Here is a 57,671-nt window from a genome sequence, read left to right as displayed (position 1 = left end):
GCGCCTGCTGCCGCGCCGCGCGTCGCCGCCTGCCGCCGAGCCGCCGCCGGTGCAGATGCAGTCCGGCGCCGGCCTGCTCTGCGGCGTGATGGACGCGTCGAACTACGTGGTGCTGGCCCCCGCGCAGCGCCAGGCCCTGGTGGTGGCTTCCGAGGACATGCTCGATCGTCCCTACCACCTGCGCTACGAACTCATCGAATTCGCCGTGTTCACCCTGGCCACGCGCGGGCTGGGCCTGGTGCCGCTGCACGGCGCCTGCGTGGGCCGAGAGGGGCGCGGCATCCTGCTGCTGGGGGGCAGCGGTTCGGGCAAGTCGACCGTTGCCTTGCACAGCCTGCTGCAGGGCCTGGACTTTCTCGCCGAAGACGCGGTCTTCGTGCAGCCGGAAAGCCTGCTCGCCACCGGCGTCGCCAATTACGTGCACGTGCAGGCCGATGCGCTGCGCTTCGTCGACGACGGGGAGGTCCGCCGCTGGATCGGCGAGGCGCCGCGCATCCGCCGCCGCAGCGGCGTCGAGAAATTCGAGGCCGATCTGCGCCAGGGCCACGGCCGGCTCGCGTCGGCGCCGCTGGAACTGGCCGGCGTGGTCTTCGTTTCCAGCCAGGCGGCCGACGATCCCGACGTGCTGCTGGGTTCCGTCCCCGCGGACGAGATCGCCGCAAGGCTGTGCGCCGACCAACCCTACGCGTCCGGGCAGCCGGGCTGGCATCCCTTCCAGCAGCGGATGGAGCAGATCGGCGCCCACCAGCTGCGCCGCGGGCGCCATCCGCGGGACGCCGTCGAGGCCTTGCGCCGACTGCTCGGCTGAGGTCGCCGGCCGCATTTGCTGCCACCCCGCGCCGGAGAGGTAACGATGGGCATGTGTGCGGCGAAGCACTTGGGAGTAGCTTGCCGGGCGTACCTGGGCAGTTCGATGTTCAACGGGCAACGACCGAAGCGCGGAGGTGTTCCGTGCCGTGCCGATGCCCTTCACGAGGGTCATGGAAATGAAAAAACGTCTTGTGGGAGCGGTTGCGGCGGGCGCGCTGGTGACGCTGGCTTTGGCGATGCCGGCCCTTGCCGCGCTCAAAACGGGTGCCACGGCACCCGACTTCACCGCCGAGGCCAGCCTGGCCGGCAAGCACTTCACCTTTTCCCTCGGGGAGGCGCTGAAGAAAGGGCCAGTCGTGGTGTATTTCTACCCGTCGGCTTTCACCGGCGGCTGCGATCTCGAAGCGCACACCTTCGCGACCAGGAAGGCCAAGTTCGATGCGGCCGGCGCCACCATCATCGGCGTATCGGCCGACAGCATCGAGCGGCTCGACGCGTTTTCGTCGGATCCGAAGTACTGTGCCGGGAAATTCCCGGTCGCCTCCGATGCCGACGGCAAGGTCGCGGGTTCCTATGACCTCGAGACGGTCGCGGCGAAGCCGGGCATGAAGGACGTGCGCGGCGTGGCGATCGACCACGTGTTCATCCCGCGCACGACCTTCGTGATCGCCGGCGACGGCAGGATCGTCGCCACGCTGTCGTCCGAGACCGATCACCTCCGGCCCGACCAGCACGTGGAAGAATCGCTGGCCATCGTGCAGCGCATGCAGGCGGGCAAGACCCCCTAGCGGGGTGTGAAGCGCCCTGGCGCGTGCGGACCACGGACGGCCCGCCGCGACCGGGCCTGCCGCAACCTTTTCCTCTGCGGGCCGCACCTACCGACGTGGGAATTCCGGCCCGGAGAGGTGTTGCCCTGAACCGCCACGCAGTACGTCGAAGCCGCGGCCGCGTTGGCCGGTCGACAACGCGGACCCGCCATGACGCCGGCTGAGTCGCTGCGGGCGCACGATCGGCCGCGGGATCTGCTGCGTTCGCTGGCGCGCACGCTCACCGGCATCGAGCGGGTGGAAACGGTCGCGTACGTCGTGCTGTCGCTGGGCGCGGCTTTCGCCGGCAGCCTCGCGGCCCTGCTGCTGGTGCCGCTGGTGCAGCCTGGGCAGACGCTGCCGTTCGGCGGCGCGCTGCTCGACCCGCGCCGCAGCGTGGAGATGCAGGCCGCCATCTTCGCGGCCGCGACCGGCGCCTTCGCCTTGTTGCGCTGGCAGGCGGCGCGGCTGGGCGCTCGCCTGGTCGGCCGCTACGGCATGCACCTGCGCCGCGCGGTGCATGCGCGCCTGATCGACGCGCCGTTGACCTCGCTGGCGGATGCGACATCCGCAGAAATCGCCAACGTCCTCACCCACAACGTCGAGCTCATCGTGCAGGGCTTCAGCGCCCTGCAGCAACTGCTGATCGCCGGCGTCAGTGCTGCCGTCAGCCTGGGTTTCGCGTTCTGGGTGTCGCCGCCGCTGATGCTGGCGGCGCCGGTGCTGATGGGCCTCGGCTTGCTGGCATCGCGCGCCTACGGCCGCGAGCAGTCGCTGGTCGCTCGCCAGTACGTCGTCGACATGACCCGGCTGTTCTGGCACAGCGAGGATTTCCCGCGGCGCCTGCGCCACGTCCGCTCGTTCGAGCGCGAGGCGGCGGAGAAGGCGAGCTACGGCGCCATCTCCGAGCGGCTGTGCCACGGCTACCGGCGCCAGCTGGAGCTGGTGGCGTCCGGACGGCTGATGCTCGAACTGCTGGCGGCGGCGGGTATCGCCGCGCTGTTCGTGCTCGCGCACCGCTGGCACGGGGTCGAGCAGTCCGCGCTGATCGCGGTGTGCCTGCTGCTCGGACGCCTGCTGCCCTACCTGGTGACCACGCGGCAGAGCTTCCAGCAACTGCGTTCGGCCGCGCCGGCCTTCGAGCTGTGGCAGCGCTACGTGAGCCTGGCGCCGGTGCGCCCGTCCGCGGCGCCATCGGACGCTAGCGCTTCAGGCGCCGCGCTGCGCATCGAGCGGATGCGGCTGACGCCGCCGCCCTGCGGGCTCGAGGTCGGCGAGCTGGTGCTGCTGCCCGGCGAACTGACCCTGATCTGCGGTGACTCCGGCATCGGCAAGAGCAGCCTGGTCGACGTGCTGGCCGGCATGATGGCGCCCGAGGTTTTCGTGGCGCGCCGCGACGGACAGCCGATCGATTTCGACGCGTACCGCGAGCTGGTGCGCCATGGCGCCTACGTCAGCCAGAACGTGCGGCCGTGGCAGCACTCCGTGCGCGAATGCCTGCTGTGGGCGGCGCCCGACGCCACCGACGCGATGTTGCGCAGCGCTTTGGCCGACGTCGGCCTCGACAAGCGGCTGGCCGACTCGCCGCACGGGCTCGACACCGCGCTGCACAGTGCGTCGAGCCGGCTTTCCGGCGGCGAACTGCAGCGGCTGCTGCTGGCCCAGGTCATCCTGCGCCGGCCGTTCCTGGCCGTGCTGGACGAAGCCACCAGCGCGCTCGACGCCGCTTCCGAGACCGCGGTTCTCGCGACGATCAGGCGCCGCCTGCCGCAGACCATCCTGATCGCCGTCTCGCACCGGCCCGGCGTGGCGGCGATCGCCGATCAGTGCCTGACCATCGGCTCGGACCTTACTGCCACGGTGGCCGCAAGACCGGCCCGCGCCGCGGCGGCGGGTTCATCGGGGCGCGGCGAATAGAACGCCGCCGGCCCTCCGGCCGAAGCTCGATTTGCACCAAGACGAGACATTGTCCATGATGGTGCAATGAGTGACCTGGCGTGGCGGACGTGGGCGGAGCAGATGGCGACCGGGCTGGCCCTGGTCGACGCGGACCTGCGTCTGCGCTGGCTCAATCCCGCCCTGGTCGAATGCCTGGAGCTGGGTTTCCGCAGCGTGGCGGGGCAGCCGCTGGGGCTGCTGCTGGACGGCGCGGACGAGGGCATGGCACAGGCGGCGAAGGTGCTGGCGGAGCAGCGGCCGGCGCACTGGCGCGGGGTGGCGCTGGCCGCGGCCGATGGCCGCGAGATCAGCGCGGACATCGCGCTGCAGCCGTTCGGCGATGGCCTGCTGCTGGAAGTGCACGTGCTGGCCGAGCTGCCGTCGGCCGCCTCGCCGCTGTCGGCCACCCTGCGCGGCTTCGCGCACGAGGTGAAGAACCCGCTGGCCGGCCTGCGCGGTGCGGCGCAATTGCTGCAGCGGCGGGTCGACAACGAAGACCTGCAGGCGCTGGCCGGGATGATCATCGGCGAGGCCGACCGGCTCGGTGCGCTGGCGAACCGCCTGCTGCATCACGACGGCGCGCCGCAGCTCGGCCCGGTCAACATCCATCGCCTGCTGGAACGGCTGTGCGACCTGCTGCTGGCCGAACCCGCGCCGCCGCAGCTGCATCACGACTACGACCCCAGCGTGCCCGACCTGCACGGCGACGCGGACCGGCTGCAGCAGGTGCTGCTGAACCTGGCGCGCAACGCGCTGGAAGCCGGCGCGTGCACGCTCACCTTGCGCACGCGGGTCGAGCACGGCGCGCGCGTCGGCGAGCGGATGCTGCGCATGGCGCTGCGGGTGGACGTGATCGACGATGGCGCCGGCGTGCCCGTGGCGCTGCGCGACACGCTGTTCCAGCCGCTGGTTTCCGGCCGCGCCGACGGCAGCGGCCTCGGCCTGGCGCTGTCGCGCGAGATCGCGCACGAACACGGCGGCGAGCTGCGCTACACCAGCCGCTCCGGCCACACGGTGTTCTCGCTGTACCTGCCACTGGAGCGCGCGCATGACTGAAGAAATCTGGATCGTCGACGACGACCGCGGCGTGCGCTTCGTGCTGGCCGAGGCGCTGCGCGATGCCGGGCTCGCGGTGCGCGAGTTCGATGCGGTGGCGGGCGTGCGCGCGGCACTGCGCGAAGCGCGCCCCGCGCTGCTGCTCACCGACGTGCGCATGCCGGGCGAGGACGGGCTGGGCCTGCTTGGCGAGCTGCAGGCGCAGGGCATCGGCCCGGTGATCGTGATGAGCGCGTACACCGACGTGGCCACCGCGGCGGCGGCGTATCGCCTTGGCGCCGTCGACTACCTGGCCAAGCCGTTCGACCTCGACCAGGCGGTGGCGGCGGTGCAGCGCGCGCTGGCCAGCGCGGCCGCGCCGACGGTGGCTGCCGGCCACGCGATCGCGCCGAACCATGCGTTGCTCGGCGAGAGCGCGCCGATGCGCGAGGTGTTCCGGCTGATCGGCCGCGTCGCCGCCAGCGACCTCAACGTGCTGGTCACCGGCGAGACCGGTACCGGCAAGGAACTGGTGGCGCGCGCGCTGCACGAGGAAAGCGCGCGCCGCGGCCAACCCTTCGTGGCGCTGAACACCGCGGCGATCCCCAGCGAGCTGCTGGAGAGCGAACTGTTCGGCCACGAGGCCGGCGCGTTCACCGGCGCCACCCGCCGCGTCGCCGGCCGCTTCGAGCAGGCCGAGGGCGGCACGCTGTTCCTCGACGAAATCGGCGACATGCCGCTGGCGCTGCAGACGCGCCTGCTGCGCGTGCTGGCCGGCGGCGAGTTCTACCGCGTGGGCGGGCGCGAGCTGATCCGCTGCAACGTGCGCATCGTCGCCGCCACCCACCAGGACCTGGCCATGCGCGTCGCCGCCGGAGCGTTCCGCGCCGATCTGATGCACCGCCTCGACGTGGTGCGCATCGAGCTGCCGCCGCTGCGCACGCGCCGCAGCGACATCCCGCTGCTGGCCCGGCACTTCCTCGCCGCCACCGCTCAGGAACTGAAACTGCCGCCGAAGCGTTTTTCCAAGGCCGCACTGAAACTGGTCGCCCAGCGCGACTACCCCGGCAACGTGCGCGAACTGGAAAACCTGTGCCGGCGACTGGCGGTGATCGCGCCCGGCAGCGAGATCCTGCCGGGCGACCTCGGCAGCAGCGCCGACACGGCGCGCGGCGGCGAATGGACCGACGCGTTGCGCGAGTGGGCGGTGCAGGCGCTGGCCGACGGCGAGGCGGACATCCACGCGCGCGCCCGCGCGGCGCTCGACCAGACCCTGCTCAACGTGGCGCTGCAGGCGGCCGACGGTCATCGGCAGAACGCCGCGCAGGCGCTGGGCGTGGGGCGCAACACGCTGACCCGCAAGCTCGGCGCCTCGCGCGCCCGAAAGAGCTGAGAACGCCTCACCCCCCGTTCACCCTGAGCGTAGGCTGCAGGCCGAAGTCGAAGGGCCCCCGTAACCATAAAGCCACATGGCGTCGGCCCTTCGACTTCGCCGCTTCGCGGCTACGCTCAGGGCGAACGGGGGAGAGTTCGCAGCAGTGCGGGCGTTGCCCGCCCTTACATCCGCGGGTTTGGCTCAAGTCTACCGAGAACAATAAGTAACCGGTGCGCCTCGCCGTCGTCGACCAGTGGCACCTCATTGCCGGTGGCCGGCGTTTGGCCGTCCAATTCGACGCGTGCGACGCCGCGACAGACACCGTCCGGATTCTCCACGCTGATCTCGTAGCAGGTGACCTGCTGCTTGCCACGATGCCGGTAGCTGAGCCGGAAGCCCGGCCAGTCCTTCGGGATGCACGGCTCGATGCACAGCCGATCGCCGCGCAGCCGGAAGCCGAGCACGGCCTCCAACCCGGCGCGGTACAGCCACGCGGCGGAGCCGGTGTACCAGGTCCAGCCGCCGCGGCCGACGTGCGGGGCGACCGAGTAGACGTCGGCGCAGGCGACATAGGGTTCGACCTTGTAGCGCTCCACCGCGGCGGGGCTGTCGCCGTGATGGATCGGGTTGAGCAGGTCGAACAGGCGGCCGGCGCGGTCGCCGTCGCCGAGGCCGGCCCAGGCGAAGATCGACCACGCCGCACCGTGCGTGTACTGGCCGCCGTTCTCGCGCACGCCGGGCGGGTAGCCCTTGACGTAGCCGGGGTTCTCCCGGCTGTGGTCGAACGGCGGGGTGAACAGGCGGTGGATCCGGTTCGGGTGGTCGACCAGCAGGCGGTCGACCGCGGCCATGGCCTGCGCGGCGTGTTCGCGGTCGCGGCTGCCGGCCAGCACGCTCCACGATTGCGCGATGGTGTCGATGCGGCATTCGTCGCTTTCGTGCGAACCGAGCGGCGCGCCGTCGTCGTAGTATCCGCGGCGATACCACTGGCCATCCCAGGCGCGTTCCAGCGCGGCACGCAGGTCGTCGGCATGGCCGCGCCAGCGCTGCGCGCGTTCGGCCTCGCCGCGCTGTTCGGCATGCGGCGCGAATTTCGCGATCGTGGCGAGCAAGAACCAGCCGAGCCAGCTGCTCTCGCCGCGACCTTCGGCACCGACCGCGTTCATGCCGTCGTTCCAGTCGCCGGTGCCGATCAGCGGCAGGCCGTGCGCGCCGCGGGTGAGGCTGCTGTCGATCGCGAGCGCGCAGTGTTCGTACACGCTGGCTTGCCGGTCGGAGCGTTCGGGCTGGAAGAACGCGTCGGTGGCGCCGTCGGGGATCGGCTGGCCGGCGAGGAACGGCAGCACCTCGTCCAGCACGGCCGCATCGCCGCTCACCTCGACGTAGTGCGCGGCGACATACGCCAGCCACAGGCGGTCGTCGCTGACCTTGGTGCGGATGCCCTGGCCGCCCGGCGGCAGCCACCAGTGCTGCACGTCGCCCTCGGCGAACTGGCGGCCGGCCGCGCGCAGCAGGTGTTCGCGGGCGAGGTCGGGGCGGCTCACGCACAGCGCCATCACGTCCTGCAGCTGGTCGCGGAAACCGTAGGCACCGCTGGCCTGGAAGTAGGCGGTGCGCGCCCACAGCCGGCAGCTGGTGACCTGGTACAGCAGCCAGTCGTTGAGCAGGATGTCCAGCGCGCGATCGGGCGTGCGCACCTGCACGGCGTCGAGCAGGCCGTTCCATTGCGCGGCGACGTCGGCGAGCACGCCCGCGATATCGGCCGCGCGATATTTCTCGACCAGCGCCTGCGCCGCGCTCTCGTCGGCGGCTTCGCCGAGCAGGAGCCGCAGGTCGAGTTGCGTGCCGGGCGGCAGTTCGATGCGCACCTGCAGCGCGCCGCAGGGCTCCAGCCCGGCGCCGAGGCGGCCGGACAGCGGCGTACCGTCGCGCAGCGCCTGTGGCTGCGCGACCGTGCCGAGCGGTCCCAGGAATTCGTGGCGGTCGCCGCTCATCGAATGCGCGGGCCCGGCCAGGTCGATGAAGGCCACGCGGTCGCCGAAGTCGGGCCGCCAGCGGTTGCGCGCGAACAACGCACCGGTGCGTTCGTCGCGCGAGGTGATCACGAACGGCGCCGGCGTGCTGCCGTTCGCGCCCAGCGCCCACTCCACGTAGCCGGTCACCGACAGCCGCCGCGTGCGCGGCGAGCGATTGCACAGGCGCAGGCGCGACAGCTTGAGCGGATCGTCCGTCGGCACGCACTGCAGCAGCTCCAGTTCGATGCCGTGCGCGTCGTGCTCGAAGCGCGTCCAGCCCTTGCCGTGGGTGGCCGCGTAGTGCGCGTCGGCCACGCGGATCGGCAGCGCGCACGCGCTCCACAGCACGCCGGTGTCCTCGTCGCGCAGGTACAGCACGTCGTGCGGGCTGTCGCTGACCGGGTCGTTCGGCCACGGCGTCAGCGGATTCTGCTGGCTGTTGAGCGACCACGCATAACCGCCGCCTTCGGCCGACAGCATGCAGCCGAACGCGGGGTTCGCCATCACGTTCACCCATGGCGCGGGCGTGGGGCGCTGCCCGTCGAGTTCGATCCGGTAGGCGCGGCCGCCGTCGACGAAGCCGCCGTGGCCGTTGGCGAATTCCGGCGCATCGGCGTTGGCGGCGACGGCCGCAGCCATGGCGGTCGCGCGGATCGGCGCCGGCGCGGCGGGGGCGGGCGACGATCCGGCGGCGATCTGTGTCGGTTGCGCCGCGTCCAGCACCACGCGCGCCACCGTCAGCAAGCCGCTGCGCAAATCCTCGCCGATCGCGTCGTCGCGCAACGCGAACAGTTCGGCCTTGGGCAACGGGCCGTCGGTTTTCAGGCGCGCCTGCTGCGCACCCACCAGCGAATCGAGCGCAGCCTGCCGTGCATCGCCGGCGGCCTGCAGCAGCACCACGTCGACGGCAAGTTGCTGGCGGCGCCAGTGCTGCTGCGCCTGCAGCACCTCGCTTACGCGCGACAGGTCGTCGGCCTCGCCGAGGCGCAGCAGGATGATCGGCCGGTCGCCGGAGATGCCGGCGGACCACAGCACCGGCGCGCCGCCGCGGCCGCGCGCCAGCGCGTCGGGTGCCGCGCGCTGGCACGGATCGTTGTACAGCAGCGCGCTCATCCAGCGGGCGAACCGCGTCGCCTGCGTGGCGTCGATGCCGAGCTGTGCGCACTCGGCTTCGGCACGTTGCGCCGCGCCGTCGAACAGCCGCGCGGCGGCGTCCGGATCGCCGAGTTGCGCGGTCAGGGCCATGGCGCCGTCGCGCGAATCGGCCAGTCGCGTCCACAGCATCAGGGCCACGCTGCCGTTCGGCGCCAGCGTGAAGCGGCGGCGCAGGCTGAACACCGGATCGAGCACGCAGCCGACGGTGTTCGACAGCGCGGCGCCCGGCTGCATCGCCTGCGCATGGCGCAGCGTGCGCAGGCGGCCGAGGAAGCGTGCGCGGTCGGTTTCGAATTCACCGGCATCGCCGTCATCCTTCCCGGCGATCTGCAGCGCCTGCGCCGTCCACACTTCGGCCTCGCTGCCGTCGCGCCGACGCCGCGTGGCCAGCAGGATGCCGCGCGTGGCGCTCCATTCGGTCTGCACGAACATCTTGGAGAACGCCGGGTGCGCGTTGTCGGCGCCGATCGGGCCGAGCACCAGCTCGGCGTACGAAGTCAGCGACAGCGTGCGCGTGCGGTCGCCGTGGTTGCTCAGGGTGAGCCGGCGCAGTTCGATGTCGGCGTCGGCCGCCACCGCCACGTCCAGCACGCTGTGCACGCTGTGGTGGCGCCGGCTGAAACGGGCCCGCCCGGCATCGAACGCGACCGCGTCGTCCGGCGTGCGGTTGCCGTACGGCTGCCGACTGGCCGACCACGTTTCGCCGCTGTCTTCGTCGCGCAGCAGCAGGTAGCTGCCCCAGCCGTCGCCGACCGGGTCCTCGCGCCAGCGCGTCACCGCCAGGCCGCGCCAGCGGCTGAAGCCGGAGCCGTTCGCGCCCAGCATCACGCTGTAGCGGCCGTTGGACAGCAGGCAGCGCTGCTCCGCATCGGTGCTGCGGGAGGAAGGCGATGACATGGCGACTCCTGTCGACGGCGACGAAAACCCCAGCATGCGCCGGGCGAGGCATAGGTGGCGTCAACCCGCGCTTCACCATGCCGCGGAGTAGGATGCATGCGGCATCCATCGGGCGTGCGATCCGGCGCCGACGGCGCGGCGTCTTCCGTGCCCGGGCTGCCCTCACCGCGACAGGCCACGACCAGATCCATGCGTTCCCATCCGCCCAGTCATCCGCTCGAATCCGGCACGCAGCTGCGGCACCTGCAGAACAAGGCGTTCGCCTACTTCCAGTGCGAGACGAACCCGCAGAACGGCCTGGTCGCGGACAAGACCGCGCCGGACTGGCCGGCCAGCATCGCCGCGACCGGATTGGCGCTGAGCTGCTACCCGGTGGCGGTCGAGCGCGGCCTGATGAACCGCCACACGGCGATCGGGCGCACGCTGGCCACATTGCGTTTCTTCCGCGACAGCGCGCAGGGCACCGAACCCGATGCCACTGGCCACCGCGGCTTCTACTACCACTTCCTCGACATGCAGACCGGCAGGCGCGCGTGGCAGTGCGAGCTGTCCACGGTGGACAGCGCCTTCCTGTTCGCCGGCATGCTGACCGCCGCGGCGTACTTCGACGACGACACCGCCGAGCAGAAGGAAATCCGCGACACGGCGAACTTCCTCTACCGGCGCGCGGAGTGGCCGTGGGCGCAGGCCGCCGACGGCACCATCGGCCACGGCTGGCACCCGGAAAGCGGCTTCATCCCGCATCGCTGGCAGGGCTACGACGAGGGCCTGCTGCTGTACGTGCTGGCGCTCGGCTCGCCCACCCATGCGCTGCCGCCCGCGGCCTATGCGGCCTGGTCGTCCACCTACGAGTGGAAGCGCTGCTACGACATCGACTACCTGTACTGCGGCCCGCTGTTCACCCACCAGCTGTCGCAGGTGTGGATCGACTTTCGCGGCATCCGCGACGCGTTCATGCGCGACAAGGGCATCGACTACTTCGAGAACAGCCGGCGCGCCACCCTGGTCCAACAGCGCTACGCCAGCGACAACCCGCTCGGCTTCAAAGGCTACAGCGATCACTGCTGGGGCATCACCGCCAGCGATGGTCCCGGTCCGGCGACGCGGAAGATCGACGGCATCGAGCGCCGCTTCGAGGACTACGTCGGCCGCGGCGCGCCGTACGGCATCGACGATGGCACGCTGGCGCCGTGGGCGGTGGTGGCGTCGCTGCCGTTCGCGCCGGAAATCGTGCTGCCGACAGTGCACCACTTCATCCACACGCTGCAGCTGCACGACGCGCATCCCTACGGCTTCAAGGCCAGCTTCAACCAGACTTGGGTCGACAAGCCCGGCCAGTTGCTGGACGGCTGGGTGTCGCCGTACTGCTTCGGCCTCAACCTTGGCCCGATCGTGCTGATGGTGGAGAACCATCGCAGCGGCATGCTGTGGGAACTGATGCGCGGCTGCCGCTGGATCGCCGACGGCCTGCGCCGCGCCGGCTTCGACGGCGGCTGGCTGGATGCCGGCCAGCGGCGCGCATGAACACGACAACCTTTCCCGTTACGGAGTGAACACGATGGAACTTGGCATGGTGGGTCTCGGGCGCATGGGCGCCAACATGGCGGAGCGCCTGGTGAAAGGCGGCCACAAGGTCAGCGGCTTCGACCCGAACGCGGACGCGCGCAAGGCGGCCGAAGCGAACGGCATCGCGCCGGCGGCCTCGCTGGAAGCCCTGGTCAAGGCCTTGCCGGCGCCGCGCGTGCTGTGGCTGATGGTGCCGGCCGGCAAGATCACCGACGACACCGTCGACACCTTGCTGCCGCTGCTGACCAAGGGCGACACCGTGATCGACGGCGGCAACTCCAACTACAAGGACACGCTGCGCCGCGCGCAGCTGTATGCCGAGCGCGGCCTGGGCTACGTCGACTGCGGCACCAGCGGCGGGGTGTGGGGCCTCAAGGAGGGCTACAGCATGATGATCGGCGGCGACGAAAAAACCGTCGAGGCGCTGCGGCCGATCTTCGAAACGCTGGCGCCGGCGAAGGACCAGGGCTGGGGCCGGGTCGGCCCGGCCGGCTCGGGCCATTACACCAAGATGGTCCACAACGGCATCGAGTACGGGATGATGCAGGCCTATGCCGAAGGCTTCGCGATACTCAAGCACAAGGAGGAGTTCGGCCTCGACCTGCACCAGGTCGGCGAGATCTGGCGCACCGGCAGCGTGGTGCGCTCCTGGCTGCTCGACCTCGCCACCGACGCGCTCGGCAAGAACCCGAACCTGGACGGCATCGCGCCCTACGTGGTCGATTCCGGCGAAGGCCGCTGGACCGTGAGCGCCGCGCTGGAACTCAACGTCTCCGCCCCGGTGATCACGCTGTCGCTGATGGAACGCTTCCGTTCGCGCGACAGCGATTCGTTCGCCGACAAGCTGCTGGCGTCGCTGCGCAATGAATTTGGGGGGCATGCGATCAAGAAGGAGTGATCGGGGTTGCCTCGCGCGCGCATGCCTTGCGCTACTGCGCGGATGACTCGTGCCCCGGTAGGAGCCCGCTCGCGGGCGATGCTTCTGTCGCGCTGATGCGGATTCAAGGCAAAGCGCTTTCGTCTGCCTGCGGCCTGTCGACCCCGACCCACCGCCGCGCAAGGGGCCCCGGGCAGAGTACGGGCCATCCCGTCCCGCACTCGGTGTGCAACTGCTGCGCGGTTGCAGGAGCGGAAGAGCCGAGGTGACTCACGAGGCCGTAAAGGCGTTTGTGGAGAAAGGGCGCCGAAGCATTCTTGATGCAGGCGTCCAAGCCATCATTGGGCCAGGTAGAAATCCATGGGGATAAGCTCGATGGCCCATCCGCCTTCTTCGCCCAGCGTGGCGGCGGGGTGCATGGATGCGATGCGCAGCGCCTCGTCACGGCTGTCCGCCTCGATGATGAACAGGCCGCCCACCACTTCCTTCGACTCGGTGTAAGGCCCATCGCTGACGTGCGTCTTGCCGCTGCGCGGGCGAAGCGTCCTCCAGCTGTCCATGTCGCCAAGCGACGCGGAAACCAGAACCTTGCCGGTGGCGCGCATCTTCTCGTCCAATGCCGGGCATTGGCTCACCAGTTCCTTGACATCGTCTGGTGCCATCGCGGCGAATTTTTCGGGGGTGAAGTAGGCCAGGCCGACGTATTTCATGGGAGATCCTTTGGGTGGGGATGCACTGACGACGAAGCTGATGATCGGAAATCGACAATGCTCTGGGAGAGTTTGCAGCGGGGTCTCGGCCAGCCTGTCCGCTTCGGGTCGACGTGCGACGCCGAGGTATGCGCCGAGGCGCTACAGCAACTCCCCCTGCGGCGCCGCATAACTCAACTTTCCATCCATAATCCGCGCCGGCGACGTATACGGATGCACCGTCGTGTGCGTCGCATCGATGATGTGGATCACCTCGATCCCGCGCAGTTTCAGCACGTCGGCGATCAGCGAGCGGTGGCAGCGCCACCACACCGCCTCGGCGCACATCAGCGCGGTGCGCTTGCCGGCGGCCAGCTTCAACAGCTCGGCGAGGCCTTCGGCGAATTCCGCGGTGGCGGTGTAATCCGCGTAGCCCTGGAACGAGGCGTTGCGCCACGCGGTATTCGGCGAACCCGGTCGTACCTTGCGGCGGCCGCCGAGCTTCGGCAGCCACTGGTAGGCGATGCCGTGCGCGGGCAGCGTGGCGGCCAGCGCGCCGCCGGCGAAATGCGGGTAGCGGCGCGAACCGGGAAAGCGCCGCACGTCGGCGATCGCCTCGATCCGGTATTCGGCGAGCAGGCCAAGGAACTCCTGCAGCGTGCGGGTGGAGTGGCCGATGGTCCAGATCGTGGCGGGGCCGTCGGGCATCTCAGTCGATCTTGTGCAGCGCCGCGCCCTTGTGCATGGCGACGTGGTCGGTCTTGTCGCTCTGGATCTCGTACTGCGGATCGGCCTCGCTGCAGCGGCGCGTGTGGCCTTTGTATTCCGTGTCGCGCGTATGCACCTTGATGATCCGGCCGGTCACGTAGCCGGCTTCCGAATTCCAGCGCACGTGGTCGCCGACTTTGAAGGGGTGGTTTGTCATGGCAGCTCCCGGCAATGGCGGCATGTTACTTCCCGCTGCGTGACCGCGCAGTTGACGGCGCGGCACTCGGATACGCATGAAATGTCGCCGGGATGTTTGCCAGTCGCTCGCGTTGCCATTCACCCCAGTCGCAGTAGTTTTCTTACCGCTGGCAAATTGCGCCGGCTGATCTCGGGGTTCAGTTCGCTGCCGTCGAGGCGGGCCAGCACGCGGCCGTCGGCGAGGGTCTTGAGGCCGAGCAGGCGCGGCGGCGGGACGAGGCAGTTGCGGTGCAGGCGGATCAGCTGGTCGGGGTAGGCTTCTTCCAGCTGGCGCAGCGATTCTTCGATCAGCAGTTCGCCGCGGCGGTGTTGCACGACGACGTATTTTTCGTCGGCGAGCAGGCAGATCACTTCGTCCAGCGCGATGCGCACCTGTTCGCCGCGCAGGCGGCCGTGCAGGTACGCGACCGGTTCGCGCGGGGCGTCGGCGAGGCGGCGTTGCGCGCGTTGCAGCGCCTCGCGCAGGCGGTCGAGCCGTACCGGTTTCAACAGGTAATCGGCCGCGCCCAGCTCGAACGCCGCCAGCGCATGCGCTTCGTAGGCGGTGCAGAAGATCACCTGCGGCCGCGCGCGCCCGGCCAGGCGCTGCGCCAGCGCGACGCCGTCGATGCCGGGCATGTTGATGTCGAGCAGCAAGGCGTCCGGCTGCAGCTCGCCGAGCGCGACGAGCGCGGCTTCGCCGTCGCCGACGTTGCCGACGACCTCCACGCCGGCGCATTCACCGAGCAGCGCGGCCATGCGAGCGCGCGCCAGCGGCTCGTCGTCGACGATCAACACGCGCATCAGGCGGCTCCTCCCGGCAGCTGCAGCAGCACCACGAAGCGATCGTCCTGCGGCCCGGCCTGCACCGTCGCCAGCGGGCCGTAGCGGTAGGCGACGCGCCGGCGCACGCTGTCCAGGCCATGGCCGTTGCCGGCGGCGGGCGGGGTGGCCGGCAGCGGGTTGATGATCTCGATGCGCACGCCGTTGCCGTCGCGCTGGCCGCGCAGGACCACCTCGCCGCCTTCGCGCAGCGGCTGGACGCCGTGGCGCACCGCGTTCTCCACCAGCGGCTGCAGCAGCAGCCGCGGCAGCGGAAAGTCGGCGGGCAGGTCGTGCAGTTCGCGGCGCACGCGCAGGCGCGCGCCCAGCCGCAACTGCTCGATCGCCAGGTAGCGCTCGACCAGCGCCAGCTCCTCGCCCAGCGTGCCGTCGTCGGTGTCGTGCTGGCCCAGTGCGGCGCGGAACAGTTCGGACAGGTCCTCCACCGTGCGTTCCGCGGCGTCGGGATCGACCCGGATCAGCGCCGCCACGGTATTCATGCTGTTGAACAGGAAGTGCGGGCGGATGCGTGCCTGCAGCGCCTCGACCTGGGCGCGGGTGACCGCCGCCAGCCGCGCCTGCCACTGCGCCAGCACGTAGAAATAGCGCAGCATCGCGGCGCCGAGCAGGGCGGCGATCAGCACGTTGTCGCGTACGAACACGGGCAGGCTGCTGCGCACCAGATGCATCTGCAACGCACCGTCGAACCAGTGCGCCACGATGCTGGCGACCAGCACAAGCAGCAGGATCAGCAGCCATACGCCGACATACGGCAGGTGCCCCGGCAGGCGTTGCAGCCACGGCCGCAGCGTGCACAGCGTCACCGCCACCACCATGCCCAGCAAGGTCACGAACAGCATGCCGACGCTGTAGGCGGACCAGTCGCGCGGGTCGTCGCGTGCCAGCCACATCAGGGTCACCGTCAGCGCGCCCACCACGAGCAGCGCGAACAGCGCCGGCAGCCGGCAGAAGTCCGGCAGCGGGCTATGTTCGATATGGCCGTGCGGGCCGCGGCGGGACATGGGTTCGCGCATGCAGCCAAGTATGCCGCAGCGCGGTCGCGCTTACGCCAGCCGCCGGCCCAGCCAGCGACGCAGGTCGTCGATCTCCTCGGCGCACACCGCATGGGCCATCGGGTAGGTGTGCCAGTCCACCGTGTGGCCCAGCGCCTGCAGCGCATCGCGCGAGTCGGTGCCACGCTGCAGCACCACCACCGGATCAGCCGTGCCGTGGCCCCAGAAGATCGGCGTGGCCGCGTTCGCGGCGCTGCGCTCGGCGGTGAGCGTGGCGGCGATCGGCAGGTAGGTCGACAGCGCGATGATGCCGGCCAGCTTTTCCGTATGGCGCAGGCCCGCGGACAGCGCGATCGCGCCGCCCTGCGAGAAGCCGGCGAGGAAGATCCGCTCGCTCGGCACGCCGCGCTCGTGCTCGCGCGCGATCAGCGCTTCGGTAGCGGCAATCGAGGCGCGGATGCCGGCTTCGTCCTGGCGCGCGTGCGCATCGAAACCGACGATGTCGTACCACGCGCGCATCGACATGCCGTTGTTGATCGTCACCGGCCGCACCGGCGCATGCGGGAACACGAAGCGCAGCGGCGGCCATGCCGGATCCACCAGCTCCGGCACGATCGGCGCGAAGTCGTTGCCATCCGCGCCGAGGCCGTGCAGCCAGAGGATGCTGTAGCGCGGGTGGGTGGCGGTTTCGTGTTCGACGGTGGGCAGGGGCATGCGGTACTCGGCGGGGTCAGGGGGCGTTGGTGATCGTGGCGACGGCGCTGGGATGCAGCGGACTATCCAGCGCAACCTCCTGTTCCGATGGCAACGGAATGGCGGGCTGGGCGGTCTCTGCGTCCGCTGCCGCGGCATGCATGCGCGCGGCTTCGCGCAGGATCCGGGTTTGTTGCGCGGTGTAAGTCTGACCATCAACAGTAAAGATAAACGGTATACGCAGTTGCGTTGCCACCGGCTGGCCATCGACCTGCTCCGGGATGGCATGCCACTGTTTGGCGGCCGCCAGTACGGCAACCTTGAACGACGGCGGTACGGGCCAATCCGCGAACTTGTTGCTCACTTTCATGTCGGTCAAATGACCGTTCGGCTGCACGGTGGCGTCGAGGATGAGGAACGCCGCTTGGCGCCTGCTGAGCGCGTCCGCAGGGTATCGCGGCGGTGTCCGATTATCGAGGCGGGGGCCGTTGCCCATGAAGCTGATGCGCAGATCGTACTGACCGCTCGCGTTCGGCAATGCCTGCAGCTTGGTGCGGATGAACGTATGCGCCGGTACCGGTCGACCGCTGAGTGTCGCCGGCACGAATTGCCATTGCTTGACCGCGGAGTTCAGCACGGCGGCGATCGATGCGGGTACGTTTGGGTCGACCTGAGTGGCAGTGATATGCCCTTTTGCATCCACGTCGGCACCAACTCTGTAAGTCTGTTCGCGCTTCTCGGCGGCGTATGCCGTCAAGGAACAGGCCAGTAGAAGCATGGCCGCACAGGGTATGGCCTTTTTCATCGTGATTCCTCCCCCCAGTTAGCACCGGCGCCCTCGCGTCGCGTGAGCGATCATCATGCCGCAGTGGCAACGTGCAGGGTAGTCAGCACGTCTCCGCTGCGTTCACGGCGTGACGCCAAGCCCCAGCTCATGCGCGAAGAAGGTCAGCCCGATCGCGGTGTCGCCGACGCGCTGGCTGAACGGGGCGCCGACGCCGTGGCCGGCGTTCATGCGGGTCAGCAGCAGGATCGGCTGGCGCGAGCTGCTGGCGTTCTGCAGTGCGGCGGCGAACTTGCGCGACTGCCATGGCGCCACCCGCGGATCGTTTTCGCCGGTGGTGAGCAGCACCGCCGGGTAGGCGGTGTTCGCCTGCACGTGCTGCAGCGGCGAGTAGGCCAGGGTGGCCTTGAACTGCGCCGGGTCCATGATGCTGCCGTATTCGGGGATATTGTACGGGCCGTTGGCGAAGTCGGTCTCGTGCCGCAGCATGTCGTAGATGCCCACGCGCGCCACCACCGCGCGGTAGTCGCCGGGGTGCTGCACGATCTGCGTGCCCATCAGCAGGCCGCCGTTGCTGCCGCCGAGGATGCCCAGGTGCGCGCGGTCGGTCCAGCGCGTGTCGATCAGCGCCAGCGCGGCGGCGTGGAAGTCGTCGAACACGTTCTGCTTGTCGAGCTTCTGCCCCTGCGCGTGCCAGGCCTGGCCGTTCTCGTTGCCGCCGCGGATGTTGGCGTAGGCGAGCACGCCGCCGTGTTCCAGCCAGGCCAGGCTGGAGCCGATGAAGCCCGGCTTGATCGGGATGTCGAAACCGCCGTAGCTGTACAGGATGGTGGGCCGCGCGCCGTTCGGGGTGGTGCCCGGCAGCGACAGCACGGTCACCGGAATCTTCGTGCCGTCTTTCGAGGTACCGTCGATGCGCTGCACGACCACCTTCGAGTAGTCGGCGGCCGGCCTCACCTCGAACACGGTTTTCAGGCTGCCGCTGCGGCCATCGTATTCGGCCCAGCGCGCGGGCGTGGTCCAGCCACTGTAGCTGATCAGCGCCTTGTCCTGGCCGGACTCGGAGGCGATCTCGCCGATGCCGACACCATGCGGCGGCAGCGGCAGCCGGCGCACGAAGCTGGCGTCGGCGCCGTACTGCTCGACCCACCAGTCCGGGCCCCAGCTGCGCACCACCAGGAAGCCGCCGCCGAGCGGGGCGATCTGCTGGATCGCGCCCTCGCGCTCGGCCAGCACCGGCACGGGCTTGCCGTCGTCGCCGATGGCCACGATGCGGCCGCGCGGCGCATCACGGAACGAGGCGGCGTATAGACGTCCATTCACCCAGGCGGCCGTGCGCACGTCGGCGTCGCGGCCGAGCACGCGCTCGAAGCGGTCGCCGCGGTGCAGGAACACCTCCGCCGGGCCGCCGTCGCCGTCGTAGGCAAGCACCGCGGCCTGCGCGGTGGCCGGCGCATTCACCAGCACGTACTCGGCGGTCTTCGCGTAGTCCTTGCCGAACACCACGCTGTCCGCCGTGGCGGCCTGGCCCAGCGCGTGGTGCACCAGGGTGGCGTGGAACTGTTCCACTTCCTGCCCCGCCGTTGGCGGCGCGAAGCGCACATAGCTGAAGCCGCGTTCGTCAGCATCCCAGGCCAGGCCCTGCGGCGTGGTGCCGCCGCCGGCCCAGGGCAGGGTGTCGGGCAGGATTTTGCCGCTGGCCACGTCGAGCACGCGGAGGGTGGTCAGCTCGCTGCCGCCTTCGGCGGTGCCGTAGGCGAGGTAGCGCCCACGCGGCGATGGCCAGTACGCGGTGATCGCGGTACCGCCGTGGTCGGCGTTCGGATCCACCAGCACCTTCGCTGCACCGTCCGGCCACGCCTGCGCGATCAGCATCGGCTGCGGCTGCGGCGGAGTCTGCTGCAGGTAGAACAGGGTGCCGCCGGCCAGCATCGGACCGGAGCGCGTGGTCGAGGTGATCGCCAGTTGCTGCACTCGCGCGGTGAGCGTCTTGCCTTGCGGCATCGCCGCCAAGGCGGCTTCGGTGTACGCGTTCTGCGCCGCGATCCACTGCCGCACCGCCGGGTCGTCCGGGTTTTCCAGCCAGCGGTACGGGTCGGCCACGCTGACGCCGTGGAATTCGCCGGATGCGGCATGCTGTGGCGTGGGCGGCGGCAGCGGCTGCGACTCGCCGATCAACGCGACTTCGAGCGGCGGCTTCGGCGACGGGTTCGCCGGCGGCAGCTGGGCCGCGGCGGCGCTGCCGGCGGCGAGCAGCAGGGTGGCGATGAGGGGAGCGAGGCGCATGGCGGGGATTCCATGGGAAGACTGTGGGAGCTGGGGAGAGTAGCAACGCGCCGCCGCCGTTGCAGCCACCGACGTCTGACTTTCGGCAGGGGTGGCCGCGTGCCGGCGGCGCGCTCGGTTATGCTGGCCTTTTTGCCCGGGAAGAATCCATGCGCCGATTGCTGCTTGCCGCCCTCGTAGCCTTCACCGTCGCGCCGGCCGCAGCGGCTGCCGCGCCGGTCTCCACGCCGCTCGACCTGGAAACCGTGATGGCCAATCCCGACTGGATCGGGCAGGCGGTGGAGCAACCGTACTGGAGCGTGGACGGCCGCCACCTGTACTACTCGCTGAAGCGCGACGGCAGCCCGTTGCGCGACCTGTACCGGGTCGATCCGGCGACAGGCCATGGCGCGAAGCTGGACCCGGCCGCGCTGGCGCAGGCCGACGGCCCGGCGGTATTCGACCGTGCACACAAGCACGCCGCCTTCATCCTGCACGGCGACGTGTTCGTGGTGGAGTTGGCCGGCGGCCGGCGCACCCAGGTCACGCGCACGCCGCAGGAAGAATCCGCGCCGCGTTTTTCCGCCGATGGCCGCGCCCTGCAGTTCCGCGACGGCAACGACTGGTACAGCCATGACCTGGCCAGCGGCGTCACCGCGCCCGCAGCGGTGCTGAAGTTCGCCGACGATCCGCAGGCATCGCTGCCCGACGCGCTGGGCGAGCGGCAGCTGGAACTGTTCAAGACGCTGCGCCAGATCAAGGCCGACAAGCAGGCCCGGCGCGACGAGGACAAGACGCTGGCCGCCGCCGATCCGGGGCGTGCGCCGCTGCCGTTCTTCCTCGGCGACAAGATCGCCCCGGTCGACAGCGAGCTGTCGCCGGACGGCCGCTGGCTGCTGCTGGTCACCGCGCCGAAAGGCTACGAAGCGGGCAAGGCGCCCGAAGTCACCCACTACGTCACCGACTCCGGCTACGCCGAGCAAAAGGAGACCCGCGTGTACGTGGGCCGCAAGGATCCGGCGCCGCAGTCGCTGCTGCTGCTCGACCTGGCCAACCACCAGTCGTACCCGCTGGCCACCGACGCGCTGCCGGGCATCAAGGACGATCCGCTGAAGGACCTGCGCGCACGCGCCGTCGCCGCGCTGCAGAAGGCCGGCAAGGCCGACCGGGCCAAGGCGCTGAAGGCACCCGAACAACGTGCGGTGCGCATCATCGGCAGCGAGGACGACGGCGGTGGCGGCGGCATCGCGTGGAGCGACGACGGCCGCAACCTCGCCATCCAGCTGCGCGCGATCGACAACAAGGACCGCTGGATCGCCAGCGTGGATTTCGCGAAGCACGCCCTGGTCAACCAGCAGCGGCTTACCGACCGTGCCTGGATCAACTGGAACTTCAACGATTTCGGCTGGCTCAAGGACGGCCGCACGCTGTGGTACCTGAGCGAGCAGACCGGCTACTCGCAGCTCTACGTCAAGCCGCAGGGCGGCAAGGCGAAGGCGCTGACCACCGGCCAGTTCGAGGTGAGCCACCCGCAGCTCAGCGAGGACGGCCAGTGGTTCTACCTGCGCACGAACCGGGTCGCGCCGTACAGCTACGACGTCTATCGCGTGCCGACCACCGGTGGCGAGCTGGCGCGCGTAACGAACTACCAGGGCATGGACGGCTTCGCGTTGTCGCCCGACGGCACGCAACTCGCCGTGCTGCATTCCTCGCCGTACGTGCTGCCGCAGCTGGCGGTGCAGAGCGCCGCCGGCGGCACGCCGCGCGAACTGACCAACACGATGAAACCGGCGTTTACCGCGCACGACTGGATCGCGCCGCAGATCGTCGCGGTGCCGTCCTCGCACGGCGCGGGTTCGATCTGGGCGAAGTACTACGGCCCGGCCAACGAGCAGGCCGGATCGAAGCCGGCGGTGATCTTCGTGCACGGCGCGGGCTACCTGCAGAACGTCACCCTGTCGTGGTCGAACTACTTCCGCGAGCAGCTGTTCCACAACCTGCTGGTGCAGCAGGGCTACGTGGTGCTGGACATGGACTACCGCGCCTCCGAGGGTTACGGCCGTGACTGGCGCACCGCGATCTACCGCCAGATGGGTCACCCGGAGCTGGAGGACCTGCTCGACGGCAAGGCGTGGCTGGTGAAGCACCACAACGTCGACCCGCAGCGCGTGGGCATCTACGGCGGCAGCTACGGCGGCTTCATGACCGAGATGGCGCTGCTGCGCGCGCCCGGCGAGTTCGCCGCCGGCGCCGCGCTGCGTCCGGTCAGCGACTGGACGCTGTACAACCACGAGTACACCTCCAACATCCTCAACGACCCGCAGCTCGATCCCGAGGCGTACCAGGCCAGCTCGCCGATCGAGTACGCGGAAAAACTGCAGGATCCGCTGCTGATCCAGCACGGCCTGATCGACGACAACGTGCTCGCCGAGGATTCGATCCGCCTGTACCAGCGCTTCATCGAGCTGCACAAGAAGAACTTCTGGATGTCGCTGTACCCGCTGGAACGCCACGGCTTCGTGCACGCCGATTCCTGGTACGACGAATACCGCCGCATCGACGAGCTGTTCGAGACGTATGTGAAGCCGGCGAAGGGCGCCCCGGCCGGGCACTGATTCCTGCGTGACGCGCGACGGGCCGGCGGCATTCCGATGCCGGCGGCCTTGTTGCATGATGGCCGTGTGGCGCGGACGCCACGTTGGCCGGCACATCTTTGGCCTGCAGAGCTGCTACTTTGCCGACGTCGGTTGCTCCGCGTCCGGCGCCGTCATGGCCGATAGCCACGCCGGTCCATCGTGTCGCCGCCGTTTCGCCATTCATTCGGGCATCGGGTCATTCGCGATGCCGCTGAAGAGGAGGGTGCGGTCATGCAGGGCAAGTACGCGCTGGTGTCGGGTGTCGTCTTTGGCGTAGTCGCGGTCGTCCAGGCGTTGCGGCTCTTCAACCGGTGGCTGGTGCAGGTAGGGCCGTTTGCCGTGCCGGTGTGGTTTTCATGGATCGCGCTGCTGCTCGCGGGCGGTCTCTGCATCTGGGCGTTCCTGTCGGGGCGCCGGTAGCATGACCGGGCATGCGGGCTCGGCGGTGAAGGTGTCGGCCTTTGTCGGCACCAGTCTCGACGGCTTCATCGCGCGGGTCGACGGGGCCCTCGATTTCCTTCCCCCGGGTGGCGGCGAGCCGCATGGCTACGAGGAGTTCATGGCCTCGGTGGATGCGCTGGTCATCGGCCGCAAGACCTACGAGACCGTGCTGGCTTTCGATGCGTGGCCTTACGGCGCCAAGCCCGTCTGCGTGCTCAGCACCCGTCCGCTCGCGCCGGCTCCCGCCGGGGCGGTGGTCGAGTCCATGTCGGGGTCCCCGGCGGAGATCGTGTCGCGGCTGGCCGGGCGCGGCATCCGGCATGTCTATGTGGACGGCGGCATCACCATCCAGGGCTTTCTGCGGGCCGGGCTCGTCCAGCGCCTCGTCATCACGCGCGTGCCCGTGCTTGTCGGCAGCGGGATCCCGTTGTTCGGTGCCATTCCGCACGACATCGCACTCCGGCATGTCGCGACGCGGACGTACGCCAGCGGCCTCGTGCAAAGTGAGTATGAGGTGGTGGCCCAGTCTGGTCCCGGCCGCTGAGCTTGCGTACTGTCAGGCGGGCGCGGCGGCCGTCGAGGTGTTGTTCCGGGTTTGTGTCGATACGGCGGGCAGGTCGAGTCCGGTTTTCGATTTCCGGGGGAGAAAAACATGCGCAAGATGCTGTGGGTTTTCACGGTGTGCTGTCTGTTGCTGGCTGCCTGCGCCAAGCCGTTGCCGCCGGAGAGGCTGGCGTATGCCGGGCAGTGGCGGTCGACGACGATGTCGCTGCTGATCACCGAGAGCGGCAACGTGAACTACAGGCGGGTGGACGGCAATATGAGCAAGTCCATCAACGGCCCGCTGCAGGCGTTCGAAGGCGACAACTTCGTGGTAGGCGTCGGCCCGGTCAAGACCACCTTCGTGGTCTCGATGCCGCCTCACGAGGATGACGGCGTGTGGAAGATGACGGTCGACGGGGTGGAGCTGACCAAGGTGCCGCCGGGCGAGTGAGCCGGCAAAAAAACGGCCGCAGCGGGATCGCTTGGATCCAGCGCTGCGGCCGGGGGACCGGCAGCATGCAAGCTCGCGGTAGGACGACCTTGCAACCTCGAGGGGAGAGAGTTGCTGCCGGGTTACTTGGCGACCAGGGTACCGGTCATGCCAGGGTGGAACTTGCAGAAGAACGCGAACGAGCCGGCCTTGGCCGTGGTGCGCACGGTGGCACCGGGTTTCAGGTCGACGTCGAAGCTGCCGTCGCGGGCGGTGGCGCTGTGTTCGAAGATGTCGTGGTTGACCCATTCGATGATGTCACCGGCGCGTACGCCGGTGGGCATCGGACCAAACACCATCTTGTCGAGCACGATCACGTGCACGGTCCGTGCTTGCGGGGTCGCTGACGCTGTGGCCGGGGTGGCCGCGAATGCCGGCGCGAGGCCCCAGCCCATGATCAGCAGGCCGGCGACCAGAATCGTGCTGCGGAACATGGCGCGCTCCTTACTTCAGGCTGGCAGCCAGGTGCTCGGCGTGCATCTGGTGTTCGTGGAACAGCTTCGAACCGGTTTCCAGCAGCGACTTCAGCTCAGCGTTCTGCGTGGCCGGAATCAGCGTGCCGTCGAGTGCGGCCAGCACGGCCTTGTGGAACGCCACTTCGTTGTCGGCATAGGCCTTGTCGTAGGCGGCACCGCTGAGCGCGGCCAGCTTGGTCTGTTCGGCGGCGGCGCCCTTGGCCAGCGACTGGCTGGTGGCGTTGTCGGCCGGGGTGACGCCCAGCTTCTTGGCCAGCGCCAGGGCCTGGTCGTTCACGGCGGCGTGGTCACGCGCCATTTCCTTGGCGAACTCGAGCACCGCCTTGTTGTGCGACTTGCTCAGCGCCTGCTTGGCGGCGGTGACGTCGATCGCGCCGGCGGTGTAGGCGATGTGGGCGATCTGCGCGTCGTTGATGGCCGGCGCCGGGGTGGCGGCGTGCACGCTGGCGAGCGAGCCGAGGCCGAGGGTGAGGACGAGGGCGAACAGGGACTTGTTCATTAGCGGTGTCTCCTTGGAATGGGCGAAGGGCGAGCGAAGCTTGCCGGTGCCCATGAGATGCAGCAGCGGCGTACAGGTTCCGGCGGGTGTACGGAGTGCTGCGGGAACCTCGGACGCGGCGCCTGCGTCGGATCAGCTGTCACCCCAGCGAAGCCTCTCCACATGCTCGAACTCGATCAATCCATCGCTTCAACGGCCGCGCCGGTGCCGGCCGGCGAAACTCCCCGCCCCACGCGTGCCGAGGCGGAGGCCGCCGTGCGCACGCTGATCCGCTGGGCCGGTGACGAACCCGCGCGCGAAGGCTTGCTGGCCACGCCGGCGCGCGTGGTGCGCGCGTACGAGGAATGGTTCGCCGGCTACCGGCAGGACCCGGCCGGCCTGCTCAGCCGCACCTTCGGCGAAGTCGGCGGCTACGACGAACTGGTCATCCTGCGCGACATTCCGCTGCAGTCGACCTGCGAACACCACATGGCGGCGATCCGCGGCGTGGTGCACATCGCCTACCTGCCGAACCAGCGCGTGGTCGGCATCTCCAAGCTGGCGCGGCTGGTCGAGGCGTTCGGCCGGCGCCTGCAGATCCAGGAGCGGCTCACCGTGGAGATCGCCGATACCCTGGCCCAGGTGCTGCACCCGCGCGGCGTGGCGGTGATCGTGCAGGCCAGCCACGAATGCCTGTCCTCGCGCGGCGTGCGCCTGCACGGCGTGTCGATGCAGACCCGGCGCCTGCTCGGCGAATTTGCGCAGGAATCGCGGCGCGGCGAGATCCTGGCCACGCTGGCCGGCTGACCCGGGAACCTCGGGCCACCCCGCAGCGTCAGATCAGGTGTAAAAGGAGAAAGCCATGTCAGCCCATGCCCATGTTGCACTCGTCGATTACGCCGCGCTGGACGACCACGCGCTGGTGGCGCAGGTCCGCGACGGCCATCGCGAGGCGTTCCGCCACATCATGCAGCGCTGCAACCAGCGCCTGTTCCGCATCGCGCGTGCCGTGATCGGCGAGGATTCGGAAGCGGAAGACGTGCTGCAGGAATCGTATATGCGTGCCTACCACAAGCTGGATTCGTTCCGCGGCGACTCGACCCTGCTGACCTGGCTGACCAGCATCGTGCTGAACGAGGCGCGCGGCCGGCTGCGCAAGCGCCACGCCATGGTCGGCCTGGAGCAGGTCGACGCGGCGATGGACGATACCCACCAGATCATCCAGTTCCCCTCGAAGTTCGGCAGCGAGGATCCGGCGGTCTCGGCCGCGCGGACGCAGATCCGCCACCTGCTCGAACACGCCATCGACAAGCTGCCGGAGGCGTTCCGCACCGTCTACATGATGCGCGAGGTGGAGGAGTGCTCGGTCGAGGAAACCGCCACCCTGCTGGCGATCAAGCCGGAGACGGTGAAGACCCGCCTGCACCGCGCGCGCCGGCTGCTGCGCACGTCGCTGCAGGGCACCCTGGCCGAAACCATGAGCGAGGCGTTCCCGTTCATGGGCCAGCGCTGCGCCCGCGTCACCGACGCGGTGATGGCGCGGCTGGAGGCCGAAACGGCGTAAGGCGTTTCACGTGGCGCGCTGGCGCCGCAGCCAGTTCGCCGCCAGCAGCAGCCAGACCAGGATCAGCGCGATCACCAGCCGCTGCTCCAACCCGCGCGGCATGCCGTGCCATAGCGCATCCACCCAGATCCCCACGAAGCAGGCCAGCGCCAGCGCGAACGCCGGTGCGAAGCGTGGGCGCCAGCGCGGGTTGGCGCGCAGCCACCACGACTGCAGCAGCATCGCCACGCTGACGCACAGGAACGCCGTCTGCGCCGCCACGCCGTGCACCAAGCCTTCCAGCGTGGGCGCGCGGCCGGGCAGGTTGCTGTGCGCCAGCGCGGTCACGCACAGGCCGACGCCGGCGCAGACGAACAGCAGCCATGGCGCCGCGCTGCGGCGTCCCTCCCGCAAGGCGAAGTAGTAACCCGCGCCAAGCGAGGCCAGCGCCAACGCCAGCACGACGTATGCCGCCTGCAGCCAGTGGCCGTAGGCATCCAGCAGGTAGAGGCTGAGCGGCGCGTCCATCCAGTCCAGGTCGCTGCGCAGCAGCTGCACGGCCACGGCGACGACGCTGAAGACCAGCAGGCCGGCCAGCGCGATGTCGCCGAGCGCGCGGCTGGTCGAGGCGTCCGGATGCGTGGATGGATCTGGGTTGTCCATTGGATCGGCCACCTGATTGCCGTGGAGTCGCTCGTGTGGAGATGGCGGCGCGCGCGTGTCGATGAGGCAGCTCGCGGCGGCGCGGTCAGCGTGGCGCCGGGGCGTCCGGCGAACGGATCCGCTGCAGGCGTTCGGCCAGCGTGGCGCGCGACAGCTCGCCGATGTGCATGTCGCGCAGGCGACCGTCGGCGTCGAGGAACAAGGTGGTCGGGTAGCCGCGGGCGCCGTAGTGGTTCGACAGCTGCAGGTTGCCGTCGATCAGCACGTTGTCCAGCGCCAGCCGCTGCACCTGCATGAACTGCTTCACCGCGGCCGCCGATTCGCCCTGGTCGGCGAACACGAAACGGATCCGCGGCATCGTTCGCTGCGCCTCGGCCAGCACCGGCATCTCGCGCCGGCACGGACCGCACCAGGTGGCCCACAGGTTGATCACGGTGGGCTGGCCGCGCAGCTTTTCCAGCGCGACCTCGCGGCCGTCCAGGTCGCTCAGCAGCAGGGCCGGCAGGCCGGGATGGGTGTTCGCGGCCAGCTTGTACGCGACCAGTCCGGCGAACGCCCATGCCGCGATGCCGACGGTCACGCCGGCGGCCAGCGGTCGACGCAAGGGCGGCCGGCGCCAGCCGATCAGCAGCGCCGCCACGACCAGCCCGAGCGCTCCGGCGATCGGATCGAAACCGCCGTCGCGGATGTTCAACATGCTGCCCGGTTGCTGCACGTACTGCGGCCACCAGCCGGCCACGTAAGCCGCACGCGCGCCGAGCAGGCCGATGCCGAGCGCCAGGTACAACGCATTGCCGGCGTCGGCGTAGCCGCGCCTGGCCAGGAAGCCGGCGACGGCAAGCGCGGCGACGACGCCGAACAGCAGCGCCAGCAGGGCCGACGAGAGGGCCAGCGGTCCGATATTCAAGTTCCATCCTTGCAGGTGATGGCTCGTGCGATGGCGGCGAGCATGTGCAAGGGGAACCTTACCCGGTATCGCGCGGCCGGGCAGCGCGGACAGTCCTCAGTCCGCCCGGCGCAAACCGGCGGCCTCGCGCGCCAGCAACTCGATGCCGGCCCAGTCGCCGGCGGCGAGCTTGTCGGCGGGAGTGAGCCAGGAGCCGCCGACGCAAAGCACGTTCGGCAGGGCGAGGAAGTCGGGTGCGCTGCTCAGGCCGATGCCGCCGGTGGGGCAGAAGCGGATCTGCGGCAACGGGCTGGCCCAGGCGCCGAGCAGCTTGGTGCCGCCGGCCGGTACCGCGGGGAAGAACTTCAGGTGGCGATAGCCGCGCTCGAGCAGGGCCATCGCCTCGCTGGCGGTGGCCACGCCGGGCAGCAGCGGCAGTTCGCTGTCGTCGGCGGCGTCGAGCAGGCGCGGCGAGGTGCCGGGCGACACGGCGAAGCGGGCGCCGGCCTGCTTCGCGGCTGCAAGATCGCGTGCGGTCAGCGCGGTGCCGCAGCCGACCACGGCGCCTTCCACTTCGGCGGCGATCGCACGGATCGCCTCCAGTGCGGCCGGCGTGCGCAGGGTGACCTCGATCGTCGGGATGCCGCCGGCGACCAGCGCGCGCGCCATCGGCACCGCGGCCTTCGCGTCGTCGATGATCACCACCGGAATCACCGGCGCCAGCCGCATGAGGGTTTCGACTTGCTGCTGCTTTTGTTCGATGGGGCTCACGTCTGACTCCTGGGTTTCGCTCTTCCCCTGCTTGCAGGAGAGGGAGCAGGACTACAGCACGCCGGCGCCGAGGTCGGCGTTGGCGGCGGCCTGGCGGAACAGCCCGAACAGTTCGCGGCCCATGCCGCTGTGTTCGCGCGACAGGTCGGCGACATGCGGCAGGCGTGCGTCCAGTTCGTGCGCTTCGAGCAGGACGTCCAGACGTCCATTCGCCGCGTCCAGCCGGATCATGTCGCCATTGCGGACCTTCGCGATGTTGCCGCCGGCGACTGCCTCGGGCGTCACGTGGATCGCCGCCGGCACGCGGCCGGAGGCGCCGGACATGCGCCCGTCGGTGAGCAGGGCGATGCGGTGGCCGCGGTCCTGCAGCAGCGCCAGCGTGGGGGTGAGCTTGTGCAGCTCGGGCATGCCGTTCGCGCGCGGGCCCTGGAAGCGCACCACCGCCACGAAGTCGCGATTCAGCTCGCCGCGCTTGAACGCGCCGGCCACCTCGTCCTGGTCGTCGAAAACGATCGCCGGCGCCTCGATCAGCAGGCGATCGTCCGGCACCGACGACACCTTGATCACCGCGCGGCCGAGGTTGCCCTCGAGCATGCGCAGGCCGCCGTCGGCGCGGAACGGTTCGTCGACGCCGCGCAGCACGCCGCGGTTGCCGCTCTGCTTCGACACGGGCGCCCAGTGCAATGCACCGCTGTCGTCGAGTTGCGGGATCTGCGCGTAGCCGTCCAGGCCGGTACCGAAGATGGTCTGCACGTCGGCGTGCAGCAGGCCGGCGCCGAGCAGCTGGTCGATCAGGAAGGCCATGCCGCCGGCGGCGTGGAACTGATTCACGTCGGCGTAGCCGTTCGGGTAGACGCGCGCCAGCAGCGGGATCACGCCGGACAGCGCATCGAAGTCGTCCCAGCGCAACTGGATGCCGGCGGCGTGCGCGATGGCCACCAGGTGCAGCAGGTGGTTGGTGGAGCCGCCGGTGGCGTGCAGGCCGATCACGCCGTTGATGATCGCGCGTTCGTCGATGATGTGGCCGAGCGGCAGGAACGCATCGCCCAGCGCGCTGTGCGCGGCGACGCGGCGCACCACCTCGGCGGTGAGCGCGTCGCGCAGCGGCGTGTCCGGCGCGGTGAAGCTGGCGCCGGGCAGGTGCAGGCCCATGATCTCCATCAGCATCTGGTTGGAGTTGGCGGTGCCGTAGAAGGTGCAGGTACCGGCGGTGTGGTACGAGGCTGCCTCGGCTTCGAGCAGCTCGGCCTTGCTCGCCTTGCCGTCGGCATAGGCCTGGCGCACCTTCGACTTCTGCTCGTTCGGGATGCCGCTGGGCATCGGCCCCGACGGCACGAACGCGCCGGCCAGGTGGCCGAAGCTCAGCGCGCCGATCAGCAGGCCCGGCACGATCTTGTCGCAGATGCCGAGGAACAGCGCGCCGTCGAACATGTCGTGCGACAGCGCCACCGCGGTGGCCAGCGCCACCACATCGCGCGAGAACAGCGACAGCTGCATGCCGGGCCGGCCCTGGGTGATGCCGTCGCACATCGCCGGCACGCCGCCGGCGACCTGGGCGGTGACGCCGGCGTCACGGGCGATTTGGCGGATCAGCGCCGGGTAGCGTTCGTACGGCTGGTGCGCCGAGAGCATGTCGTTGTAGGCGGTGACGATGGCCAGGTTGGCGCGCCGGCCGCTGCGCAGTGCGGCCTTGTCTTCGCTGCCGCAGGCGGCGAAGCCGTGGGCCAGGTTGCCGCAGGACAGGTGCCCGCGCCGCGGCCCGCTGCGGTCGATCGCGTCGATCCGCCTGAGGTACGCCGCGCGCGTCTCGCGGCTGTGCTCGCGCAGGCGTTCGGTGACTTCGGCGACGACGGGATGCAGCGTGCTCATGATATGTATCCGGAATCGTTGAGAGAAAAAGACGGGAGTGCAAGCAACGGCATGCACTCCCTGATGTCGACAAGGCGCTGTCCTGCGCCTCGTCGACTCGGCTCGTCCGGCTATCGCCTGACGAGCCTCCGACCGAACAACGACTTGCGTCGTTGCTCGGCGAGCGACCCATCCGTGGGTCGCATAGCCGGCGGCTTTCAGCCGCCGACTACGGGCACCAGTACACCGCCACCGGCACGCGCTGCTGGGTCAGCACCGCGCGCACCGGGTAGTCCCGTGCGGCGCCGAGGCCGAGCCGCGCGTCGGCGAGCAGGTCGCGTTTCTTCTCGCCGGCCACCAGCAGGTACAGCGCGCGCGTTTCCAGCAGGGTCGGCAGGCTCAGCGTGATGCGCGGTTCGCCGGCGCCGGGCGCATGCATCGGCAGCACGCGGGCGTGGCCTTCCAGGTCCAGCGCCTCGGCCAGGTGGTCGCCACCGGGGAAGAACGAGGCAGTGTGGCCGTCGTCGCCCATGCCCAGCACCACCGCGTCGAACGGCAGCGGCAGCGCATCGATGCGCGCGTTGGCGGTGGCCAGCCCGGCTTCGGGAGTGATGTCGCCGGTGTACAGCGGAAGGAACTGCGCGGCACCGGCGGCGTGCTGCAGCAGCAGCGACTTCACCAGCCGTGCATTCGAGCGCTCATCGGTCTCCGTCACCCAGCGTTCGTCGACCAGGGTCACCTGCACCTTGGCCCAGTCGAGTTTCTCGCGCGACAGGCTGGCGAAGAAATCCTTCGGCGTGCTGCCGCCGGAGACCGCCAGCACGGCGTGGCCGCGTTCGGCCAATCCGCTGCGCAGGCGTTCGGCGACGCGTTCGGCCAGTGCCGTGGCCTGCGCGCGGCAATCGGTGAAGCTGTGCGTGGTGACGTTCAGATGGGTGGTCATGGCAGGTATCGCGACAGGCACTCAGGCGTGGCCGCGCGCATCGTGGGGAAGGGAGCGCCAGTCTGCCGCACGCAACGGCGCGGTCGGGTGAAGCGCCGGTAAACGCAGCCTACTCACTGTCTTCGTTCCAGGTGCGGCCGTCGCGCTCGATCAGCGCCACCGCGGCGCTCGGGCCCCAGCTGCCGGCGGTGTATGGCCGCGGCGCCTCGCCGCTGTCGGCCCAGGCGGCCAGGATCGGGCCGGCCCAGCGCCATGCCGCTTCCACTTCGTCGCGGCGCATGAACAGGGTGGGATTGCCGCGTACCACGTCGAGCAGCAGGCGTTCGTACGCATCCGGCTGCTGCACGCCGAACGCCTCGGCAAAGCTCATGTCCAGCGGCACGTGGCGCAGGCGCAGGCCGCCGGGACCGGGGTGCTTGATGGTCAGCCACAGTTTCACGCCTTCGTCCGGCTGCAGGCGCAGCACCAGCCGGTTCTGCGACAGGGTGCCGGCGTCGGGGCTGAAGATCGAGTGCGGCACCGGCTTGAAGGTGACCACGATCTCCGACACCCGGCTCGGCAGCCGCTTGCCGGTGCGCAGGTAGAACGGCACGCCGGCCCAGCGCCAGTTCGCGATCTCGGCCTTCAACGCCACGAAGGTTTCGGTGTTCGACTTGCTGTTGCCCAGTTCCTCCGGATAGCCGGGCACGCTGGCGCCCTCGGCCACGCCGGCGCGGTACTGCCCGCGCACGGTGAGCTGGGCGGCGTTGCTGTCGTCGATGGCTTTCAGCGAATGCAGCACCTTCAGTTTCTCGTCGCGCACCGCGTCGGGCGCCAGTGACGACGGCGGCTCCATCGCCACCATGCACAGCAGCTGCAGGATGTGGTTCTGCACCATGTCGCGCAGCGCACCGGCGCGGTCGTAGTAGGCGCCGCGATGGCCGACGCCGAGGGTTTCGGCCACGGTGATCTGCACGTGGTCGATATGGCCGGCGTTCCACAGCGGCTCGAACAGCGCGTTGCCGAAGCGCAGCACCAGCAGGTTCTGCACGGTTTCCTTGCCGAGGTAGTGGTCGATGCGGAAGGTCTGCGACTCGTTGAAGACCTTGCCGACCGCGTCGTTGATCTGGTTCGCGCTGGCCAGGTCGCGCCCGATCGGTTTCTCCAGCACCACGCGCGAGGCACCTTCGTTGAGCTTGTACTGGCCCAGCCGGTTGCAGATGTCGACGAACAACTCGGGCGAAGTGGACAGATAGAACACGCGGATATGCCCGGGCCGGCTGCCGATGAGGGCGGCGAAGTCGTCCCAGCCCTCGTCCTTGCGCGCGTCCAGCGGGCGGTAGAACACCTGCTGCAGGAACACGTCGAGCTGCGCCGCCGCGCACACGCCGATCAGCGCCTCGCGCAGCTGCGCGCGGTAGCCGTCGTCGTCCAGCGCCTCGCGGGCGATGCCGACGATGCGGCTGCTGGCCGGGATCTGGCCGTCGAGGAAACGGTGGAACAGGGCCGGCAGCAATTTGCGCACGGCGAGATCGCCGGTGCCGCCGAAGATCACCAGGTCGAACGGTTCGACCGATTGGGAGGAAGCAGTCACACAGTCACCTCGACTCGATGCCGGATGGCGGGCAGGGGCCTGATGGCGCGTCTTGCCCGGGGTGTTGGCGATCGTACCAGTGAAATACCAGATCAGCTACCCGTGTGCATACGAATTCATAAAAACAGTAGCTGACCGGCCGTAGTCGGGTCGCCGCCGCAGACTCCGATCACCCTGAACCCTTCGCCAAGCTCAGGACAGGCGCAGGCCGCAGGCTGAAGTCGAAGGGTTCCGCGCGACGCACCTCGACTTTGCCCGCTGGCGCGGGCTACGCCCAGTTGCGAACGGTGGGTCGTGGCCGGCTTGCTTCCAGTGGTTCGCTATTGGTATCGTTCGCCGCATGGAAGCTGCCCTCGCCAACGAATACCGCCGGATCTGCCGCGATCCGGCCACGCACCAGCCGCTGGCCTACCTGCGCCTGCGCCGGGCGATCCGCAACATCGTCGAGCACCGCGACATCGAGCCGGGCCAGGCGCTGCCCAGCGAACGCGACCTGTCGCAGGCGCTGAAGCTGTCGCGGGTGACCGTGCGCAAGGCAATCGCCGGACTGGTCGAGGAAGGCCTGCTGACCCAGCGCCACGGTGCCGGCACCTTCATCGCCGAGCGCATCGTCAAGCCGATGTCGCGGCTGACCAGCTTCACCGAGGACCTGCGCGAGCGCGGCCTGTCGCCGCGTTCCGAGTTTTTCGAGCGTGGCATCGGCGAAGTGACGCCGGAGGAATCGATGGCGCTGAACCTGTCGCCCGGCTCGCTGGTGGTGCGCCTGCACCGCGTGCGCTACGGCCAGGACGAACCGTTGGCGATCGAGCGCAGCGTGGTGCCGGCCAGCGTGCTGCCCGATCCGCTGCTGGTGCGCGACTCGCTGTACGAGGCGCTGGAAAAACTCAACGCGCGCCCGCGCCGTGCACTGCAGCGGCTGCGTGCGGTATCGCTGAACGCGCAGCAGGCGCGGCTGCTGCACGTCAACGTGGGCAGCGCGGGGCTGAGCATCGAGCGGCGCAGTTTTCTGGACGACGGCCGCGTGGTCGAGTTCACCTGTTCCTGGTATCGCGGCGACATCTACGATTTCGTCGCCGAATTGCAGACCGACTGAAGGATCGATATGGACGCCCGCGACACCTTGATGTACCAGGAGGCGCACGAGTCGGCCGCGGTGGTCGCGCGCCAGTTCGCCGCGAACGAGGCCGTCGTCGCTGCGCTGGCGCAATCGCTGCGCGCGCAGCCGCCGCGCTTCATCGTCACCTGCGCGCGTGGAAGCTCCGATCACGCCGCGGCGTACGCGAAGTACGTGTTCGAGACCCAGCTCGGCATCGCCACCGCGTCGGCGTCGCCGTCGGTCACCTCGGTCTATGCGGCCGAGCAGCAGTGGCAGGGCGCGCTGTTCATCGCGATCTCGCAGTCGGGCAAGAGCCCCGACCTGCTGCGCAACGCGCAGGCGGCGAAGATTGCTGGCGCACGCGTGGTGGCGCTGGTGAATGTCGAGGATTCGCCGCTGGCGGCGCTGGCCGACACGGTGATCCCGCTGCACGCGGGCTCGGAGCGCAGCGTGGCGGCGACCAAGAGCTACATCGCCGCGCTGGCCGCGGTGCTGCACCTGTGCGCGCGCTGGCGCGGCGACGTCGAGCTGGGCGCCGCACTGCAGGCGTTGCCGGATGCGCTGCGCAGCGGCTGGGATGCGGACTGGTCGGCGCTGGGCGAAGGCCTGGTCCATGCACACAACCTGTTCGTGGTTGGCCGCGGCTACGGCCTCGGCATCGCGCTGGAGGCGGCGCTGAAGTTCAAGGAAACCTGCGGCCTGCACGCCGAGGCGTTCAGTGCCGCCGAGGTGAAGCATGGCCCGATGGCCCTGGTCGGGCCGAACTTCCCGGTGCTGTGTTTCGGCCAGGACGACGATACGCTGGCCGGCACGCTGGCCGTGGCCGATGAATTCCGCGGCCGCGGCGCGCAGGTGTTCGTGGCCGCGCCCGGCCGCCACGGCAGCGGCATGCTGCCGGTGGCCAGCGGGCTGCCGGCGCTGTGCACGCCGCTGCTGATCATCCAGAGCTTCTACCGCGCCGCCAGCGCCTTGTCGCTGCGCCGTGGCTTCAACCCCGACGTGCCACCGCATCTCAACAAGGTCACGGAAACCGTCTGATCGAACCAAACCTGCCATCTGTTGGGCGCCGTACTCAGCTGGCTGGGAAATCATCCGTTCGCCCTGAGCGTAGGCCGCAAGGCCGAAGTCGATGGGCACGCGGAGACGCTTCGACTTCGCTCGCTGGCGCGAGCTACGCTCAGTGCGAACGGGCTGAGGCGCCGTTCAACCTGGATACCCCGCAGGACTCGCCATGACACTCGCCCTTGCCAACGCCCGAGTACTCACCCCAGACGGCTGGCGCGACGATCTCGCCGTGCTGCTGGAGGGCGAGCGCATCGTCGACCTGCTGCCGCCTGCCGACCCGCGCGTGCGTGATGCGCATCGGCACGATCTGCACGGCGCGATGCTGTTGCCCGGCTTCATCGACGTGCAGGTCAACGGCGGCGGTGGCGTGCTGTTCAACGAGGCACCCACCGTGGAGACGTTGCGCCGGATCGGCGCCGCGCATCGGCGCTTCGGCACCACCGGCTTCCTGCCGACCCTGATCAGCGACCGCTTGGAAGTGATGCGTGCGGCGCTGGCCGCCGTGGAGCAGGCGCTGGCCGAAGGCGTGCCGGGCGTGCTCGGCATCCATCTGGAAGGCCCGTACCTGGCGCCGGCGCGCAAGGGCGTGCACGACCCGAAATACTTCCACGCGCCAGGCAGCGACGAGCTGGCGCTGCTGTGCGCGCCGCACCGCGGCGTGCGCCTGCTTACGCTGGCGCCGGACCAGGTGCCGCTGGCCAGCATCGGTGCGCTGGCCGCCGCCGGGCTGATCGTCTGCGCCGGGCATACCGCGGCCGACTACGAGACGACCCGTGCCGCGCTCGCGGCAGGCGTGCGCGGATTCACCCATCTGTTCAACGCGATGACCCCGTTCGGCAGCCGCGAGCCGGGCGTGGTCGGCGCCGCGCTGGAGGACGCCGACAGCTGGTGCGGCATCATCGCCGACGGCCACCACGTGCACCCGGCCAGCCTGCGCGTGGCGATCGCCGCCAAGCCGCGCGGCAAGATGCTGCTGGTCACCGATGCGATGCCGCCGGTCGGCGCGGATCGTCCCGACTACGTGCTCAACGGCGAAACCGTCATCGTGCAAGACGGCATCTGCCGGACCGCACAAGGCGTGCTTGCCGGTTCCGCGCTGGACATGGCCAGCGCGGTGCGCAATGCGGTGCAGTTGCTCGGCCTGTCGCTGGAGGAAGCGGTGCGCATGGCCAGCACCTATCCCGCCGAGTTCCTCGGCCTGGGCGGCAGTCATGGCCGCATCGCTCCCGGCTATCGGGCCGACCTGGTGATGCTGGACGATGAGTGCCGTGTGCAGCAGAGCTGGATTGGTGGAAGCCCGGAATAGAACACCCTCACGCGGCGCAAAGCCCGAACAGGCGCTGGGGCAAATCCCCTTTGCGGCGCTTGCAGGATGTTCAGTCGACCCTCACACCGTAGTCGACGAGTGCTTGTTGCAACGGGCTCAGCTGGGCCGCGTAGCGGCGCCACTGGCCAAGGGTGCGGGAATGAATCGCTTCGCGCACCTGGACGCTGCTGGGGGTCGCCACGGGCGCGACGTTGCGCTCGGGATGCAGGCAGTCCTCTTCCATTTCCAGTCCGCAATGGTGCAACACCTGATGAAGAGTCGCCGCAGGGTCATTGACCAGCGAGGCATATGAGACGTCGAACATGACGCCTGGCAAGCTTGCCCGCCAATGGTCCGTCAGGCGCACATACTCACTGTAATAGTGCGCAAGTGCGTGTTGTTCGTAGCAATAAGGGGACGCCATGCCGGACATCATCTTGAGATTGGACCAGCAAACATCCATCGGATCGCGCGTCATATGCAGTATCCGCGCCTGCGGCAATGCGCGGCGGATGAACGGCACCATTCGCACGTTGATGGGTAGCTTGTCGATGTAATAACGATGCCCCTGTGCGCGCCACTGGGTCTGTTTCAGGTAGCGGGCGCCTAGCTCGGCAAAGTCAAAGTCCACCTCTTCACAGCGGCTGATAGCCGCCAGCATGCCTTCCGTGCCTCTGGGCGCAACATCGGTTACCCAATGGAACTGCCGCTGGAAATCCAGGATCTCGCCAGCGGAAACCACATCCGAGTGACTAGAAAGCATATGGTCGAGCAAGGTCGTTCCCGAGCGGGGCATTCCAACGATGAAAATGGGAATCGGGCCATCGAACCGAGGCATGCTGCCAGTTGTCAGCGTGGCGAGTATGTCCGAGCAATGGATCAGCGCCTCGGTCAGTGCACTCTCGCCGGCTTCGTCGTAGAGATTTATTTCTTGCATTAGCGCATTGCTGCGTTCCAGTGCCGCCCATGCTTCCCCTCGCTGCCCCAGGTCGTCATGTACCTTGAAGGTCGCTGATTCAAATTCGGCTCGGGAAAACTTGTCGCGGACAGCGACGCTGTCCGTCGCCATTCCAGCCAGCGAGCCACGAAAGAGTTCAAGGTGATTTGACTCCAGTGTCTGCTTGCGCAGATTGGCGAGAATGATCGCTGAGTCACCATGGCGCGGCCAGCGCTGCAGGCATGCCAGCAACACGCTTTCGGCCTCGGCTATCCTGCCCGTGAATTGATGCAGCATGGCGTTGAGATAGTATTCACTGCTTGTCGTGACACCCTGCGCCACGGCTCGGTCCATACATGTCCGCGCTTCGGATATTTCCCCGAGCATCCAGTGGAGTTGAGCTTGTTCGCTCAGCACCTCTGCCGGAGGATCGGGCGCGCGCCCGAGGTGCGCCAGGCACGCGCGCGCGCCCTGAATTTCGCCATTGATCGACAGGTGCCACGCCAGATGGATGATTGTCAGGACGTCATTGGGCAGCATCGGCACCGCCTGCAGCAGCTGCGAAGTGGCAGCACGCATGCGGCCTTGTCGGAGAATCACGGCGGCAAGCTCGATACGTAACGGAACGTTTTGCGGCTCACTCTGCAAGAGTGATTCGAGCGCTTTCTGCGCCGCTGTCCACTGTTTGCCGTCAATGAACTCTCGGACCCGTCGGAAAAGTGCGGTGCTCGAGATGGATGTATCGGTGACGCTCATGGGTGTTCCCGGCGACTGCTCGAATCGATGAATGTAATCCGCCGGCTGCCAGATTACGGCATCGTTTCAAGCAATGGATGATCGTGGTTCTCCGGTTCGGCGACCTTGCTCGTGCTGCGAGGTGGCAACGATCCGTGCTGTGGTGGTGAGCTTGGTGGCCACATGAAAAAGCCACCGACCCGAAGGTCGGTGGCTAGGCTCGGCCAGTTTCAGCCGTTGTCAGCTATCAGTAGTCGTACTGGACCGACAGACGCACCGTGCGCGGCGGCTGCCAATAGATCCCGTCGCCGTAGCTGTTGTTGATGAACACGGTGTTGGCACCATCGTAGGCGCTTTCGCCCGCTGCGTCGGTCTGGATCGGCCGCTGCTGGTTCAGTGCGTTGATCACGTCCAGGTTGAAGCCCAGCTTGTGGTCGGCAAACGCCGGCGCATAGTGCACGCCGAGGTTGACCTGCTCCGTCCATGGCGTATGACCTGCCGAACCTGGGGGCATGCGGATACCGTGGCACCAGTGGTAATTGCCGCTGCCGCCGCCGTTATAACCGGTCGGGTCGCCGACGCCTTCGGTGCCGTAGTAGCCCAGGCACTCCTTCGGCGTGCCGGACTGGGCCAGCAGCGTACCGGAGACCAGCCATTCCGGGGTGATCTGGTAGGCGCCGCGGAAGCGGATCTGGTGCTTGCGCACGTTGGCCAGATCGCCATCCTGACCGTCCATCAGCTGCCAGCTGTCCCAGTCCTCGGTCTTGGACACGTCGCCCTGGCCGAAGTCGGAACGCACCTGACCCTCGGTATTGCCGAAGCCGCGGCTGAAGGTGTAGTCGAGGCGGGCCATCCACTTGCCGTCGAACGGATGCTCCAGGTACAGGTTCAACGAACCGATCTTGCGCCTGACGCCATTGATATAGCCCCAATCCTTCTGGCTCATCGATACGATCATGTCGCTGCTGGTCGCATTTTGCGACTTCACCAGCATGTCATTGGTAAGGCCCGGGTTGATCAGGCGGCACGACGATGCGCCGTACAGCGAGTTGTAATAATCGGCATCCGGATTGTTGGAATCGACCTTGGCCGGGTCGACACCCATGCTGATCATCTTGGTGGCGATCTGGCCCGCCGAACATTCGTCGTCGATGGCGGTCTTCAGGTCGCGCCACATCGCCTTGGCACCGTAGGTCCACTCGTCATTGAGCTTCTTGTCGAAGCCGAGGATGAACTCATCCACGTATTCGGGCTTGAGGTTGCGCGCAGTGACTTCGTCCGGATTCTTGGGCAAGCCGAATTCGCCATCCGGTGACGTGGGGGCGCCCAGCGATTTCAGACCCGTCGGCACACCGTCCGCATCAATGCCGGTATAGGTGAAGTACTGGGTGATGTAGGTCGAGCGGTTTGCCGCACGTTCGGCTGCATTGTCCGGCAGCGCGAGGTAGTAGCGGCCCACGTTGCCATAGACCTTGAACGAGGAATCACCATTCACGTCCCAGCTGGCGCCGATACGCGGCTCCCACTGGTTCTTCTCGTCGACGAACGCCTTGCCCACGTCGTTGTAGTTGGTGAAGTGGTCGTTGCGGATGCCGATGTTCAGCAGCACGTTGGACGCCACCTGCCAGTCGTCCTGCAGGTAATAGGCCTTCTGGCTCGCCGTCATGCTGGTGGCCCAGCCGATCGTGCGCTTCTGCACGCGACCGTTGGGGTATTTAGCGGAAACGGGGGCGTAACGCCAGTAGTAGTTGACTGCCGGGTTGAACGGATTCTGGTTGTCCGGACCCTGGTGGCTGGCCTTGTAGTTCATGTTGTCGATACCGACGGCGAGGTCGTGATCGCCCAGACGGTAGTCGAAGTCGGCACGCAGGCCATGGGTGGCATTGGTCGCCTGCGGAGAGGTCCAGGTGGTGTTGCCTTGGGCGTTCACAATGCCGTTCGGGCCGGTGCCAGGCGGCAGGTAGGCCGGATTCTGGTTGTACGGCCGCGAGATGAAGGGCAGCGGGCTGGTGTTGCCGTAGACAACGGGGTCCTGGAAGCGGGCCTTGCCGTACAGGATGCTCAACGTGGCCGAGTCGGTGATGTAGCTCGTGAAGTGGCCAAGGTAGAACTGCGCGTTGTCCTTGGTCACGTCGTTGTTGCTGGAGAATGCCCCGGACTTCAGCGTGCTGTTGTCGAATTCATAAGTCTTGCCGGCACCGTTGGACTGGTTCTGTTTCAGCGCCGTCAGTTCCAGGATATTGCTGTCGGTGATGTTCCAGTCCAGCTTGCCGTAGAACTTGGTGTTCTTGTCACGCAGATACTGAACCTTCTGATTGGCCGCCGATTCGACATTGGTGGTCTGGTCCCTGGTGGTCTCGGCTGCCAGGAACATGAACAGCTTGTCCTGGATCAGCGGACCGCCAACGTAGGCGGAGTAGGTTGTCTCCCACTCCTTGTTGTCGTTGCGGTACTGGTTCAGCGTCCCCGGCTTGGCTGGATCTTCCAACTGGTAATGAGTGAAGCCATCTGGGCTGGCGGGGTTAGCGACATCTGCGGGGATTGCGGGGTTGCCGTAACGGTTGTTGACCGGTGTGCCCTCGAGGAACCGCGGCTGCCAGAGCACCTGGGCACCGAAGTGCCATTCGTTGGTGCCGCGCTTGCCAATCTGGTTGATCACGCCACCGTCGGAGCGACCGTACTTGGCGCTGTAACCACCGGTCAGCGTTTCCTGCTGGTCGATTGCGCCGTAGGGCAGCGCAAAGCCACCCAGGTTCTTGTACGGCTCGCCGGTGTTGTAGCCGTTCACGTAATAGGCGTTCTCGGACACACTCGATCCGCCGAAGGCGACCGCGTTGGGGAAGAAGCCGCTGCCCTTGACGGTGCCCGGGGCGAGGAGGGCGATGGACTCCGCGTTGCGGCTGATCGGCAGTTTCCGCAGGTCGGCGGCGGTGATGACCGTGCTCGAACTGACGCTGGAGACGTCGATGGCAGGCAATGCATTGGCCGAGACGGTCACCGCGCTCAGCGATGTCGTTTCGGCACTGAACGTGACCACTGTGCCGGCATTGGGCGCCAAGGACACCTTGCGTGTGTCGACGACCGCGCCGTCCTTCTTGAGCGAGACCGTGTAGACACCGACCGGCACGTTGCTGATCTGGAAACGGCCCGAGCTGTCGACGGCCACTTCGCGCGTCAGGCCCGTCGCGTTGGTGGCCGAGACGGTTTCGCCCGCCGCTGCCGGTGCCTGGCCGAATATGGAGCCCGTGGTGGACTGCGCCATGGCGACACCGCCGAGGCTCATGCTCAGTGCCACGGCGAGAGCGGTGTGGCGCCACCTCGGATTATGGGTTTTGTTGTGACTGCTCATTGACAATGAATCTCCCCAGAGTGAAAAGCCCGAAGGCCAAGTGACGTAATTCGATCAGCTCATCGATAAGCAAGCCGGATGCATGCTGGCAGCCGCCGATTGTTCCATCAGTCAGGCATAGAGCCTTATGTCGTCGCATGACATCCAGCAGCTTGCTATCCGAACATAAAGCGACATAAATACCGACGTCAACAAAATCTTTATGATTATCAAAAATTAGTAAGAAATTACGATTTTTGATCCTGTGATCAATAATATCTTGCGATTATTGTTTCCTTGATTCGTATCCTGTGTGGAAGCATTCAATAATGTTGTGGTTAATCGGAACAATTGGATGAGCGCCTGAAGAACGCCCTTTTAACGGGAGTTCGATTTGCGTGAACTTCATGTCGGCGTTAAAGTGGCGCGGTTCAGGTGTCCCGACGGCGCGTTTGCCGGACGGATGAAACGGGAAGCCGGTGCGTGGTGTGCGAACACACTGCAAGGCCGGCGCTGCCCCCGCAACGGTAAGCGAGACCCACGAACGGCGGATGCCACTGTGCGCAGCACGGGAAGGCGCCGTTCAAGGCATGCGGACGACCGCGCGCCACTCGCCAGCCCGGAGACCGGCCCGAACGATTCCTGGTGGCTCGCGGTGGGCGAGGCCGAACCACGTGTCGGTCGATCCCGCCTGCCCGTCGTTCCGTCTTCCTTCCCGCTCGCCGTCAGCTCATTGAACACGTGAGCCGTGCGCGGGTGCGCGGCGTAGAGGAACGAACATGATGAAGAAGTCCCTGCTGGCAGCGGCGCTGCTCAGTTACACGATGGCGGCGCAGGCCGCCGACCAGAGCGACGCGTCGGCGCTGGCGCCGGTGATCGTCACCGCCACGCGCACCGCGATCACCGCCGACGAGGCGCTGTCGTCGGTGACGGTGATCACCCGCGCCGACATCGAGCGGCTGCAGCCGCTGTCGGTGCCGGATTTGCTGGCCGGGCTGCCCGGGCTGAGCTTTGCCAACACCGGCGGCTACGGCCAGCAGACCTCGCTGTTCATGCGCGGCACCAATTCCACCCATACCTTGCTGCTGGTCGACGGCGTGCGGGTGGCTTCGGTCAGTGCCGGGCTGGCGGCGTTCGAGCAGATCCCGGTGGAGCAGATCGAGCGCATCGAGATCGTGCGCGGCCCGCGTTCCAGCCTGTACGGCGCCGACGCGATCGGCGGGGTGATCCAGATCTTCACCCGCCGCGGTACGCGTGATGGCGGCCTGCAGCCTTCGTTCAGCGTGACCACCGGCAGCAACAACCTGCTGCGCGGCCAGGCCGGACTGTCCGGCGGCAGCGAGCACGCCTGGTACAACCTCGGCGTCGGCGCCCAGTACACGCGCGGCATCAATGCCTGCCGCATCGGCGCCGGCGTGGTGTTCGCCGGCTGCTTCACCGACGAGCCGGACCGCGACGCCTACCGCAACAAGAACCTCAGCGCCAGCGGCGGCTACCGCTGGGACAACGGCGCCGAGCTCACCGGCACCTGGCTGCGCAGCCTCGGCGAGATCCATTTCGACGGCAGCTACCAGAACCGCAGCCGCACCCTGCAGCAGGTCGCCGGCAGCAGTTTCAGCTTCAACCCGCTGGAAGCGTGGAAGACCACGCTGAGCGTGGGCCAGAATCTGGACCGCTACGACAACTACGAGAACCGGGACTTCGTCGGCTACATCTACTCGCGGCGCAACCAGGCGTCGTGGCAGAACGACCTCAGCGTGGCCAGCAACCAGCTGCTGACGCTCGGTATCGACTGGCAGGGCGAGCACATCGACAGCGACACCGGCTTCCTCGCCAGCCGCCGCAACAATACCGGCGGCTACGTGCAGTACCAGGGCACGTTCGGCCGCCACGAGGTGCAGTTGTCGGCGCGGCGCGACCACAACGGCCAGTTCGGCAACCACAACACCGGCGCCGCGGCGTGGGGCTACCGCTTCGATCATGGCCTGCGCCTGTCCGCCAGCTACGGCAGCGCGTTCCATGCGCCGACCTTCAACGACCTGTACTACCCGTACGGCAGCGGCAATCCGGACCTGAAGCCGGAAAAATCGCGCAGCGCCGAACTGGGCCTGAGCCAGCAACTGGACGCATGGAACTGGGCGTTGAACGCCTACCAGACCCGCATCGACCAGCTGATCGCGCTGGACAGCAACTACTTCCCGTCCAACATCAGCAAGGCGCGCATCCGCGGCGTGGAGGGCCAGCTCGGCGTCAAGCTTGCCGGCTGGCAGCTGCAGGGCTACCTGGGTTGGCTGCAGCCGCGCAACGAGGATGGCGGCGCCAACGACGGCCGCACCCTGCCGCGCCGGCCCGGGCGCACCGCGCGGGTGGACCTGGACCGCCGCTTCGGCGCGTTCGGCGTCGGCGCCACCGTCAACGCGGCCGGGCGCAGCTACGACGATGCGGCCAACCGCCATCCGCTGGGCGGCTACGCCACCACCGACCTGCGCGCCAGCTGGCACTTCGCGCCGGACTGGCAGGTCGAGGCGCGGCTGGCGAACGTGTTCGGCCGCCACTACGAGACCGTCTGGTACTTCAACCAGCCCGGCCGCAGCGCGTTCCTGACCCTGCGCTACAGCCCGGCCAAGCGCTGATCCCGAAGTCGCGCATGCAGGAGCCCGGCAGCGGGTTTCTGCATGCCGGGTGGACTTCAGGCATATACACAAGGACCGCGACAGCTGGCATAACGTCGGCATGAATGGAACGCCCGCAACGTCCCTGGCCGCGCCCTCGGCGCTCCCGCCACGCTTGCGCGCCAGGGAGGCCGCTTGAACATCTTCGCACCGCTGGTCCGCCGACCCGTCGGCACCTCACTGCTTGCGCTCGGGCTGATGCTGGCCGGGCTGTGGGCGTATCTGCTGCTCGGCGTGGCGGCGTTTCCTTCGATCGAGTTTCCCGGCGTGGCGGTGTTTGCGCAGATGCCCGGCGCCAGCGCGCAGACCATGGCCTCGACCGTGGTGGCGCCGCTGGAACGCCATCTCGGGCGCATTCCCGGGGTGCGTCAGATGTTCTCCAGCGCCAGCGAGGGCGGCGCGCAGATCCAGGTCATCTTCAACATGGATCGCGGCGCCGACAAGGCCGCACGCGACGTGCAGGCGGCGATCAACGCGGCGGCGCCGGACCTGCCGCCCGGGCTGCCCAGCCCGCCCGGCTACGTCAAGTTCGACACCTCGCAGATCCCGGTGCTGCTGGTCTCGCTGACCTCCGCCAGCCTGCCGCCGGACCGGCTGTACGACCTCACCGACACCTTGCTGAAGCCGGCGGTGGCGCAGATCCCCGGCGTGGCCCAGGTGCAGGTGAGCGGCGGCACGCCGCATGCGGTACGCATCGTGCTGAACACCAGCGCGCTGGTGGGCATGGGCATCACCGCCAACGACGTGGCGAATGCGCTGCGCGCCGCCAACGTCACCTCGCCGCAGGGCACGCTCAGCAACGGCGTCACACGCATGACGGTGAGCGCCAACGACGCGCTGCACACGGCGCAGGATTTCGCTGCGCTGGTGGTCGCCAGCCACAACGGCGTACCGGTGCGGCTGGCCGATGTGGCGACGATCGGCAGCGGCCAGGAAGACAAGTACGCCGCGGCGTGGTTCAACGGCCAGCGCGCGGTGGTGATGCAGGTCAACAAGCGGCCGGAGGCGAACGCGGTGGCCACGGTGACGGCGGTCCGTGCGCGCCTGCCCGAGCTGCGCGCTCTGCTGCCGGCCGACGCGACGATCACCCCGATCTTCGACTTCACCCCGACCACCCTGTCGGCGCTGCACGAGGTGGAGGTGGCGCTGCTGATGGGTATCGTGATGGTGGCGCTGGTGATGCTGGTGTTCCTGCGCCGGCTGCGGCCCACCGTGATCGCGATGTTCAGCGTGCCGCTGTCGCTGGCCGGCGCGTTCGTGGCGATGTGGATGCTCGGCTTCACCCTCAACATCTTCTCGCTGGTGGCGCTGGTGCTGTGCGTGGGCTTCGTGGTGGACGACGCGATCGTGGTGATCGAGAACATCGTGCGCCACATGGAACGCGGCGAGCCGCCGCTGCAGGCCGCGCTCAACGGCGTGCGCGAGATCGGCTTCACGGTGATCTCGATCACGCTGTCGCTGATCGCCGTGTTCGGGCCGATGGTGTTCGGCAACAACATGTTCACCATGCTGATGCGCGAGTTCTCGGTGACCCTGATCGCCACCATCGTGATCTCGGCGCTGGTCTCGCTCACGCTCACCCCGGCGCTGTGCGGCGCCTGGCTGGCGCACGAGCCTGCGGGCACGCGCACGCCGGGGCGGCTGGAGCGCCTGGCCGAGCGTTTCGACAACGGCATGCTGCGCATCTACGAGCGCGCGCTGGACTGGGCCATGCACCACCGCCGGATCATGCGCTGGCAGCCGTTGATCCTGCTGGCGCTCACCATCGGCCTGGCGGTCGTGGTGGTGATGACTGCCGGCGGCGGCCTGATGCCGAAGGAGGACACCGGCCTGCTGCAGGTGAGCATCACCGCCGACGCCAACGTCTCGCCCACCCTGCTGGCCAGCCGCACGCAGGAGGTGGCGGCGAAGGTCCAGGCCGATCCGGCGGTGCGCGACGTCTCCACCTTCCTCGGCGGCAACAACGCCGGGGGCGCGGTCGGCAACCAGTCCAGCCTGTTCGTCGACCTGAGGCCGCTTGGCGACCGGCCGGGCGACCGCCACGTCACCTCCCAGGCGGTGGTCGACCGGCTGGACAAGTACTTCAAGAACGTGCCGGACCTGGACGTGTCGCTCAGCGTCAACCAGTTCATCGGCGGTGGCGGCGGCGGTGGTGGCGGCAAGGGGCAGTATGCGTTCCAGCTCAGCAGCCTGGACGGCACGCCACTGCAGCAGCCCACCCTGAAGCTGGCGCGGGTGATGCGCGGCATGAAGCAGTTCCGCAACGTCAGCACCAGCTTCGACAGCATCGGCAAGCAGCAGATGCTGCGGGTGGACCGCAACGCCGCCGCGCGCCTGCACGTCAGCCTGGCCCAGGTGGATACGGCGCTGGCCAACGCGTTCGGCCAGACCCCGGTCTCCACCATCTACTCGGACATCAACCAGTACCGCGTGGTGATCACCGCCAGCAGCGCCGAGTCGCTGAGCCCGGCCACCCTGCTCAATACCTATGTGCGCAATGCGAAGGGGCAGATGATCCCGCTGTCCGCGCTGGCGAAGATCCAGCCGCACATCGCGCCGGTCACGATCAACCATTACGACCAGCTCGAATCGGCCGCGATCAACTACAACCTGGCCAAGGGCATCACCCAGGCGGACGGCCTGAAGCTGGTCGACCAGGCGATGTTCGCCGCGCAGCTGCCGCCCGGCGTGCAGAAGAAGTATTCCGGCGACAACCAGAGCCTGGTCGATGCGATGAACAACGCGCTGATCATGCTGCTGGCGGTGATCCTGGTGATGTACGTGGTGCTGGGCATCCTGTACGAGAGCCTGATCCACCCGCTGACCATCCTTTCCACCCTGCCGGCCGCCGGCATGGGCGCGTTCCTGGCGATGCTGGTCACGCATACCCAGCTGACCCTGATGTCGGTGATCGCGATCCTGATGCTGATCGGCATCGTCAAGAAGAACGCGATCCTGATGGTCGACTTCGCCTTGGTCGCCGAGCGCGACCGCGGCATGTCGCCGCCGGAGGCGATCCGCGAGGCGGCGCTGGTGCGCTTCCGCCCGATCACCATGACCACCCTGGTGGCGATGGGCGCGGCGCTGCCGCTGGCGATCGGCTTCGGCTACGGGTCGGAGATGCGCCAGCCGCTCGGCATCGCCATCCTCGGCGGCCTGTTCGTGTCGCAGCTGCTGACCCTGCTGAGCACGCCGGCGATCTACCTGTGGCAGCACGATCACCGCCAGCGCAAGGTTGCGCGGCGTCAGTTGCGGGCCGAGATCAAACGCCAGCGGATACTGCAGCAGCAGATGCCGGCCCTGCCGAAATAATCGCGGCGGCTACCCCTGCCTTCCGGCAGGGTGTGGACTTCAGGCACATACGCCGGGGCGTGCCGAAGGGCATAAAGTGGGCATGAACGGAACGCTTGCCCTATCCTCGCCATCCCTGCGCTGCTCCAGTCTGCGTCCGCACCGGTGGACGGAAGCTCCATGAACATCTTCGCCCCGCTGATTCGCCGCCCGGTCGGCACCTCGCTGCTCGCGCTCGGCCTGATGCTGGCCGGGCTGTGGGCGTACCTGCTGCTCGGCGTGGCCGCTTTGCCGTCGCTGGATTTCCCCGGCGTCTACGTGGTGGCCAGCCAGCCCGGCGCCAGCGCGCAGACCATGGCGAACACCGTGCTGGCGCCGCTGGAGCGGCACCTGGGGCGCATTCCCGGCGTCGATGAGATGTACGGCAACGCCAGCGAGGGCCAGGCCTCGGTGATGGTGCGCTTCACCTTCGACCGCACCGCCGACAGCGCCGCGCGCGACGTGCAGGCGGCGATCAACGCGGCCGCGGTCGACCTGCCCAGCGGCATGCCGTCGCCGCCGCAGTACTTCAAGTTCGATACCTCGCAGATCCCGATCCTGTTCCTCACCCTGACCTCGACCGGACTGCCGCAGGACCAGCTGTTCGACCTCGCCGACACCATGCTCAAGCCCGCCGTGGCGCAGATCGACGGCGTGGCCCAGGTGCAGGTGTTCGGCGGCACGCCGCATGCGGTGCGGATCGAGCTGGATACCGCCGCGCTGGCGGCCAAGAACCTCACCGCGAACGACGTGGCCAACGCGCTGCGCGCGGCCAACGTCACCTCGCCGCAGGGCACGCTGAGCGACGGCCGCACGCAGATGACGGTGAGCGCCAGCGACGGCCTGCAGACGCCGGCCGAGTTCGCCCGCCTGCTGATTTCGGTGAAGAACGGCACGCCGGTGCGGCTGTCCGACGTGGCGCGGGTCTACTCCGGCCAGCAGGACGAGTACCAGGCGGCCTGGTTCAACGACGCGCGTGCGGTCGGCCTGCAGATCAGCAAGCGGCCGGAGGCCAACGCGGTGGCCACGGTGGAGGCGATCCGCGCCCGCCTGCCGCAACTGCGCGCCTCGCTGCCGCAGAACGTGACGATGACGCCGGTGTTCGACCTCACCCAGACCACCAAGTCGGCGCTGCACGAAGTACAGGTGGCGCTGCTGATCTCGATCGTGATGGTGGTGCTGGTGATGCTGGTGTTCCTGCGCCGGCTGCGCCCGACCCTGATCGCCACGCTAAGCGTGCCGCTGTCGCTGGCCGGCGCGTTCGTGGTGATGTGGACGCTCGGCTACACGCTCAACACCTTGTCGCTGGTGGCGCTGGTGCTGTGCATCGGCTTCGTGGTGGACGATGCGATCGTGGTGATCGAGAACATCGTGCGCCACATGGAGCGCGGCGAGCCGCCGATGCAGGCGGCGCTGACCGGCGTGCGCGAGATCGGCTTCACGGTGATCTCGATCACCTTGTCGCTGGTGGCAGTGTTCGCGCCGCTCTTGTTCGGCAACAACATGCTGATCATGCTGCTGCGCGAGTTCTCGGTGACGCTGACCGCGGCGGTGGTGATTTCCGCGTTGGTCTCGCTGACGCTGACGCCGGCGCTGTGCGCCTACCTGCTGACCCACGAGCCGGAGCGCAGCAAGCCGCCCGGGCGGATCGAGCGGGCGGTGGAGAGTTTCGACCGCAACCTGCTGCGCATCTACGCGCGCGCGCTGGACTGGGCGATGCATCATCGCCGGATCATGCGCTGGCAGCCGTTGACCCTGCTGCTGCTCACCTTCGCGCTCGGCTTCGCAGTGGCGAAGACCGCCGGCGGCACCTTCATGCCGGACGAGGACACCGGCCAGCTGCAGGTCGACATCAACGCCGACGCGAACATCTCGCCGGCGCAGATGACCGAGCGCACGCTGGCTGTGGCGAAGATCATGCAGGCCGACCCGGCCGTGCTCGACCAGCTGACCATGCTCGGCCGCGACGGCGGCGGTGGCGGCGCGGTGGGCAACAATGCGCAGATGTTCGTCGACCTGAAGCCGCGCGGCAGCGGCCCGGGCCAGCGCGACGAAGGCATCAAGCAGGTGGTCGAGCGCCTGTCGAAGCACTACGACAAGCTGCCCGGCGTGAAGGTCTCGGTCAGCGCCGCGCAGTTCCTCGGCGGCGGCGGCAGCGGCGACGGCGGCGGCCAGTACGAGTTCCAGCTGATCAGCACCAACGGCGACGACCTGCAGCCGTGGGTTCTGAAGATGGTGCGGCAGCTGCGCGCCATCAAGGAATTCCGCGACGTCGGCAGCAACTTCGACCAGGTCGGCAAGCAGCAGCTGCTGAAGATCGACCGCGAGGCCGCCGGGCGCCTGCACGTGGGCATCGGCACGATCGACTCGGCGCTGTACAACTCGTTCGGCCAGCGCCAGGTGTCGCAGATCTATTCCGACATCAACCAGTATTCGGTGGTGCTCAGCACCGGCGCGGCGCAGCGGGTGAGCCCGGAGTCGCTGCTCAACGTGCGCGTGCGCAACGAGCAGGGGCGGATGATCCCGCTGTCCGCGCTGGCGACGATCGAGCCGGACATCAGCCCGCTGCGCGTGCGCCACCACAACCAGTTGGAGGCGGCCACGATCAGCTACAACCTGGCCAAGGACGTCACCCAGGACGTCGGCGTGAAGCTGGTCGAGCAGGCTGCTTACGCGGCTCGGCTGCCGGCCGGCATGCGGGTGGATTTCACCGGCGCCAACCAGCGCCTGAAGCAGGCCCAGTCCAACGGCATGGTGCTGCTGCTCGGCTCGATCCTGGCGATGTACATCGTGCTGGGCATCCTGTACGAAAGCCTCGGCCATCCGCTGACCATCCTGTCCACGTTGCCGGCCGCCGGCGCCGGCGCGTTCCTCGCCATGCTGGTGACCCAGACGCAGATCTCGATGATGGCGATCATCGCGATCCTGATGCTCATAGGCATCGTCAAGAAGAACGCGATCCTGATGGTCGACTTCGCCCTGGTCGCCGAACGCGAGCGCGGGTTGTCCGCACCGGAGGCGATCCGCGAAGCCGCCCTGGTGCGCTTCCGCCCGATCACCATGACCACCCTGGTCGCGATGGGCGCGGCGCTGCCGCTGGCGATCGGCTTCGGCATCGGCTCGGAGATGCGCCAGCCGCTCGGCATCGCCATCGTCGGCGGTCTGCTGGTGTCGCAGCTGCTGACCCTGCTCAGCACGCCGGCGATCTACCTGTGGAATTACGACCGCAAGATCCGCAAGGCCGCACGCAAGGAACGCAAGGCGGAGAAGAAGCGCTTGAAGGCGTTGGGTAGGGCGCAGACGGCGAGCTGAGCGGGCATGCGGGTCCTCGAATGCATGCGTGATATGCCCTAGTACCCGGTCGGCGACTGGCGGGCTGGGTATTGGGGCGTCTGGAAACGTGATACGCGTCTCACCCAAAGCTCTGATGTCGCTGGTTTCGACGGTTGACATCGTAAGTATTTACGATCCAACCTTGCCCCGTCACCGTGCGCAACGCCGGGCACAAGGCAAGGGGAAAGAGATGCGCGTTTATTGGCAAGGGATTTGCCTGTCGGCAGTAGTACTGCTTGCGTTGGCCGGTGTATGCCACGCCCAGTCGGCGGTTACGCCCGAAGACGAATACAAGAAGCTGATTCGCGTCAGCAAGGACATCCAGCCGTTAGGCGAAAACCCGTTCGGCGAGCAGGTGAGCCTGTACAACGGCAGCCTGTCGTTCGAGCAGACCGACGTCAGCCTGCCCGGTAATGGGCCCTTGCTGCAGTTATCGCGTTCGTATCACCTGAGGGAAGCGAAGGAGTCCGAGTCGATTGATGGGGCTTTTTCCGACTGGGATATCGAAGTTCCCCGCATCACGACAATGACGGCCAACCAGACCAACGTCAGTGGCTGGGAGATCAATCAATCCAATAGCGATGCCAGATGCACGCTATTCGGTCCGCCCCCCACCGTCGCGTTGCAGCAGGGCGGCGCCGACTGGGAACCAGCCACTTGGTGGGCCGGATACCAACTCGTCATACCGGGTAGCGGTAGTCAGGACCTGCTCAAGCGTTCCAGCGAAAACGCCCTGTCACCAGCGATGGGTACGACGTCCTTCCCCATTGTGACCAGGCAGAACTGGATGATTACCTGCCTGCCTGCGACCGATGGCAGTGGTCCTGGAGAGGCCTTCCTGGCCATTTCGCCGGATGGCACCAAGTACTGGTTCAACCACCTCGTCTACCGGTGGGCACCTACCATGACCCGGCCGATCGGTTCTGGTCCCATGAGCCTGCAGTCGTATGGTGGCGTGCAGCCAATGGTTGCCATTGATGATTTTCTGCGCCGCCGGCAGGCGTCAATGTTGGTCACGCGTATCGAGGATCGCTTCGGCAACTTCCTTACCTACAGCTATGACGGAGCGAACCTCACCGCTATTACCGCCAGCGACGGTCGCGCGTTGGATCTTTCCTATGAGCTTGGGACTTCGCGCATAAGTGCCGCCACACTGCAGTCCCCGCTTGGTTCTCGTACGTGGTCCTACCAGTACGGTACGGATGTCTACCACGTGTTGAACAAGGTCACGCTGCCCGATGGCAGCGCCTGGTCGTATGACCTGGCCGGGTTACGCAGCGGCGAGATCATTGTCGGCGGAGGGGATTGCGAAAGCCTGGGCTTGTTGTCGACAAATGTCCCGAGCGGCAGCATCGTGCATCCATCCGGGCTGACCGGTACGTTCCAGGTCAAGCCGGTGGTACGCGGACGCTCCTACGTGCCACGACAATGCGTGAAGACGACCGACGACAGCAGCTACGCCTACACACCGCGCGTCTACGCCACCTTCGCGATCATCCAAAAGACTTTCGGTGGCGCCGGCTTGCCGAGCCAGACCTGGAGCTACAACTACTCCCCGGACAACGCTAGCTGGCTGCAGGACTGTGCCGGTGGCTGCGTCAGTACGGTATGGACGGACGTGCTTGATCCGCAGGGGCGTGCGGTACGCAACACCTTCAGCAACCGATTCGACGAGACCGAGGGGCAGTTGCAGCGCACCGAGTATTACAGCGGCGCGGTCGGCACGACCCTGCTGCGCTCGGAGGCCAGCCAGTACGCCGCCTCCAATGCAGGGCTATGGCCGAGCGTGTACGGCTACAACCTGCAGTCACGCATGAACCTGGCGGTGGTCGAGCGGCAGGCCCCGCTGAACCAGCGCGTGATCACCCAGGATGGCGACAGCTACACATGGCAGGCGGAGTCGTTCAACGCCTACGCGCAGGTCACCCAGACCAAGCGCTTCAACAGCATCGTCGGGCAGGGTGCGGTGCAAGAGCAGACCACTTACCTCAACGACCTGCCGCACTGGGTGCTGGGCCTGCCGCTGCAGACGGACAACCTGACCACCGGCGAGACGGTGAGCCGGAACGTCTACGACCTGGCCAAGGTGACGCTCAAGGAGCGCTGGCGCTTCGACCAGAAACTCATGAGCTACACGTTCGACGGCGCCGGTCAGTTGGCGAGCTTCACCGACGGCAACACCAACACCACCAGCTTGAGCAACTACAAGCGCGGCATCCCGCTGACGATCGGTTACCCGGACACCCGTACGCAAAGCCTCATCGTCGACGACTTCGGCCAGATCACGTCGATCACCGACCAGGCCGGCAGCACTATGTCCTACAGCTATGACGCGGTCGGCCGGCTGAAACAGATCAGCTACCCCAGCGGGGACGAACAGGCGTGGTACCCCTCGGTGTTCACCTACGACTACGTGACCGCCGCCGAGCGCGGGATCGGTGCAAACCACTGGCGCCGCACCGTCAGCAAGGGCAACGCGCGGATGGTGACGTACTTCGACGCCTTGCTGCGCCCGGTGCTGAGCGACAGCTACATCAGTGGGGTCGCCGGCTCGACCACCAGCGGCCTGACCACCTACGACCCGAAGGGGCAGAAGACCTTCACCTCGTACCCGAGCGCGAGTGCCCTGAACTTCACCACGACACCGGCCAGCGCCGGCATCGCCGGCAGTACCAGCAGCTACGATGCGCTGGGTCGGTTGATCCAGACCCGGCAGGACTCCGAGCTGGGTGTGCTGACCACGAGCACCGCCTACCTGTCCGGTGCCCGCCGGCAGGTTACCGACCCCAAGGGCAAGGTCACCACCACCAGCTACCAGGTGTTCGACCAGCCGTCCTACGACGCGGTGACCAAGGTCCAGGCGCCGGAGAACGTCACCCAGGACATCATCCGCGATCTTTACGGCAACCCGCTGTCGATCCAGCAGTCGGGCCTGTATGCGACGCAGAGTGTCGATGTCACCAAGACGCTGATCTACGACAGCTACCACCGCCTGTGCCGCACCACCGAGCCGGAGAGCGGTAGCACGGTCATGGCCTACGACAACGCCAACAACCTGGCATGGAGCGCCGAAGGCCTCGCCATCACCGGTACCGGTTGCGGCCAGGAGCAGGTGGCCACCGGCAAGATCACGCGCAGCTACGACGCGATGAACCGGCTGCTGACCCTGTCACCGCCGGTTGGCACCCAGGGCACGGTCTATACGTACGATGCCCTGGGCAATATGGCCAGCGCCACCTCGGGCCTCAGCCTGTGGACGGCCAGCCGCAACAAGCGGGGCCAACTGACCGGCGAGTCGCTGCAGCTGACCGGCCAGAGTGCCTGGGCGATCGGCTATGCGCACGACGCCTACGGCAGCGTGAGCCTGATCCATTACCCCGACGGTGAAAACGTCAGCTATGCCCCCGACGCGCTGGGTCGCGCCACCCAGGTTGGCAGCTACGCCACCGGCCTGACCTACTTCCCGGACGGCGAAGTGAAGGACTTCGTCTACGGCAACGGCGCGGTGTACGCGGCCGAGAAGAACGCCCGCCAGCTGGTGAGCAACTTCAGCTACGGCCAGGGCGCCACGCCGGTGCTCAGCGAGGACTACACCTACGACGCCAACGGCAACATCATCAAGGTCGACGACCTGGCCAGCGGCCCGCGCACCAAGGTGTTCGGCTACGACGCGCTGAACCGACTGAGCAGTGCGCAGGCGACTGGCCTGTGGGGCACGGAAAGCTACACCTACGATCCGCTCAACAACATCCGCACGCGGATCGCCGGTGGGCAGACCCTCACCTACAACTACAACACGCTTAACCAATTGGGCTCGATCAGCGGTGGTGCCGGTAGCACGTTCGTCTACGACAACCGCGGCAATGTCATCAACAAGAACGGCGCCAACCTGGTCTTCGACCAGAAGAACCAGCTGACCCAGATTCCGGGCTACGGCGACTACGCCTACGATGCGGCGGGACGCCGTGTGATGAAGACACCCGCGGGCGGCGGTGCCCCCACGTACTACTTCTACAACCAGGCCGGGCAGCTGCTGTACCAAGTGAATCCCGGGACGGGCAAGACCAGCAACTTCGTCTACCTGGGTCGCAAGCTACTGGCCCACAACGAGAGCCTGCATCTGGTCGCGCCGGGTGCCGTCAGCTTCGACACCAATCCCAACAACGGCAGCTACACGGTGAGCTGGGGTGCCGTGCCGGGAGCGACCAGCTACCTCCTGCAGGAGAGCGCCAACGGTGGCGGCTGGACCACGGTCTACAGCGGCAGCGCGGCCAGCAAGGCGCTGAGCGGCAAGGCCGGCGGCAGTTACGTCTATCGCGCCGAAGGCTGCGTGGTTGCCACCTGTGGTGCCTGGACCACCTCGGCCACGCTGGGCGTGACTCCGGCACTACCCACCGTGACGGTGCCCAGCGGCACCATCAACGGCACCTACACGGTGAGCTGGACAGCCCCAGCCAGTACCACCAGCTACGACGTGCAGGAGCGCCTGGATGGTGGCGGCTGGACCACGATCGCCAGCAACACCGTCGCGACGTCGATCAGCCGCGCCGGCACCACCAGCGGCAGCTACACCTACCAAGTGTCGGCGAAGAATGCTCACGGCACGCGCGGTTGGGCCGGGTCCAATGCGGTGACCGTGGATACGACCTACGGCGTGGTGCCGGACGTGCCGGCCGGCCTGAGCGTGCCCGCCACCAGCAACACCGGCGCCGTCGCACTAAGCTGGAGCGCGGCGAACCTGGCGACGAGCTACACGCTGCAGCAGAGCGGCAACGGCGGGGTTAGCTGGAGCACGGCCTATACCGGCAGCGGTACCAACGCGGCTCTTACCGGACTGGCCGACGGCAGCTACGTCTACCAGGTGCAGGCCTGCAACACCTACGGCTGCAGCGCGTGGAAAGCTGGAAGCGCTACGCTGGTCGTCACCCATCCACCCACCGCGGCGCCGACTCTGAGCGCGCCGGCCAGCAGCGCCACCGGCAGCTACACGGTGAGCTGGAGCGGTATAGCCGGACCGGTCAGCTACACCCTGCAGGAGCAGGTCAATGGCGGCGCCTGGACCACCGTGCAAACCAACGGCCTGACCAGCTGGAGCACCAGTGGCCGTGGCAACGGGACCTACGGCTATCACGTGCAGGCGTGCAACGTGGGTGGCTGCGGACCGTGGAGCGCTACCGGCAGCACTACAGTACTGCTGCCACCGATGGCGCCGTCGAGCATTACGGTGCCGGCCACCAGCAGCGGCAGCATCGCGGTGAGCTGGGCGGCCAGTGCCACAGCGACCAGTTACACGCTGCAGCAGCGTCTCGGGGCAGGCAGCTGGGGCGTCGTCTACACCGGTGCGGCCGTCAGCAACACGAGCACGGTCACCACCAGCGGCAACTACACGTACCAGGTGCAGGCGTGCAACGCGAGCGGCTGCAGTGTGTACAAAGCGAGTAGCGCGGTGGTGGTGACGATTCCGCCGGCCGCGGCGCCCAGCCTGAGTGTGCCGGCAAGCAGCAACACCGGCAGCTACACGGTGAGCTGGGGCGCGGTGACGGCGGCGACCAGCTACACGCTGCAGGAGCAGGTCAACGGCGGCGGCTGGGCCACGGTGCAGGCGAACGGCAATACCAGCTGGGGTGCCAGCGGCAAGACCGACGGCACCTATGGGTATCGGGTGCAGGCGTGCAATGTCGGCGGCTGTGGGCCGTGGAGCGGCACGGGAACGGTCAGCGTGGTGTTGGTTCCACCCGCGCCCGGGGCACCCAGCCTCAGTGTGAGTGGCCCCTCCTACAAGCCGGTGGTGAGTGCGACTTGGTCGACCGTGATCGGCGCCACGAGCTATCAACTGGAAGAAACGCACCCCCAGGACGGCGTACACATCGTCTACAACGGCTCAGGCACATCTTGGAGGGAGTTGATCTTTGCCACCGGGACGGTGCAATTCCGTGTGAAGGCGTGCAACAGCGCGGGTTGCTCGGCCTTCAGCAACTACAGCAGCGTCATGCTGAATTCGGGCCTTTGAGCTAGGGATGTCGTCATGCCTATGAAAAAGATTTCATCATGGTTGACGCTGGCGAGCTTGTGGCTGTGTGCAGCGGTGACTTATGCCGGCACGGTGACCTACGTGTACACCGACCCGCAGGGGACGCCGCTGGCGGAGGCCGATGCCAGCGGCAACATCACGGCACGGTTTGAGTACACGCCGTATGGGGTGTCGGTGCCGAGTATGGGCGCGGCCCCCAATGGGGTGGGGTATACCGGACATGTGAGCGACCCGGAGACCGGGCTCGTGTACATGCAGGCGCGGTACTACGATGCGGAGGTGGGGCGGTTTTTGAGTGTGGATCCGGTGGGGCCGAGTTCGGGGGATGGGTTTGGATTTAATCGGTATGCATACGTCAACAATAATCCGTATACATTCATCGATCCAGATGGGCGTCAGAAAACGGTTGCTTGGCTTGTTCGACTGACAGCGGATGGCATGCAGGGAGTCGCTCGCCTTACTCGGGAACAGGCTATTAGAGCTCGAAGAGCCGAGCAAAATATTGTTGGTGACCGCCGTCAGATTAGCAGTGGAGTTGAGCGTGCTGCTCATGGAAGCGACGGCCAGCTCAAACACGTGGGTCATGAATTGAAGGATGGCTCAAAGGGACTGCCTCACTATCAGACTGAAGGCAAGACGGGGCATTCATTCTGGGGAAAAGTGAGCGTTGTAGCGGCAAGTTTTGCTGGCGCACTTAACCAGGCGGCGGAAGCAGCAGAGTACATACCAGATATTGCGCCTAGGCCTGCAACACAGGATGACATTGCAAGAACAAACAACATCATTAACGTGCTCAATGATGCTCTTGGGATGGGTGTACCTAATTATCCGAATCCACCCCAATCGACGGAGCTACCGCTTC

Annotated in this window: 40 protein-coding genes and 1 riboswitch (2 of these 41 running past the window's edge); of the genes, 21 read left to right on the top strand and 19 right to left on the bottom strand. The window is 67.9% G+C overall.

Going from position 1 to position 57,671, the window contains the following annotated elements:
• From KK131_RS08260 to ntrC, 5 genes are all read left to right on the top strand, one after another.
• Positions 1-808, top strand: partial view of a serine kinase gene (locus tag KK131_RS08260; RefSeq protein ID WP_214556181.1) — the 3' portion only. It extends 215 nt beyond the left edge of the window; the window shows 808 of its 1,023 coding nt (coding positions 216-1,023); its start codon lies beyond the left edge, outside the window; it ends in the stop codon at positions 806-808.
• 178 nt (positions 809-986) lie between these two features.
• Positions 987-1,598, top strand: coding sequence for a peroxiredoxin (locus tag KK131_RS08255; RefSeq protein WP_214556688.1), 612 nt, complete (start codon positions 987-989; stop codon positions 1,596-1,598).
• Positions 1,599-1,787: 189 nt separating this feature from the next.
• Positions 1,788-3,533, top strand: a complete 1,746-nt coding sequence (locus tag KK131_RS08250; protein ID WP_214556180.1) for an ABC transporter ATP-binding protein — start codon at positions 1,788-1,790, stop codon at positions 3,531-3,533.
• 66 nt (positions 3,534-3,599) lie between these two features.
• Entirely contained in the window at positions 3,600-4,610 is a 1,011-nt protein-coding gene (locus tag KK131_RS08245) for an ATP-binding protein (RefSeq protein ID WP_214556179.1), read from the top strand.
• On the top strand, positions 4,603-5,982 hold the full coding sequence (gene ntrC, locus KK131_RS08240; RefSeq protein ID WP_214556178.1) for a nitrogen regulation protein NR(I): 1,380 nt from the start codon (positions 4,603-4,605) through the stop codon (positions 5,980-5,982). The genes KK131_RS08245 and ntrC overlap by 8 nt, the downstream gene beginning before the upstream one ends.
• Positions 5,983-6,146: 164 nt before the next feature.
• Here the strand turns inward: ntrC and KK131_RS08235 are convergent, their stop codons facing one another.
• A complete protein-coding gene (locus KK131_RS08235) occupies positions 6,147-10,031 on the bottom strand; it encodes a glycosyl transferase family 36 (protein WP_214556177.1) in 3,885 nt (1,294 codons plus the stop codon).
• A 189-nt stretch (positions 10,032-10,220) separates the two neighbouring features.
• On the opposite strand from KK131_RS08235, the gene KK131_RS08230 reads away from it, so the two are divergent.
• Both KK131_RS08230 and gnd read left to right on the top strand, forming a co-directional pair.
• Positions 10,221-11,555 (top strand): glucoamylase family protein, encoded by a 1,335-nt coding sequence (locus KK131_RS08230; RefSeq protein ID WP_214556176.1) that lies wholly within the window; start codon positions 10,221-10,223, stop codon positions 11,553-11,555.
• Positions 11,556-11,589: 34 nt separating this feature from the next.
• Positions 11,590-12,495 (top strand): phosphogluconate dehydrogenase (NAD(+)-dependent, decarboxylating), encoded by a 906-nt coding sequence (gene gnd / locus KK131_RS08225; protein ID WP_250887021.1) that lies wholly within the window; start codon positions 11,590-11,592, stop codon positions 12,493-12,495.
• A 317-nt stretch (positions 12,496-12,812) separates the two neighbouring features.
• Here gnd and KK131_RS08220 read toward each other — a convergent pair whose 3' ends face one another.
• The 8 genes from KK131_RS08220 to KK131_RS08185 form a co-directional block, all read right to left on the bottom strand.
• Positions 12,813-13,184, bottom strand: coding sequence for a YciI family protein (locus KK131_RS08220; protein WP_214556174.1), 372 nt, complete (start codon positions 13,182-13,184; stop codon positions 12,813-12,815).
• A 141-nt stretch (positions 13,185-13,325) separates the two neighbouring features.
• A complete protein-coding gene (locus tag KK131_RS08215; RefSeq protein ID WP_214556173.1) occupies positions 13,326-13,871 on the bottom strand; it encodes a DUF488 domain-containing protein in 546 nt (181 codons plus the stop codon).
• 1 nt (position 13,872) lies between these two features.
• Complete coding sequence (locus tag KK131_RS08210) at positions 13,873-14,088, bottom strand: DUF2945 domain-containing protein (RefSeq protein ID WP_214556172.1); 216 nt, start codon at positions 14,086-14,088, stop codon at positions 13,873-13,875.
• A gap of 119 nt (positions 14,089-14,207) precedes the next feature.
• Complete coding sequence (locus KK131_RS08205; protein WP_214556171.1) at positions 14,208-14,912, bottom strand: LytTR family DNA-binding domain-containing protein; 705 nt, start codon at positions 14,910-14,912, stop codon at positions 14,208-14,210.
• Positions 14,912-15,952 carry a histidine kinase gene (locus tag KK131_RS08200; RefSeq protein ID WP_250887022.1) on the bottom strand — a complete coding sequence of 347 codons (1,041 nt, stop codon included), beginning with the start codon at positions 15,950-15,952 and terminating at the stop codon, positions 14,912-14,914. Before KK131_RS08200 ends, KK131_RS08205 begins: the two co-directional genes overlap by 1 nt.
• Before the next feature lie 42 nt (positions 15,953-15,994).
• On the bottom strand, positions 15,995-16,657 hold the full coding sequence (locus tag KK131_RS08195) for an alpha/beta hydrolase fold domain-containing protein (protein WP_214556169.1): 663 nt from the start codon (positions 16,655-16,657) through the stop codon (positions 15,995-15,997).
• Between the two features lie 16 nt (positions 16,658-16,673).
• A complete protein-coding gene (locus tag KK131_RS08190; RefSeq protein ID WP_214556168.1) occupies positions 16,674-17,441 on the bottom strand; it encodes an energy transducer TonB in 768 nt (255 codons plus the stop codon).
• Between the two features lie 102 nt (positions 17,442-17,543).
• Positions 17,544-19,706 (bottom strand): prolyl oligopeptidase family serine peptidase, encoded by a 2,163-nt coding sequence (locus tag KK131_RS08185; RefSeq protein ID WP_214556167.1) that lies wholly within the window; start codon positions 19,704-19,706, stop codon positions 17,544-17,546.
• 149 nt (positions 19,707-19,855) lie between these two features.
• On the opposite strand from KK131_RS08185, the gene KK131_RS08180 reads away from it, so the two are divergent.
• From KK131_RS08180 to KK131_RS08165, 4 genes are all read left to right on the top strand, one after another.
• Positions 19,856-22,300 (top strand): S9 family peptidase, encoded by a 2,445-nt coding sequence (locus KK131_RS08180; protein ID WP_214556166.1) that lies wholly within the window; start codon positions 19,856-19,858, stop codon positions 22,298-22,300.
• A gap of 252 nt (positions 22,301-22,552) precedes the next feature.
• Positions 22,553-22,741 carry a hypothetical protein gene (locus tag KK131_RS08175; RefSeq protein WP_214556165.1) on the top strand — a complete coding sequence of 63 codons (189 nt, stop codon included), beginning with the start codon at positions 22,553-22,555 and terminating at the stop codon, positions 22,739-22,741.
• 1 nt (position 22,742) lies between these two features.
• Positions 22,743-23,306 (top strand): dihydrofolate reductase family protein, encoded by a 564-nt coding sequence (locus KK131_RS08170; RefSeq protein WP_214556164.1) that lies wholly within the window; start codon positions 22,743-22,745, stop codon positions 23,304-23,306.
• Between the two features lie 108 nt (positions 23,307-23,414).
• Entirely contained in the window at positions 23,415-23,756 is a 342-nt protein-coding gene (locus KK131_RS08165; RefSeq protein ID WP_214556163.1) for a hypothetical protein, read from the top strand.
• A gap of 122 nt (positions 23,757-23,878) precedes the next feature.
• Here KK131_RS08165 and KK131_RS08160 read toward each other — a convergent pair whose 3' ends face one another.
• Together KK131_RS08160 and KK131_RS08155 are read right to left on the bottom strand one after the other, a co-directional pair.
• On the bottom strand, positions 23,879-24,229 hold the full coding sequence (locus tag KK131_RS08160) for a cupredoxin domain-containing protein (RefSeq protein ID WP_214556162.1): 351 nt from the start codon (positions 24,227-24,229) through the stop codon (positions 23,879-23,881).
• A gap of 10 nt (positions 24,230-24,239) precedes the next feature.
• On the bottom strand, positions 24,240-24,770 hold the full coding sequence (locus tag KK131_RS08155; RefSeq protein WP_214556161.1) for a DUF4142 domain-containing protein: 531 nt from the start codon (positions 24,768-24,770) through the stop codon (positions 24,240-24,242).
• 162 nt (positions 24,771-24,932) lie between these two features.
• Here KK131_RS08155 and folE point away from each other — a divergent pair, with 162 nt between their 5' ends.
• Positions 24,933-25,556, top strand: coding sequence for a GTP cyclohydrolase I FolE (folE, locus tag KK131_RS08150; protein ID WP_214556160.1), 624 nt, complete (start codon positions 24,933-24,935; stop codon positions 25,554-25,556).
• Between the two features lie 55 nt (positions 25,557-25,611).
• A complete protein-coding gene (locus tag KK131_RS08145; protein ID WP_214556159.1) occupies positions 25,612-26,313 on the top strand; it encodes an RNA polymerase sigma factor in 702 nt (233 codons plus the stop codon).
• A gap of 6 nt (positions 26,314-26,319) precedes the next feature.
• Here KK131_RS08145 and KK131_RS08140 read toward each other — a convergent pair whose 3' ends face one another.
• From KK131_RS08140 to zwf, 6 genes are all read right to left on the bottom strand, one after another.
• Positions 26,320-26,955 carry a DUF998 domain-containing protein gene (locus KK131_RS08140; RefSeq protein WP_214556158.1) on the bottom strand — a complete coding sequence of 212 codons (636 nt, stop codon included), beginning with the start codon at positions 26,953-26,955 and terminating at the stop codon, positions 26,320-26,322.
• A gap of 85 nt (positions 26,956-27,040) precedes the next feature.
• Positions 27,041-27,862 carry a TlpA disulfide reductase family protein gene (locus KK131_RS08135; protein ID WP_214556157.1) on the bottom strand — a complete coding sequence of 274 codons (822 nt, stop codon included), beginning with the start codon at positions 27,860-27,862 and terminating at the stop codon, positions 27,041-27,043.
• A gap of 96 nt (positions 27,863-27,958) precedes the next feature.
• Complete coding sequence (locus tag KK131_RS08130) at positions 27,959-28,612, bottom strand: bifunctional 4-hydroxy-2-oxoglutarate aldolase/2-dehydro-3-deoxy-phosphogluconate aldolase (RefSeq protein WP_214556156.1); 654 nt, start codon at positions 28,610-28,612, stop codon at positions 27,959-27,961.
• Between the two features lie 51 nt (positions 28,613-28,663).
• Positions 28,664-30,481, bottom strand: a complete 1,818-nt coding sequence (gene edd / locus KK131_RS08125) for a phosphogluconate dehydratase (protein WP_214556155.1) — start codon at positions 30,479-30,481, stop codon at positions 28,664-28,666.
• Between the two features lie 208 nt (positions 30,482-30,689).
• Positions 30,690-31,403 carry a 6-phosphogluconolactonase gene (gene pgl / locus KK131_RS08120; protein ID WP_214556154.1) on the bottom strand — a complete coding sequence of 238 codons (714 nt, stop codon included), beginning with the start codon at positions 31,401-31,403 and terminating at the stop codon, positions 30,690-30,692.
• A gap of 109 nt (positions 31,404-31,512) precedes the next feature.
• The gene (gene zwf / locus KK131_RS08115) at positions 31,513-32,976 is read right to left on the bottom strand and encodes a glucose-6-phosphate dehydrogenase (protein WP_214556153.1); all 1,464 of its coding nucleotides are present in this window, start codon (positions 32,974-32,976) and stop codon (positions 31,513-31,515) included.
• A gap of 340 nt (positions 32,977-33,316) precedes the next feature.
• Here zwf and KK131_RS08110 point away from each other — a divergent pair, with 340 nt between their 5' ends.
• The 3 genes from KK131_RS08110 to nagA all read left to right on the top strand — a co-directional run bounded on the left by KK131_RS08110 (position 33,317) and on the right by nagA (position 36,443).
• Positions 33,317-34,069, top strand: coding sequence for a GntR family transcriptional regulator (locus KK131_RS08110; RefSeq protein WP_214556152.1), 753 nt, complete (start codon positions 33,317-33,319; stop codon positions 34,067-34,069).
• 9 nt (positions 34,070-34,078) lie between these two features.
• Positions 34,079-35,110, top strand: coding sequence for an SIS domain-containing protein (locus KK131_RS08105; RefSeq protein WP_214556151.1), 1,032 nt, complete (start codon positions 34,079-34,081; stop codon positions 35,108-35,110).
• Positions 35,111-35,303: 193 nt separating this feature from the next.
• Complete coding sequence (gene nagA / locus KK131_RS08100; protein ID WP_214556150.1) at positions 35,304-36,443, top strand: N-acetylglucosamine-6-phosphate deacetylase; 1,140 nt, start codon at positions 35,304-35,306, stop codon at positions 36,441-36,443.
• Positions 36,444-36,513: 70 nt separating this feature from the next.
• Here the strand turns inward: nagA and KK131_RS08095 are convergent, their stop codons facing one another.
• Positions 36,514-38,136 (bottom strand): sulfotransferase, encoded by a 1,623-nt coding sequence (locus KK131_RS08095; RefSeq protein ID WP_214556149.1) that lies wholly within the window; start codon positions 38,134-38,136, stop codon positions 36,514-36,516.
• Positions 38,137-38,362: 226 nt separating this feature from the next.
• Positions 38,363-41,398 carry a TonB-dependent receptor gene (locus KK131_RS08090; protein ID WP_250887023.1) on the bottom strand — a complete coding sequence of 1,012 codons (3,036 nt, stop codon included), beginning with the start codon at positions 41,396-41,398 and terminating at the stop codon, positions 38,363-38,365.
• A 461-nt stretch (positions 41,399-41,859) separates the two neighbouring features.
• Positions 41,860-42,093, top strand: a riboswitch (cobalamin riboswitch).
• Positions 42,094-42,225: 132 nt separating this feature from the next.
• Between KK131_RS08090 and btuB the strand changes: the two genes are divergently transcribed.
• From btuB to KK131_RS08065, 5 genes are all read left to right on the top strand, one after another.
• Positions 42,226-44,076 (top strand): TonB-dependent vitamin B12 receptor, encoded by a 1,851-nt coding sequence (gene btuB / locus KK131_RS08085; protein ID WP_214556687.1) that lies wholly within the window; start codon positions 42,226-42,228, stop codon positions 44,074-44,076.
• A 174-nt stretch (positions 44,077-44,250) separates the two neighbouring features.
• Positions 44,251-47,427, top strand: coding sequence for an efflux RND transporter permease subunit (locus KK131_RS08080; protein ID WP_214556147.1), 3,177 nt, complete (start codon positions 44,251-44,253; stop codon positions 47,425-47,427).
• A gap of 159 nt (positions 47,428-47,586) precedes the next feature.
• Positions 47,587-50,757 (top strand): efflux RND transporter permease subunit, encoded by a 3,171-nt coding sequence (locus KK131_RS08075; protein WP_214556146.1) that lies wholly within the window; start codon positions 47,587-47,589, stop codon positions 50,755-50,757.
• Between the two features lie 1,027 nt (positions 50,758-51,784).
• Entirely contained in the window at positions 51,785-56,788 is a 5,004-nt protein-coding gene (locus KK131_RS08070; protein WP_214556145.1) for a hypothetical protein, read from the top strand.
• A gap of 15 nt (positions 56,789-56,803) precedes the next feature.
• Positions 56,804-57,671, top strand: partial view of an RHS repeat-associated core domain-containing protein gene (locus tag KK131_RS08065; RefSeq protein ID WP_214556144.1) — the 5' portion only. Its footprint extends 47 nt past the window's final position; only the first 868 of its 915 coding nucleotides appear in the window; its start codon is at positions 56,804-56,806; its stop codon lies off the right edge, out of view.

Origin of the sequence: Rhodanobacter sp. LX-99 (assembly GCF_018599185.1) — a bacterium.
In the GTDB taxonomy this organism is placed as follows: Bacteria; Pseudomonadota; Gammaproteobacteria; order Xanthomonadales; family Rhodanobacteraceae; genus Rhodanobacter.
This window is presented reverse-complemented; position numbering and strand designations above follow the sequence as displayed.

Coding starts and splice junctions, on each gene's coding strand:
- pgl (WP_214556154.1), bottom strand. CDS start 31,403: ATGACCACCCATCTGAACGTCACCACGCACAGCTTCACCGATTGCCGC.
- KK131_RS08090 (WP_250887023.1), bottom strand. CDS start 41,398: ATGAGCCTCGGCGGTGTCGCCATGGCGCAGTCCACCACGGGCTCCATA.
- btuB (WP_214556687.1), top strand. CDS start 42,226: ATGAAGAAGTCCCTGCTGGCAGCGGCGCTGCTCAGTTACACGATGGCG.
- KK131_RS08195 (WP_214556169.1), bottom strand. CDS start 16,657: ATGCCCCTGCCCACCGTCGAACACGAAACCGCCACCCACCCGCGCTAC.
- KK131_RS08220 (WP_214556174.1), bottom strand. CDS start 13,184: ATGAAATACGTCGGCCTGGCCTACTTCACCCCCGAAAAATTCGCCGCG.
- KK131_RS08170 (WP_214556164.1), top strand. CDS start 22,743: ATGACCGGGCATGCGGGCTCGGCGGTGAAGGTGTCGGCCTTTGTCGGC.
- KK131_RS08165 (WP_214556163.1), top strand. CDS start 23,415: ATGCGCAAGATGCTGTGGGTTTTCACGGTGTGCTGTCTGTTGCTGGCT.
- KK131_RS08255 (WP_214556688.1), top strand. CDS start 987: ATGAAAAAACGTCTTGTGGGAGCGGTTGCGGCGGGCGCGCTGGTGACG.
- KK131_RS08155 (WP_214556161.1), bottom strand. CDS start 24,770: ATGAACAAGTCCCTGTTCGCCCTCGTCCTCACCCTCGGCCTCGGCTCG.
- KK131_RS08075 (WP_214556146.1), top strand. CDS start 47,587: ATGAACATCTTCGCCCCGCTGATTCGCCGCCCGGTCGGCACCTCGCTG.
- KK131_RS08095 (WP_214556149.1), bottom strand. CDS start 38,136: ATGAGCGTCACCGATACATCCATCTCGAGCACCGCACTTTTCCGACGG.
- KK131_RS08210 (WP_214556172.1), bottom strand. CDS start 14,088: ATGACAAACCACCCCTTCAAAGTCGGCGACCACGTGCGCTGGAATTCG.
- edd (WP_214556155.1), bottom strand. CDS start 30,481: ATGAGCACGCTGCATCCCGTCGTCGCCGAAGTCACCGAACGCCTGCGC.
- KK131_RS08250 (WP_214556180.1), top strand. CDS start 1,788: ATGACGCCGGCTGAGTCGCTGCGGGCGCACGATCGGCCGCGGGATCTG.
- KK131_RS08140 (WP_214556158.1), bottom strand. CDS start 26,955: ATGGACAACCCAGATCCATCCACGCATCCGGACGCCTCGACCAGCCGC.
- nagA (WP_214556150.1), top strand. CDS start 35,304: ATGACACTCGCCCTTGCCAACGCCCGAGTACTCACCCCAGACGGCTGG.
- KK131_RS08110 (WP_214556152.1), top strand. CDS start 33,317: ATGGAAGCTGCCCTCGCCAACGAATACCGCCGGATCTGCCGCGATCCG.
- gnd (WP_250887021.1), top strand. CDS start 11,590: ATGGAACTTGGCATGGTGGGTCTCGGGCGCATGGGCGCCAACATGGCG.
- KK131_RS08180 (WP_214556166.1), top strand. CDS start 19,856: ATGCGCCGATTGCTGCTTGCCGCCCTCGTAGCCTTCACCGTCGCGCCG.
- ntrC (WP_214556178.1), top strand. CDS start 4,603: ATGACTGAAGAAATCTGGATCGTCGACGACGACCGCGGCGTGCGCTTC.
- KK131_RS08245 (WP_214556179.1), top strand. CDS start 3,600: ATGAGTGACCTGGCGTGGCGGACGTGGGCGGAGCAGATGGCGACCGGG.
- KK131_RS08070 (WP_214556145.1), top strand. CDS start 51,785: ATGTTGGTCACGCGTATCGAGGATCGCTTCGGCAACTTCCTTACCTAC.
- KK131_RS08190 (WP_214556168.1), bottom strand. CDS start 17,441: ATGAAAAAGGCCATACCCTGTGCGGCCATGCTTCTACTGGCCTGTTCC.
- KK131_RS08230 (WP_214556176.1), top strand. CDS start 10,221: ATGCGTTCCCATCCGCCCAGTCATCCGCTCGAATCCGGCACGCAGCTG.
- folE (WP_214556160.1), top strand. CDS start 24,933: ATGCTCGAACTCGATCAATCCATCGCTTCAACGGCCGCGCCGGTGCCG.
- KK131_RS08200 (WP_250887022.1), bottom strand. CDS start 15,952: ATGTCCCGCCGCGGCCCGCACGGCCATATCGAACATAGCCCGCTGCCG.
- KK131_RS08105 (WP_214556151.1), top strand. CDS start 34,079: ATGGACGCCCGCGACACCTTGATGTACCAGGAGGCGCACGAGTCGGCC.
- KK131_RS08215 (WP_214556173.1), bottom strand. CDS start 13,871: ATGCCCGACGGCCCCGCCACGATCTGGACCATCGGCCACTCCACCCGC.
- KK131_RS08160 (WP_214556162.1), bottom strand. CDS start 24,229: ATGTTCCGCAGCACGATTCTGGTCGCCGGCCTGCTGATCATGGGCTGG.
- KK131_RS08185 (WP_214556167.1), bottom strand. CDS start 19,706: ATGCGCCTCGCTCCCCTCATCGCCACCCTGCTGCTCGCCGCCGGCAGC.
- KK131_RS08145 (WP_214556159.1), top strand. CDS start 25,612: ATGTCAGCCCATGCCCATGTTGCACTCGTCGATTACGCCGCGCTGGAC.
- KK131_RS08175 (WP_214556165.1), top strand. CDS start 22,553: ATGCAGGGCAAGTACGCGCTGGTGTCGGGTGTCGTCTTTGGCGTAGTC.
- KK131_RS08235 (WP_214556177.1), bottom strand. CDS start 10,031: ATGTCATCGCCTTCCTCCCGCAGCACCGATGCGGAGCAGCGCTGCCTG.
- KK131_RS08205 (WP_214556171.1), bottom strand. CDS start 14,912: ATGCGCGTGTTGATCGTCGACGACGAGCCGCTGGCGCGCGCTCGCATG.